At 71.8% G+C, this 57671-nt stretch carries 46 protein-coding genes and 1 other RNA gene (1 of these 47 running past the window's edge); 31 read left to right on the forward strand and 16 right to left on the reverse strand.

Annotated elements, in window-relative coordinates; translation table 11 throughout:
• Nucleotides 1-116 precede the first annotated feature (116 nt).
• The 3 genes from ABZU32_RS01980 to ABZU32_RS01990 are packed head-to-tail and all read right to left on the reverse strand — an operon-like array spanning nucleotide 117 to nucleotide 3489.
• Complete coding sequence (locus ABZU32_RS01980) at nucleotides 117-1325, reverse strand: DUF4350 domain-containing protein (protein ID WP_354915867.1); 1209 nt, start codon at nucleotides 1323-1325, stop codon at nucleotides 117-119.
• The gene (locus ABZU32_RS01985; RefSeq protein WP_354915870.1) at nucleotides 1322-1984 is read right to left on the reverse strand and encodes a DUF4129 domain-containing protein; all 663 of its coding nucleotides are present in this window, start codon (nucleotides 1982-1984) and stop codon (nucleotides 1322-1324) included. The genes ABZU32_RS01980 and ABZU32_RS01985 overlap by 4 nt, the downstream gene beginning before the upstream one ends.
• Entirely contained in the window at nucleotides 1981-3489 is a 1509-nt protein-coding gene (locus ABZU32_RS01990; RefSeq protein WP_354915873.1) for a hypothetical protein, read from the reverse strand. The genes ABZU32_RS01985 and ABZU32_RS01990 overlap by 4 nt, the downstream gene beginning before the upstream one ends.
• A gap of 303 nt (nucleotides 3490-3792) precedes the next feature.
• Between ABZU32_RS01990 and mtrA the strand changes: the two genes are divergently transcribed.
• From mtrA to ABZU32_RS02020, 6 genes are all read left to right on the forward strand, one after another.
• A complete protein-coding gene (mtrA, locus tag ABZU32_RS01995; protein ID WP_214408661.1) occupies nucleotides 3793-4470 on the forward strand; it encodes an MtrAB system response regulator MtrA in 678 nt (225 codons plus the stop codon).
• Between the two features lie 45 nt (nucleotides 4471-4515).
• On the forward strand, nucleotides 4516-6282 hold the full coding sequence (gene mtrB, locus ABZU32_RS02000; protein ID WP_354915876.1) for an MtrAB system histidine kinase MtrB: 1767 nt from the start codon (nucleotides 4516-4518) through the stop codon (nucleotides 6280-6282).
• Nucleotides 6272-8026 (forward strand): LpqB family beta-propeller domain-containing protein, encoded by a 1755-nt coding sequence (locus tag ABZU32_RS02005; RefSeq protein WP_354915879.1) that lies wholly within the window; start codon nucleotides 6272-6274, stop codon nucleotides 8024-8026. The genes mtrB and ABZU32_RS02005 overlap by 11 nt, the downstream gene beginning before the upstream one ends.
• 248 nt (nucleotides 8027-8274) lie before the next feature.
• Nucleotides 8275-9003: a phosphoribosyltransferase family protein gene (locus ABZU32_RS02010; RefSeq protein WP_354915882.1), complete on the forward strand. Its 729-nt coding sequence runs from the start codon at nucleotides 8275-8277 to the stop codon at nucleotides 9001-9003.
• A gap of 516 nt (nucleotides 9004-9519) precedes the next feature.
• On the forward strand, nucleotides 9520-10191 hold the full coding sequence (gene raiA, locus ABZU32_RS02015) for a ribosome-associated translation inhibitor RaiA (RefSeq protein WP_354836926.1): 672 nt from the start codon (nucleotides 9520-9522) through the stop codon (nucleotides 10189-10191).
• 136 nt (nucleotides 10192-10327) lie between these two features.
• Nucleotides 10328-11032 carry a response regulator transcription factor gene (locus ABZU32_RS02020; protein WP_354915884.1) on the forward strand — a complete coding sequence of 235 codons (705 nt, stop codon included), beginning with the start codon at nucleotides 10328-10330 and terminating at the stop codon, nucleotides 11030-11032.
• Between the two features lie 75 nt (nucleotides 11033-11107).
• Here the strand turns inward: ABZU32_RS02020 and ABZU32_RS02025 are convergent, their stop codons facing one another.
• Complete coding sequence (locus ABZU32_RS02025; RefSeq protein ID WP_354915887.1) at nucleotides 11108-12388, reverse strand: crosslink repair DNA glycosylase YcaQ family protein; 1281 nt, start codon at nucleotides 12386-12388, stop codon at nucleotides 11108-11110.
• Between the two features lie 66 nt (nucleotides 12389-12454).
• Entirely contained in the window at nucleotides 12455-12745 is a 291-nt protein-coding gene (locus tag ABZU32_RS02030; protein ID WP_354836919.1) for an HGxxPAAW family protein, read from the reverse strand.
• 293 nt (nucleotides 12746-13038) lie between these two features.
• Here ABZU32_RS02030 and secA point away from each other — a divergent pair, with 293 nt between their 5' ends.
• Nucleotides 13039-15840, forward strand: coding sequence for a preprotein translocase subunit SecA (gene secA / locus ABZU32_RS02035; protein ID WP_354915890.1), 2802 nt, complete (start codon nucleotides 13039-13041; stop codon nucleotides 15838-15840).
• A 150-nt stretch (nucleotides 15841-15990) separates the two neighbouring features.
• On the opposite strand, the gene ABZU32_RS02040 is transcribed toward secA, so the two are convergent.
• The 3 genes from ABZU32_RS02040 to ABZU32_RS02050 form a co-directional block, all read right to left on the reverse strand.
• Nucleotides 15991-16653 carry an Rv3235 family protein gene (locus ABZU32_RS02040; protein ID WP_354915892.1) on the reverse strand — a complete coding sequence of 221 codons (663 nt, stop codon included), beginning with the start codon at nucleotides 16651-16653 and terminating at the stop codon, nucleotides 15991-15993.
• 167 nt (nucleotides 16654-16820) lie between these two features.
• A complete protein-coding gene (locus ABZU32_RS02045; RefSeq protein WP_354915895.1) occupies nucleotides 16821-18389 on the reverse strand; it encodes a PTS transporter subunit EIIC in 1569 nt (522 codons plus the stop codon).
• A gap of 31 nt (nucleotides 18390-18420) precedes the next feature.
• Complete coding sequence (locus tag ABZU32_RS02050) at nucleotides 18421-19161, reverse strand: GntR family transcriptional regulator (protein ID WP_354836911.1); 741 nt, start codon at nucleotides 19159-19161, stop codon at nucleotides 18421-18423.
• A gap of 159 nt (nucleotides 19162-19320) precedes the next feature.
• Between ABZU32_RS02050 and ABZU32_RS02055 the strand changes: the two genes are divergently transcribed.
• From ABZU32_RS02055 to ABZU32_RS02115, 13 genes are all read left to right on the forward strand, one after another.
• Nucleotides 19321-20355 (forward strand): SIS domain-containing protein, encoded by a 1035-nt coding sequence (locus ABZU32_RS02055; RefSeq protein ID WP_354915898.1) that lies wholly within the window; start codon nucleotides 19321-19323, stop codon nucleotides 20353-20355.
• Nucleotides 20356-20395: 40 nt separating this feature from the next.
• Nucleotides 20396-20632, forward strand: coding sequence for a PTS glucose/sucrose transporter subunit IIB (locus ABZU32_RS02060; RefSeq protein ID WP_354836907.1), 237 nt, complete (start codon nucleotides 20396-20398; stop codon nucleotides 20630-20632).
• A gap of 23 nt (nucleotides 20633-20655) precedes the next feature.
• The gene (locus ABZU32_RS02065; RefSeq protein WP_354836905.1) at nucleotides 20656-21105 is read left to right on the forward strand and encodes a PTS glucose transporter subunit IIA; all 450 of its coding nucleotides are present in this window, start codon (nucleotides 20656-20658) and stop codon (nucleotides 21103-21105) included.
• Between the two features lie 234 nt (nucleotides 21106-21339).
• Nucleotides 21340-21597, forward strand: coding sequence for an HPr family phosphocarrier protein (locus tag ABZU32_RS02070; protein WP_354836903.1), 258 nt, complete (start codon nucleotides 21340-21342; stop codon nucleotides 21595-21597).
• Between the two features lie 22 nt (nucleotides 21598-21619).
• Nucleotides 21620-23290: a phosphoenolpyruvate--protein phosphotransferase gene (gene ptsP, locus ABZU32_RS02075; RefSeq protein ID WP_354915901.1), complete on the forward strand. Its 1671-nt coding sequence runs from the start codon at nucleotides 21620-21622 to the stop codon at nucleotides 23288-23290.
• A gap of 446 nt (nucleotides 23291-23736) precedes the next feature.
• A complete protein-coding gene (locus ABZU32_RS02080) occupies nucleotides 23737-25488 on the forward strand; it encodes a glycoside hydrolase family 3 N-terminal domain-containing protein (RefSeq protein ID WP_354915904.1) in 1752 nt (583 codons plus the stop codon).
• A gap of 112 nt (nucleotides 25489-25600) precedes the next feature.
• Nucleotides 25601-26281: an HAD family phosphatase gene (locus ABZU32_RS02085; RefSeq protein ID WP_354915907.1), complete on the forward strand. Its 681-nt coding sequence runs from the start codon at nucleotides 25601-25603 to the stop codon at nucleotides 26279-26281.
• 374 nt (nucleotides 26282-26655) lie between these two features.
• Entirely contained in the window at nucleotides 26656-27399 is a 744-nt protein-coding gene (locus tag ABZU32_RS02090; protein WP_354915910.1) for a hypothetical protein, read from the forward strand.
• Nucleotides 27400-27532: 133 nt separating this feature from the next.
• Nucleotides 27533-28039 (forward strand): hypothetical protein, encoded by a 507-nt coding sequence (locus ABZU32_RS02095; RefSeq protein ID WP_354915913.1) that lies wholly within the window; start codon nucleotides 27533-27535, stop codon nucleotides 28037-28039.
• 193 nt (nucleotides 28040-28232) lie between these two features.
• Entirely contained in the window at nucleotides 28233-28871 is a 639-nt protein-coding gene (locus ABZU32_RS02100) for an HAD family hydrolase (RefSeq protein WP_354836891.1), read from the forward strand.
• 156 nt (nucleotides 28872-29027) lie between these two features.
• Nucleotides 29028-29735: a haloacid dehalogenase-like hydrolase gene (locus ABZU32_RS02105; RefSeq protein WP_354836889.1), complete on the forward strand. Its 708-nt coding sequence runs from the start codon at nucleotides 29028-29030 to the stop codon at nucleotides 29733-29735.
• Nucleotides 29736-29927: 192 nt separating this feature from the next.
• Entirely contained in the window at nucleotides 29928-30875 is a 948-nt protein-coding gene (locus tag ABZU32_RS02110) for a DUF2218 domain-containing protein (protein WP_354915915.1), read from the forward strand.
• Between the two features lie 337 nt (nucleotides 30876-31212).
• The gene (locus ABZU32_RS02115) at nucleotides 31213-33093 is read left to right on the forward strand and encodes an acetoacetate--CoA ligase (protein WP_354915918.1); all 1881 of its coding nucleotides are present in this window, start codon (nucleotides 31213-31215) and stop codon (nucleotides 33091-33093) included.
• 284 nt (nucleotides 33094-33377) lie between these two features.
• Here the strand turns inward: ABZU32_RS02115 and ABZU32_RS02120 are convergent, their stop codons facing one another.
• From ABZU32_RS02120 to ABZU32_RS02130, 3 genes are all read right to left on the reverse strand, one after another.
• Nucleotides 33378-34328 carry a hypothetical protein gene (locus tag ABZU32_RS02120; protein WP_354915920.1) on the reverse strand — a complete coding sequence of 317 codons (951 nt, stop codon included), beginning with the start codon at nucleotides 34326-34328 and terminating at the stop codon, nucleotides 33378-33380.
• Nucleotides 34329-34404: 76 nt separating this feature from the next.
• On the reverse strand, nucleotides 34405-34836 hold the full coding sequence (locus ABZU32_RS02125) for a VOC family protein (protein ID WP_354836875.1): 432 nt from the start codon (nucleotides 34834-34836) through the stop codon (nucleotides 34405-34407).
• Between the two features lie 318 nt (nucleotides 34837-35154).
• Nucleotides 35155-36024 (reverse strand): NAD(P)H-binding protein, encoded by an 870-nt coding sequence (locus ABZU32_RS02130; protein WP_354915923.1) that lies wholly within the window; start codon nucleotides 36022-36024, stop codon nucleotides 35155-35157.
• A gap of 75 nt (nucleotides 36025-36099) precedes the next feature.
• Between ABZU32_RS02130 and ABZU32_RS02135 the strand changes: the two genes are divergently transcribed.
• Complete coding sequence (locus ABZU32_RS02135; RefSeq protein ID WP_354915925.1) at nucleotides 36100-36594, forward strand: helix-turn-helix domain-containing protein; 495 nt, start codon at nucleotides 36100-36102, stop codon at nucleotides 36592-36594.
• A 143-nt stretch (nucleotides 36595-36737) separates the two neighbouring features.
• On the opposite strand, the gene ABZU32_RS02140 is transcribed toward ABZU32_RS02135, so the two are convergent.
• On the reverse strand, nucleotides 36738-38357 hold the full coding sequence (locus ABZU32_RS02140; protein WP_354915928.1) for an FAD-binding oxidoreductase: 1620 nt from the start codon (nucleotides 38355-38357) through the stop codon (nucleotides 36738-36740).
• A 346-nt stretch (nucleotides 38358-38703) separates the two neighbouring features.
• On the opposite strand from ABZU32_RS02140, the gene ABZU32_RS02145 reads away from it, so the two are divergent.
• Nucleotides 38704-43590, forward strand: a complete 4887-nt coding sequence (locus ABZU32_RS02145; protein WP_354915931.1) for an NAD-glutamate dehydrogenase — start codon at nucleotides 38704-38706, stop codon at nucleotides 43588-43590.
• A 148-nt stretch (nucleotides 43591-43738) separates the two neighbouring features.
• Here the strand turns inward: ABZU32_RS02145 and ABZU32_RS02150 are convergent, their stop codons facing one another.
• On the reverse strand, nucleotides 43739-44800 hold the full coding sequence (locus ABZU32_RS02150) for a hypothetical protein (protein WP_354915934.1): 1062 nt from the start codon (nucleotides 44798-44800) through the stop codon (nucleotides 43739-43741).
• 82 nt (nucleotides 44801-44882) lie between these two features.
• Here ABZU32_RS02150 and prfB point away from each other — a divergent pair, with 82 nt between their 5' ends.
• Nucleotides 44883-46004 carry a peptide chain release factor 2 gene (gene prfB / locus ABZU32_RS02155; protein ID WP_354836863.1) on the forward strand — a complete coding sequence of 374 codons (1122 nt, stop codon included), beginning with the start codon at nucleotides 44883-44885 and terminating at the stop codon, nucleotides 46002-46004.
• A 58-nt stretch (nucleotides 46005-46062) separates the two neighbouring features.
• Here the strand turns inward: prfB and ABZU32_RS02160 are convergent, their stop codons facing one another.
• A complete protein-coding gene (locus ABZU32_RS02160; protein ID WP_354836861.1) occupies nucleotides 46063-46254 on the reverse strand; it encodes a hypothetical protein in 192 nt (63 codons plus the stop codon).
• A 236-nt stretch (nucleotides 46255-46490) separates the two neighbouring features.
• On the opposite strand from ABZU32_RS02160, the gene ftsE reads away from it, so the two are divergent.
• From ftsE to ABZU32_RS02190, 6 genes are all read left to right on the forward strand, one after another.
• Nucleotides 46491-47180: a cell division ATP-binding protein FtsE gene (gene ftsE / locus ABZU32_RS02165; protein ID WP_114029179.1), complete on the forward strand. Its 690-nt coding sequence runs from the start codon at nucleotides 46491-46493 to the stop codon at nucleotides 47178-47180.
• 36 nt (nucleotides 47181-47216) lie between these two features.
• Entirely contained in the window at nucleotides 47217-48125 is a 909-nt protein-coding gene (ftsX, locus tag ABZU32_RS02170) for a permease-like cell division protein FtsX (RefSeq protein WP_354836858.1), read from the forward strand.
• 22 nt (nucleotides 48126-48147) lie between these two features.
• Nucleotides 48148-48615 (forward strand): SsrA-binding protein SmpB, encoded by a 468-nt coding sequence (gene smpB, locus ABZU32_RS02175; RefSeq protein ID WP_354836856.1) that lies wholly within the window; start codon nucleotides 48148-48150, stop codon nucleotides 48613-48615.
• Nucleotides 48616-48631: 16 nt separating this feature from the next.
• A complete protein-coding gene (locus ABZU32_RS02180; protein WP_354836854.1) occupies nucleotides 48632-50623 on the forward strand; it encodes an NTF2-like N-terminal transpeptidase domain-containing protein in 1992 nt (663 codons plus the stop codon).
• Nucleotides 50624-51042: 419 nt separating this feature from the next.
• Nucleotides 51043-51420: a transfer-messenger RNA gene (gene ssrA / locus ABZU32_RS02185) on the forward strand.
• Nucleotides 51421-51576: 156 nt separating this feature from the next.
• A complete protein-coding gene (locus ABZU32_RS02190) occupies nucleotides 51577-52260 on the forward strand; it encodes an alpha/beta hydrolase (protein WP_354915937.1) in 684 nt (227 codons plus the stop codon).
• Nucleotides 52261-52276: 16 nt separating this feature from the next.
• Here the strand turns inward: ABZU32_RS02190 and ABZU32_RS02195 are convergent, their stop codons facing one another.
• Complete coding sequence (locus tag ABZU32_RS02195; protein ID WP_354915940.1) at nucleotides 52277-53092, reverse strand: hypothetical protein; 816 nt, start codon at nucleotides 53090-53092, stop codon at nucleotides 52277-52279.
• Between the two features lie 118 nt (nucleotides 53093-53210).
• Nucleotides 53211-54317 carry a trypsin-like peptidase domain-containing protein gene (locus ABZU32_RS02200; protein ID WP_354915942.1) on the reverse strand — a complete coding sequence of 369 codons (1107 nt, stop codon included), beginning with the start codon at nucleotides 54315-54317 and terminating at the stop codon, nucleotides 53211-53213.
• Between the two features lie 311 nt (nucleotides 54318-54628).
• Between ABZU32_RS02200 and ABZU32_RS02205 the strand changes: the two genes are divergently transcribed.
• On the forward strand, nucleotides 54629-55879 hold the full coding sequence (locus ABZU32_RS02205) for a hypothetical protein (protein ID WP_354915945.1): 1251 nt from the start codon (nucleotides 54629-54631) through the stop codon (nucleotides 55877-55879).
• Between the two features lie 123 nt (nucleotides 55880-56002).
• Nucleotides 56003-57671 carry the 5' portion of an acyl-CoA dehydrogenase gene (locus tag ABZU32_RS02210; protein WP_354915948.1) on the forward strand. 533 nt of this gene lie beyond the right edge of the window, so only the first 1669 of its 2202 coding nucleotides appear in the window; the start codon lies at nucleotides 56003-56005; its stop codon lies off the right edge, out of view.

The following is a 57671-nucleotide window of genomic DNA, read 5'->3' on the forward strand; positions in this document are numbered from 1 at the left end:
CGGCCCGAGCGCGGGCGGTCCGGCCGGAGCCGGGGCGGCGGGCGGGGCGGCGGGCGGCGTCGCGGGCCAGGGATGACCGGGGGGTCCGCTCATGGGCGCTCCGGGCGGAGGTGTGCTCACGGCTCTCGTACCTGCCTTTCCAGGGTGTCCAGGTGGCCCGCCAGGGCGATGAGCCCGGCATCGTCGGCCGGTGTCGGACCGTACATCACCGAACGCACCCAGATCGCATCATGCCCGGTGCGCAGCGCGGTCGCGGCGACGATCTCGTCCGGCGCCGCCTCCCCGGACAGGCCCAGCCGCGGCACCAGGCGCGAGACGCAGGCGGCGCGCAGCGTGGCCGAGGCGCGGTCGCGGGCCCGGCGGGCGCGGTAGAGGCGGCCGCGGCCTTCGACGGTCTCGGCGGCGCGGACGACCACCGGCAGCCGCTCGACCACGACGGGCCCGAGGCGGCGGCCCCGCCAGAACGCCACCACCACGAGGGCGACGCCGAGCTGCACCACCGCCCACGGGACTCCGGGCGGGATGAGGTCGGCAGCGCTCGCCTCCCCCGAGCCGGGGACGGCCTGGGGCCCGTCCGGCGCGACCAGCCAGATCAGCACCGGCCGGTCGCCCGCGAGGTTCATCGCCAGCGCGGCGTTGCCGTCCTCGGCGAGCCGCCGGTCGGTCATGAAGGCGCCGTCGCCGACCACGGTCACCGACGGGTCGCCGGGCGTGTGCACCAGGCTCGCGCCGTCGGAGCCGGGATAGCAGCCGGTCGAGCCGCGGGGCACGGTGAACAGCGCGCCGCCCATGAAGGCGCTGCCCGCGCGGACGGCGGCGGGCAGCGCACACCGGGGTTCGCGGGATCGCGAGCCGGTCTCGCCCGTGGGGCCGATGCCGGGGGCCAGCCGGTCGAGGTCGGACACCGGCCCGGCGATCAGCCGTTGCGCCCGTGTGCGCGACAGCCGGGACACCTCGTCGGCGCTCAGGAAGGAGGTGTCGGTCACCAGGACCCGGCTCGCGGGCCCGTCCAGGCGCACGACGTCGTCCACGGTGGAGACCCGCTCGACGCGGACGCCGCGCGCCCGCAGAAGCTGCGCGAGCGCCTTGCCGCCGGTCAGCGAGGCGTCGGCGGGGTCGAGCGGGCGCCCCTCGGTGGAGGTGCCGGTGAACAGCGCGGCGATGACGGCGACCAGCACCACCAGGACGCCGACGGCGACCATGCCACGGGCGCCGCGCCACAGGCCGCGCGCGGTGGGCGAGGTGGAGGCCGAGGTGGCCGTGCCGGGGCCGGCCGCGTGGTCGGATGTGCGGCCGGATGTGCGGCCGGGCGCGGTGAGGGTCATGAGGGCCTCGCCGTCGCGGCCAGGGCGGCGGGGCGGGCGGCCGCGACGCCGGCGTCGAGCTCGGCGACCGACCGGTAGCCCTCAGGGGTGCCCGGCGCCTGGCCGTAGGTGACGTCGTCGAACAGCCGCGCCGCGGCCGTCAGCGCGGGCGCGAGCGCGGGGAGTTCCCGCCCGGCCTCGGCGGCCAGCTCGTCGGCCGTGCGCCCGGCCTGCGGCGCCACGATGGCCCGGTCTTCCAGGTCGCGCGCGATCGCCCGCAGCCGTTCTTGGACGGCCTCGGCCCAGCGGGACTCGCCGGCGAGGCGTTCGGCCTCGGCGCGGTGCTCCTCGGCGGTGTGTGCCTTCGGCCCGAACAGGCCCTCGGCGGCGGCGCGGCGGGCCCCGGTGGCCCTGCGCGCCTGCCAGAGGAGCAGGGCGGCGAGCGCGACGACGACGAGCAGCACGGCGAGCAGCGCGAGCACGCCGCCGGGCACCCCTCCGGGCGCGCTGTCGAACAGGCCGTCGATGAACTCCTGGAACAGCCGGAACGCCCGCTCGACCAGCGACTCCTGCTGGTATTCGGGCTTGACGAGCTCTTCGACGGCCCTGCGGCGGGCCTCGTCGCGCCCGATGTCGTCCAGGGCCAGGCCGCGGACGAGGGCGAGGGCGGTCGCGGTCACGGCGCCGCGGGGGAGCCGGGGACGTGCGGGCCGGCGCCGCCCGCGGCGTGGGAGGGGTGCCACAGCTCGTCGGCGGTCGCGGGCACCCAGCCCAGGCGCTGCTGGTCGAGCGCGGCCGTCTGCAGGACCAGGTCGAACGCCTCGGCGCGCATGCGCAGGTCGGTGTAGAGCAGCCCGTTCACGCCCGCCTGCACGGGATAGGTGATCATCGAGCTGAGGATGCCGCCGACCGTGAGCAGGACCGTGGTGACCACCGTCGCGGCGACGGTGCCCTGCCCGCCGAAGGACACCACCAGGCTCACGATGGTGACCGGCAGCGACAGGATGTAGCCGAGCATGGCGACCAGGAGTTGCGTCAGTATCAGGATGCCGAGTACGCGCCAGAAACCGGTGCCGACCAGCCGCCATGACCGCCGCATCGCCTCGACGACCCCGCGCCGTTCGAGCACGACGGCCGCCGCCGCCAGCGAGAAGCGCGTGCTGACCGTCACGAGGTAGGCGACGTAACCCATGACGGAAAGGATCACCACGAGCGCGATGAGGGCCCCGGGGCCGTCGCCGGCGATGATCAGGAACAGCGGCACGCCGACGACGACCAGCGGCGCCAGCGCGATGAGGCCGGTGAGCAGGGCCAGCCCGAACAGGGCGGGCAGGCGTCCGCGGGTGAGCCGCCACGCCTCCCCAATGGTGATGCGGCCGCCGAACACCGCGCGCCCGAGCACCCGGGTGAGCATGCCCGTCAGCACGGTGACGAGGAAGAACTGGATGACCAGCGTCATCAGCGCGCCGCCGAGCTGGGCGAGAACGCCCCCTACGGGCAGGTCCCGCCCGGCGGCGAGCGTGTCGGGATCGGCGATGATCTCGCCGACGGAGCCGTAGTAGATGGCCTGGCCGATCGACAGCGGCAGCATGCCGATGGCCGCGGCGATCGCCGACAGGCCGAGCGTGGCCTTCGGGTTGGACCGGATCAGCTTGATCGTGCCGTCCAGGATGTCGCCGAGCGCGAGCGGGCGCAGCGGGATGATGCCCGGGCGCGGCGCCTGCGGCGGCGGGCGGAAGCCGTACTGGCCGCCGTAGCCGGGGCCCTGCCCGTGGGGACCGTATCCGCCGTGTCCGCCGTACGGGCCGGGCGGGTAGGGCTGCCCTGGGGAGGGCGGCGCGTACGGCTGCCCCTGAGGCGGCGGGTAGCCCTGAGGTGGCGGGTAGCCCTGGCCCTGGGGCGGAGGCGGCGGAGGGGACTGTTGCCCGTATCCGGGGCCCTGCGGCGGCGCGTCCTGCGGCGTCCCCCCGCCGGCCCGCCCAGGAGCCGTCTGCTCCGGCGGCGACTGCGGGGTGCCTCCAGCGGGCGCGCCCGGCTGCGCGGTGGCTGCCGCGGGCTCGTCGGACGGCGGGTTCGCCGCGCCAGGAGAGGTCCACGGCGCCTGCCCGGGAGGGACGTACGGCGGAGGCTGGTTCTGCGCCCAACCCGGGGGCGTGCCTGGCGCGGAGCCGTGACCGTCTGACATATCCCAATCCTGGCATGTCGCACGCCCGCTCGGGGTGCCCGGGCGATCGATCATGCGCCCGGATGGTGGAATACGACCGGCTTGGCGCAAACTTGTGCCAAGGCATGTCCGGTGCGCGCCACGCCACGCCACGAGCCCATCGAGCCAGATCATTGGCGGGTTGAGTAACGTGAGCCTAAAATTCGGCTTTCGGTGGAGCTATTGTTCGGTCGTTTATCACCCGGCGGTGCGTCACAGGTAGCCTTCGGTCGGTCGTACGGCTTTCGCCTCCACCTCCATACTGCGCAGAACGAATGAGGGGCCATGAAAGGACGCGTGCTGGTCGTCGATGACGACGCCGCTCTCGCCGAGATGCTCGGCATTGTCCTTCGGGGGGAGGGCTTCGAGCCGTCGTTCGTCTCCGACGGCGACAAAGCGCTGGACGCGTTCCGCGACACCAGGCCTGACCTGGTGCTGCTCGACCTGATGCTGCCCGGCGCCGACGGCATCGACGTGTGCCGCCGCATCCGCGCCGAGTCCGGCGTGCCGATCGTCATGCTCACCGCCAAGAGCGACACCATCGACGTCGTCCTCGGGCTGGAGTCCGGCGCCGACGACTACATCGTCAAGCCGTTCAAGCCGAAGGAGCTCGTGGCCCGGGTGCGGGCCCGGCTGCGCCGCACCGACGAGCCGACGCCCGAGGTGCTGCAGATCGGCGACATAACGATCGACGTCGCCGGCCACTCGGTCAAGCGCGAAGACGAGACCGTCAACCTCACCCCGCTCGAGTTCGACCTGCTGGTCGCCCTGGCGCGCAAGCCGCGCCAGGTCTTCACCCGCGAGGTGCTGCTCGAGCAGGTCTGGGGCTACCGCCACGCGGCCGACACCCGCCTGGTCAACGTGCACGTGCAGCGACTCCGGGCCAAGATCGAGAAGGACCCGGAGCACCCCGAGATCGTCGTCACCGTCCGCGGCGTCGGCTACAAGGCCGGCCCGGCGTAGGCGGCGCCCGCCGCCACCCCGCGCCGTGACCCCTGGGACATCCGCATGGCCCTCCCCACCGCATCCTCCGGCGCCGCCCGCCCCGCGCAGGGCCGGCCCAGGCCGAAGAAGAAGATCCGGCGAACGCCGCGCCAGATAGTGCGCGGCGTCCGCCGGAGGGCCCGGCGCGCCGCGGGGCGGACGCGCCGGATGTGGCGCCGCTCGCTGCAGCTCAGGGTCGTCACCAGCACGCTGCTCATCTCCATGACCGTCGTCGTGGTGGTCGCCTTCTTCCTGCTGCAGATGATCCAGACGGCCGTGCTCGACGGCCGCAAGCAGACGGCGATCGCCGAGGCCCAGGCCAACGTGACCACCGTGGCCGGCTACCTGGGCCAGCCCTCCGACACCACGGCCAAGCAGTCGGCCGCGGCCCAGAGCGACGACATCGACGGACCGTTCAAGACCCCGGTCGACCAGGCGGCCGAGGCGCTCGCCCGCCGGGCCGGCGCCCGCTACAGCGTCGTCATCCTCAGCGGCTACCACGTGGGGGAGGATCGCGGCACCAACAACATCGCCCTGAGAAGCGTCCCCCGCACGCTGCGCGACGCCGTGCGCAAGGCCCGCGGCGAGCCCCAGGGGCAGTACACCTCGATGTACTACCAGGGCGACCCGACGCCCACCCCCGCGCTGGCGATCGGGGCGATGGTGCCGAACGTCTACGGGGAGTACGAGGTCTACCACTTCTTCCCGCTGAGCGACGACGTCAGCACGCTGTCCCAGGTCCAGCGGTGGGTGATCCTGGCGAGCGTGGCGCTGGTGCTGCTGCTGGCCGCGGTCGCCTCGCTGGTCACCCGGCAGGTCGTCACCCCCGTCCGGCTCACCCGTCAGGCCGCCGAGCGCCTGGCCGCGGGCCGGCTGGAGGAGCGGCTGAAGGTGCGCGGCGAGGACGACCTGGCCCGTCTGGCCGCCTCCTTCAACGAGATGGCCTCCACGCTCGCGTTGAAGATCCACCAGCTCGAGGAGCTGTCGCAGGTGCAGCGGCAGTTCGTCTCCGACGTCTCGCACGAGCTGCGCACGCCGCTGACCACCGTCCGCATGGCGGCCGACCTGCTGTACGAGAGCCGCGAGGACTTCGACCCGGCCGCCGCGCGCTCGGCCGAGCTCATGCAGAACCAGCTCGAACGGTTCGAGTCGATGCTGGCCGACCTGTTGGAGATCAGCCGGTACGACGCGGGCGCGGCCACGCTCGACGTCGACTCGGTGGACATGCGCGACGTCGTGCTGAGGGCGGTCGGCGACTCCCAGCCGCTCGCCGAGCGCAAGGCGACCCGGCTGGACCTGCGGCTGCCGAACGAGCCGTGCATGGCCGAATGCGACAGCCGCAGGGTCGAGCGCATCCTGCGCAACCTGCTGTTCAACGCCATCGAGCACGGCGAGGGCCGCGACATCGTGGTCACCCTCGGCGCCGACCGCGACGCCGTGGCCGTGGCCGTGCGCGACCACGGCGTGGGGCTGAAGCCCGGCGAGGAGAACATGGTCTTCGACCGGTTCTGGCGCGCCGACCCCTCCCGGGCGCGCACCATCGGCGGCACCGGCCTCGGCCTGGCGATCTCCCGCGAGGACGCCATCCTGCACGGCGGCTGGCTGCAGGCGTGGGGCATCCCGGGCGAGGGGTCGCAGTTCCGGCTGTCGCTTCCCCGGCTCGCCGGGTCCGAGCTGCGCGGGTCGCCCCTGCCCCTGGTGCCGCCCGAGGTCGAGATGCGGCGCACCTGGCGGGGCCAGGCCACGCCGGTGCTCTCCCCGGCCATCGAGGGGGCCTTCGATGCCGACTAGAGCCTTGCTGCGGGGCCTCGCCCTGGCCGTGGTCGCCGTGCTGTCGGCCGCCTGCTCCACGGTGCCGACCGGGGGCAATCCCTTCGCGGTCCGCGGCGGGCGCGGGGGCGACGCGCTCAGCCAGCCCTACGTCCGCGTCCTCGCCGCGCCCCCGAAGCTCAAGGGGTCCCCTCTGGAGATCGTCGGCGGCTTCCTGGCCGCGGCGGCGAGCTTCGACGACCCGCTGCGCTCGGTGGCCCGGCAGTACCTCACCGGGGAGGCCCTGCGCGGCTGGGTCCCCTTCCACCCGATCACCATCTACGAGGGGTCCCTGGCCATGGACGACCCCAGAGTGGACATCCAGCAGGCCCGGGTGACGCTGAAGGGCACCGTCCTCGGCAGCCTCGACGGCGACGGGCACTACGTCCCGAGCGACGCCGCGGCGAGCGGTGAGACCGCCCGCGAGTTCACCCTGGTCAAGGTGCAGGGTGAGTGGCGCATCTCCTCGGCGCCTCCGGGGCTGTGGCTCACCCAGGACGACTTCAAACGGGCCTTCCGCTCATTCGACCTGTACTTCCCGGCCTACCAGTCGGCCGGCCTGGTGGCCGACCAGGTGCGCGTGCCGATCAACCCCAGCGAGGGGCTGGCCAAGTCCCTGGTGCGCAAGCTGCTCATCGGCCCCACGGCGCCGCTCAGCGGCGCCGTGGACTCCGCGTTCAGGAAGAACGTCGACGTCAACGACGTGTTCGTCGAGAACGACACCGTCGTGGTCGACTTCACCTACGGCATCGTCGACTCCACGCTCTCGGAGATCAACCGCGAGGCGCTGTCGGCGCAGCTGGCGTGGACGCTCAAACCGCTCACCGAGTCGCGGCGCATCGAGGTGCGGGTCAACGGCGAGCAGTTCCCCAACGGGCCGTTCATCATCGACCCGCGCGACTACGACCGCTTCGACCCCGACGTGATCGCCCAGCCGCAGCCGTACTACCTGCAGCAGGGCAGGCTCCACCGGCTGGACAAGGACGACGACAACCCCACTGTGGTCGGCGTGGGGCAGGTCGGCACGCGGCAGTTCACCCATCTGGCGGTGTCCAACGACCAGGCGGTCAAGGTGGCCGCGCTCGAACGCGCCGGCGGGGCCTACGTCAGCGGCATCAACCCCGGCAGCCAGTGGGAGCGCTGGATCGAGGGCGCTCACCTGACCCCGCCGTCGTGGGACCGGTACGGCGATCTGTGGTCGGTCGTCCAGCAGGCCCCGCGCAAGGCGCAGGTGCTCAGGGCGCACGACGCCACGCGGCAGGTCCCGGTGAGCGCGCCGGGCCTCGAGACCAGCGACGTGACCGCCTTCCGCGTGGCGCGCGACGGCGCCAGAGTGGCGGTCATCGCCGACGACGGGCACGGCGAGCAGGTCCTGGTGGGCTCCGTCAACCGGAGCGAGTGGAAGATCCAGAACCTGCGCCCCCTGGTGCCCGCGAGCGAGGGCCAGCAGATCATCGACATCGCCTGGCGCGACGCCGACACGCTTCTGGTCCTGACGGCCGCCAAGGCCGACCGCGTGCTCAGCACGTGGTCGGTGACTCAGGGGGTGCGGCTGGAGTCGCCGAAGTCGGCCGCCGGCATCGAGAGCATCGCGGCGGCCCCCGACCCGGCCCTCATCATCGCCGGGACGGCCGGCGGCGAGATCCAGGTGTGGAACCCGCAGAAGACCCAGTGGACCACGGTGGTCAAGGACGGAGCCGATCCCCCCGCATACCCCCTGGGCTGACCCGTGCACCGTCCACCTGGAGGACGGCGGTGTCACCCCGGTCGCCTGTGACCCGCGTGGCGTCGTCCACGGCGAGCGCGCCGGTGGACGATGGCCGTGTCACACCCCGGTCGCCTGTGACCCGCACACACCGGCCTCAGGGGGAACCCTGTGGACGACGGGCGGGTCGCCCCGGTTCGTCCCGCTCGCCTGTGGACGGACGGGAGGCACGGGCCCGGACCGTCGGTGACGGGGCGCACGGTGGGGGCATGCTGACCGCCCTCCTCGATCTGATCTCGCTCCACCGCTGCGCCGGGTGCGACCGGCCCGGCGCCGCCGTCTGCGGCCCGTGCGCGGCCGATCTGCGCGGCGACCCCGTGCCGCGGCCGCCCGGCCTGCCCGACTGCTGGTCGGCGGCCTGCTACGAGGGCCCGGTTCGCCGTGTCCTGCTCGCCTACAAAGAACGCGGGCGCACGGCGACGGCGCCGCTCCTGGCGAGCTGCCTGGTCTCCACCCTGCTCGCCGCGCTCGCGGCCCGCGGCCTCCCGCCGCGCGCGCCGCTCGTCCTGGTCCCGGTCCCGAGCGCGCGCCGGTCGGTGCGGCGGCGCGGGCACGACCCGGTGCGGCGGCTGGCCGTGCTGGCGGCGCGGGCGCTGCGGGCGCGCGGGCGGCCGGCCGCGGTGGTGCCCGCCCTCGCGCAGGCGCGGCGGGTGCGCGACCAGGCGGGCCTGAGCGCGCCCGAAAGGGCCGTCAACCTCGGCGGGGCTCTGCGTGTCCTGCCCGGGCGAAACGCCGCTCAGCGCCGCTCTCAGGGCCCACCGGGCGGGGTGGTGGTCCTGCTGGACGACGTCGTCACCACCGGGGCCACGCTGGCCGAGGCGGCGCGGGCGCTGCGGGCGGCCGGGGTGGAGGTGGCGCTCGCCGTCACGGTGGCCGCCACGCCGCGTCGAACGCGACACGCCCGGATTCGAGAGAACTCAGAAGAATACGCACGGTAATGGCAGAGATAAATCATCGGCATGGCGCGACGGTCACATGTTGCTGTCCCGAGCCCTGTCCCTCCCTGCTCAATCGACGCGAGAAGCCCTCACGGAACGGGTCCGAGCATGGTCAACGCCGGGTCGGCCCAAGGTCCGCCGCCGCCCAGCGGATCACTCATAGTGATCCTTTGGCCGAGCCCGCGGCTGACATTCGGCCCGGCAGGGACTAGCGTTCGAGCATGGCACCCGTTCGGGTCCGTGGTTGCGCCGGACCGACCCCCTTCGGGGGACCGGACTGGCTAGCCGATGCCAGCCGCAGGCGAAACGGCCCACGTAAGGCGACTCTTCGTCGACCGATCACGGTGCGGCTTAGAGGTAAGTCCTGCCTTCCCGGAGGTCCAGATGTCCTCCGCCAGAAGAGAAGGGCAGTAGTGGCACAGGCCGCGAACCCCTCAGCAGGCGGATGTGGGGACGAAGACCAGGTCGGCCGGGCGGGTGCCACTCCTTGCAGTCGAGACGAAGGGGGGCCTTTGAGTGGACATCATCGTCAAGGGACGGCACACCAGTGTGAGTGACCGGTTCCGCGATCATGTGACGACGAAACTGGCCAGGATCGAACGACTGGACAACAAGCTCATACGCGTCGATGTGGAGGTGTCCAAGGAAGCGAACGTGCGGGCGACCGAGCACCGCGAGCGGGTGGAGCTGACCATCCATTCCAAGGGACCGGCGATCAGGGCGGAAGCCTCCGCCGACGACCGGTTCGCGGCCCTCGACATCGCCCTCGGCAAGCTCGAGGGACGGCTCCGGCGCATCGCCGACCGCCGCAAGGTCCACCACGGCAACCACTGCCCCCCATCGGTGGCCGAACTGACCTCCGTCCTGGCCGACGCCTACGAGTCCCTGCCGCAACCGCTTCCACCCGAGCCCGTCGAGCACGCCGAGCCGTACGCCGCCGAGCCGGCCCGTGACGAGGACGGGTATCGCGAGCCCATCGTTCCGATCGAGATGGAAGGCGACGGGCCCCTCGTCGTCCGCGAGAAGTTCCACCAGGCCGACGCCATGACCATCGACCAGGCACTGCTGGAGATGGAGCTGGTCGGCCACGACTTCTACCTGTTCAGAGACAAGGAGTGCGGGCTTCCGAGCGTCGTGTACCGGCGTGTCGGATACGACTACGGCGTGTTGCGGCTCGTCGAACAGTAACCAACGCGTTCGATGATCCTCTCGACCACCCCCGCGCGCCGGGAAGCCGTGTAATGATGGCGGTCCCGAGGGCGCGGGAGCGTCGCGCGGTAGGGGTCGACCTACCGGCGCGACCGGCTCCCCACGAGGAGGAGGCGTGACGCAGACCGACGAAACGGCCGACCGTTCCGGGCGTCAGGAGCCGATCCGCGTGCTGATCGTTGACGATCACGCGCTGATCCGGCGGAGCCTTGAGCTGGCATTGGCCGCGGAGCCGGACATCGAGGTGGTCGGCGAGGCCGGCGACGGTCAGGAGGCGGTCGAGATCGCCGACCGCCTCCTGCCGGACGTCGTTCTCATGGACGTCCGGATGCCCCGGCAGAGCGGCATCGAGGCGACACGGGCGATCAAGGCGTCGGTGCCGAGCGCTCGCATCGTGATGCTCACCGTCAGCGACGAAGAGGAGGACCTCTTCGAGGCGATCAAGGCGGGGGCCACCGGCTACCTGCTCAAGGACGTGCAGATCGACGAGGTGCCCGACGCCGTGCGCGGCGTCCACGAGGGCCAGTCGCTCATCAACCCGGCGATGGCGGCCAAGCTGATCAGCGAGTTCGCCAACATGAGCCGCAAGGAGGCCGAGCGCCCTCCGCAGCTGCCGGTGCCCCGGCTGACCGACCGCGAGATGGAAGTGCTGCGGCTGGTCGCCAAGGGCATGAACAACCGCGAGATCGCCAAGCAGCTGTTCATCTCCGAGAACACCGTCAAGAACCACGTCCGCAACATCCTGGAGAAACTCCAGCTCCACTCCCGCATGGAAGCCGTCGTCTACGCCGTCAGGGAACGCCTCCTCGAGATCACCTGACCCACGTGGGCGGCGCGGGCGTCACGCACCGTCGCCCACAGGCGCGCGTCACGCACGGCCGCCCATGGGCGGACGTCAGGAACCGTCGCCCACAGGCGGGCGGCGCAGGGCGGCCTCCAGGGGAGCGGCGAGGTCGGGGCTGCCGACGCGCTCGACGCGGACGTCGTCGCAGCCGACCCAGGCGGCGGCCTCCCACAGGGCCTGGCTCATCGCCTCGGCGGCGGCGGCGCGGGCCGCGCCGCCGCGGGTCGGCCCGGCCTCGAACCCCACCTGACGTGCCACGAAGGTCGAGCCGTCGCGCGCGGGGTCCACCCGGCCGATGAGCCGGCCGCCGGCCAGCACCGGCATCGTGAAGTAGCCGTGCACCCGCTTGTCCTTGGGGACGTAGGCCTCCAGCCGGTGGGTGAAGCCGAAGACCCGCTCGGTGCGGGCGCGGTCCCAGACCAGGGAGTCGAACGGCGAGAGCGGCGTGGTGCGGTGGCGGCCGCGCGGCGCGGTGGCGAGCGCGGCCGGGTCGGCCCAGGCGTTGGCCGCCGGACGCGCGGCCCCGGCCGCCCCGCGGACGGCGCCGCGGGGAGTTCCCCAGCCGTCGACGTACAGCGGGACCAGGCCGGCGCCGCCGCCGAGGAGCGCCTCGTCCAGCAGGGCCCCCTGTGCCCCGCGGACGCGGATGAAGTCGGCGAGGTCGGCGCGGGTGGCCACCCCGAGGGCGCGCCCGGCGTGACCGGCCAGCCCCTGGACGCACTCGGCGTCGCTGAGTTCGCGGCCGAGGAGCGCCGGAGGAACGACGCGCTCGGCGACGTCGTAGACGCGGCGCCAGCCGACCCGGCGGGTGCACACGACCTCGCCGATGTCGAGCAGGAACTCCACGGCGATCTTGACGTCGGACCAGTCCCACCAGGGGCCGCCGTTCTTGGCGCCGCCGAGGTCGGTGGTGGTCACCGGCCCCTCGTTCCTGACCTGCTCGAGCACCTTGTCGATGGTCGGCGGCACCTCGTGCCAGCGATAGCGCCGCTCGCGGTAGGCGCGGCGGCGGAAGGCGTACAGCGGCCAGTCGTCGATGGGCACGACGCACGCGGCGTGGCACCAGTATTCGAAGGCGGTGGCGGGCTCGTGCCAGTAGGCCCGCTCGACCGCGGCCCGGCCGACGGCGCCCAGCCGCGCGTACGCCACCAGCTCGTGGGAGCGGGCCAGGACCGAGATGGTGTCGAGCTGCACGGCGGCGAGGCGGCGCAACATGGCCGTGACCCCGCCCCGGCGGGAGTCGGCCCCGAGGAACCCCTGCGCGCGCAGGATGGCGCGGCGGGCCTCGTCGGCGGACAGGTCGAGCACGGGGGCGGGGATACCGTTCGGCATGTGTCGATGGTAGGGCGAGCCACCGACGAAACGGCTATGCCGGTGTCGTCCCGGGACGACGAGGGGTCAGGCGCGCTCGCCGTGGTGCTCGAACGGGGAGTGGTGCTCCTGCACCGCGATCTCGCGCGGGGCGTCCTCGATGACGTCGGAGAAGATGTCGAAGATGAGGGCGAGGATGCCGCCGATCACGATGACCGCTCCGCCGCCGACCCAGAACAGCAGCCAGTTGGGGCCCATCACGAGGGCGATGCCGCCGATGGTGAAGCCCAGCAGGATCACGGTCACCGCGAGCCATGACGACGCACGCCCGGCGTGCGACTGGCCGCTGTGTGGTTTCGCCGGTGCGCTCTCGGCCATCCCGACTCCTTGTTGTTCTCGTCGATGTGCGTTGCCGCCGGGGGGCCGCCCCGTGGCAAAGATTCCCTGCCCGTACCATCGAACGATATCCAACCTCACCGGCCGTGCCGCAGGCCGTACCCCGTCAGCCGCCGGTATGAGACGGTCTTGAACTCCCTGTTCCCCGACAGCGTCATTGACGATGGCTGTGTCCGGTGGTGAAACCGCCTACCATGGCTGTGGGGAACCATGTCTCGTCCTCATGTCCGCAGCCGTCGGGCCGCGGTACAGACCTGCGAGGAGCTTTACTCAAAGTGCCAGCCTTTCTCGACAAGATCCTTCGCGCCGGCGAGGGCAAGGTCCTGCGTAAGCTGAAGCGGATCTCCGAGCAGGTCAACTCCATCGAGTCCGACTTCACCGGCCTGAGCGACGCCGAGCTGCGCGCGCTGACCGACGAGTTCAAGCAGCGCCACGCCGACGGCGAGTCCCTCGACGATCTGCTTCCCGAGGCGTTCGCCGCCGTGCGCGAGGCGGCCCGCAGGGTCCTCGGCCAGCGCCACTTCGACGTGCAGATCATGGGCGGCGCCGCGCTGCACCTCGGCAACATCGCCGAGATGCGCACCGGTGAGGGCAAGACCCTCACCTGTACGCTGCCGTCCTACCTCAACGCCATCAGCGGCAAGGGCGTGCACGTCGTCACAGTCAACGACTACCTGGCCAAGCGCGACGCCGACAACATGGGGCGCGTCCACCGCTTCCTCGGCCTGGAGGTCGGCGTCATCCTCGCCAACATGGCGCCCGACGAGCGCCGCCGGCAGTACAACGCCGACATCACCTACGGCACCAACAACGAGTTCGGCTTCGACTACCTGCGCGACAACATGGCCTGGTCGCTCGAAGAGTGCGTCCAGCGCGGCCACAACTACGCCATCGTCGACGAGGTCGACTCCATCCTCATCGACGAGGCCCGCACGCCGCTGATCATCTCCGGTCCCGGCGAGCAGTCCGGCAAGTGGTACGCCGAGTTCGCCAAGATCGTCCCCCGCCTCCGCCGCGGCGTCGAGGGCAAAGAGGGCGAAGAGAGCACCGGCGACTACATCGTCGACGAGAAGAAGCGCACGGTCGGCGTCCTTGAGGCCGGTGTCGAAAGGGTCGAAGACTGGCTCGGCATCGACAACCTCTACAAGCCCGAGCACACCCACCTCGTCGGCTTCCTCAACAACGCCATCAAGGCCAAAGAGCTCTACAAGAAGGACAAGGACTACATCGTCGTCGACGGCGAGGTCCTGATCGTGGACGAGTTCACCGGTCGCGTCCTGCACGGCCGCCGCTACAACGAGGGCATGCACCAGGCCATCGAGGCCAAGGAGGCCGTGAAGGTCAAGGACGAGAACCAGACCCTCGCCACCGTCACCCTGCAGAACTACTTCCGCCTGTACGGCAAGCTCGCCGGCATGACCGGCACGGCGGCGACCGAGGCCAACGAGTTCCACCAGACCTACAAGCTGGGCGTCATCCCGATCCCGACCAACCGGCCCATGGTCCGCAGAGACCAGGCCGACGTGGTCTACAAGACCGAGGACGCCAAGTTCAACGCCTGTGTGCAGGACATCAAGGAGCGCTACGAGAAGGGCCAGCCGGTCCTGGTCGGCACCACCTCGGTCGAGAAGTCCGAGAAGCTCTCCAAGGCGCTCAAGCGGGCCGGCGTCGCCCACGAGGTGCTCAACGCCAAGAACCACGCCCGTGAGGCCACGATCATCGCCGAGGCGGGCCGCAAGCACGCCGTGACCGTCGCCACCAACATGGCCGGCCGCGGCACCGACATCATGCTGGGCGGCAACCCCGAGTTCCGCGCCGACATCGAGCTGCAGCAGCGCGGCCTGTCCCCCTCCGAGACTCCGGAGGAGTACGAGAAGGTCTGGCCCGAGGCGCTCGAGAAGGCCAAGGAGGCCGTCAAGACCGAGCACGAGGAGGTCACCGAGCTCGGTGGCCTGTACGTCCTCGGCACCGAGCGCCACGAGTCGCGCCGCATCGACAACCAGCTGCGCGGCCGTTCCGGCCGTCAGGGCGACCCCGGCGAGTCGCGGTTCTACCTGTCCCTCGAGGACGACCTCATGCGGCTGTTCAACTCCGCCCGCGTCGAGATGATCATGACGCGGCTGAACATCCCCGAGGACGTCCCGATCGAGTCGGGCATCGTCTCCAAGGCCATCGCCTCCGCCCAGCACCAGGTCGAGCAGCAGAACTTCGAGATCCGCAAGGACGTTCTGAAGTACGACGAGGTCATGAACCGCCAGCGCAAGGTGATCTACGCCGAGCGCCACCGGGTGCTTGAGGGCGCCGACCTGCACGAGCAGGTCCGCGAGTTCATCACCGAGGTCGTCGACGGGTACGTCCAGGCGGCCACCGCCGAGGGCTTCGCCGAAGAGTGGGACCTGGACAAGCTCTGGAAGGCGTTCCAGCAGCTCTACCCGATCTCGGTCACGGTCGAGGAGCTCATCGAGGAGGCCGGCGGCGAGCGCGAGGGCCTGACGGCCGACCTCATCCGCGAGCGGATCAAGGCCGACGCCCTCGCGGCGTACGACCGGCGCGAGGAGGAGCTCGGCGCCGAGACCATGCGCGAGGTCGAGCGGCGGGTCATCCTGTCGGTCCTCGACCGCAAGTGGCGCGAGCACCTCTACGAGATGGACTACCTGCGCGACGGCATCGCGCTGCGCGCCTACGCCCAGCGTGACCCGGTGATCGAATACCAGCGCGAGGGCTTCGACATGTTCGCGGCCATGCTGGACGGCATCAAGGAGGAGTCGGTCGGCTTCCTGTTCAACCTCGAGATCGAGGTGCAGGACAACCCGATCGTCGAGGAGGCCGCCCCGCAGGACGCCAACGTCTCGGAGACGCAGGCGATCATCTCCAAGGCGCTGCGCCGCCCGCAGCGTCCCACTGAGATGATCTACAGCGCGCCGGGCGAGAGCGGCGACGTGGAGCAGACCCGCGTGCGCACCACCGCCGAGGAGCGCGCCGCCTACGGCAACGTCGAGCGCAACGCGCCCTGCCCCTGCGGCTCGGGCAAGAAGTACAAGCGCTGCCACGGCGACCCGAAGAACGCCACCGCCTGAGGCTCGCCCGCGCACGCAACAGCGCTCGACGGCCCCGCGACCTGCCCGGTCGCGGGGCCGTCGGCGTCCTCAGGCGTTCTCGAACGGCGTCTCAGGCGGTTCGGAACGGCGTCTCAGGCGATCCGGCGGCGTCTCAGATTCGACGGCGTCTCAGGCGGTCTCGAAGTCGGTGACCAGCCACTTTCCGCCGCACCGCTCCAGACGCAGCGCGAGCACGTGGCTGCGTTCCCCGCAGTGCACCAGCAGGCACGCCTCGACGGCCCCGTCCTGCGGCCGCTTGACGTGCGGCAGCGCGACCAGCGGCGGTCGTCTGGTGCGGATCATCGTCCCCGCGCGCACCAGGTCGGCGTAGGCCCTGCCGGTCAGGCGGTCGGCGACGGTCGCGGGCGGGCGCCGTCCGGCCAGGATCTCGGCCATCGCCTGCCCGATGCCGCGCAGCTCCCGGAGGTCGGGGGGCGGAGCGACCGGCAGGCGCGGCAGCCGGCCGCCGGGGCGGCCGGGCGTGTCGGCGGAGCTCGCGGAAGTGTCGGCGGAGCGTGTGAGCGTGTCGGCGGGCTGGGCGGGAGTGTCGGCGGGACGGGGGGACGGCTCGGCGCGGGCCGGGGCCTCCCAGGGCCGGTCGTAGGCGAGGGCGAGGGTTCCCTGTGTGGGAGGCGGCGGCACGTGGCCGGTCTCGCGTTCGTCGTCGTAGGGCGGGTCGGCCGGCGGCACGGGTCGCAACCGGGGCAGCGGGACCGCGCGGGAGGGGCCGGCGGGCCGCGTTCCGCCGCGCGAGGGCGCGACGGGGCGGGAGGGCTCGGGAGAGCGGGGCATCGGGACTCCGGTGAGGTCGGGAAGTGACGCTCTAAGGAGTTTTCGGCCGGTCGCGCTGATACCGGGGCCGCCGGTTGGGCTGCCAACTTGCCGCTTCGGTGCTGGGGTTCGCGCCGCTTGCCCCGCGATGACGGTATGGCGGCACGGTTCCCGGGCGCGCCGACGCGCTATTCGGCCGTCCCGCCGCTCGCCCGTCCATCGTCCGAAACGCCGCCGTCCAGAACACGGCCTGAGACGGGGCCGTCCGGAACAGGGCTGGAGACGGGGCCGGACGAGGCCGGAGCAGCGGAGGAGACGCGGCCGGAGGAGGGGGGAACGACGGGGTCCGGAGCGACGGAATCAGGGGCGCGCCCGCCCGGCGGTCCCGTGACCTCCCCGGCGTCGAGATCCGGCTCGGGTTCCCGCCCCGGGGTCATGATGTTCAGCCGTCTGATCAGGAAGGCGAAGACGGTGTAGTACACGACCGCGTAGACCACGCCGAGCAGCATGATCTTCCAGAACCCGTCGGTGTTGGACTTGGTGGCGTTGAGCGCGGCGTCGATGGCGCCGGCCGAGAAGGTGAAGCCGAGATGCCCGTCCATCGCGGCGACCAGCGCCATCGACAGCCCCGTGAGCAGGGCGTGGATCACGAACAGCAGCGGGGCGACGAAGATGAAGGCGAACTCGATCGGCTCGGTGATCCCGGTGACGAACGCGACCAGCGCCGCCGAGATCATGATGCCGCCGACGGAGCGGCGGCGGTGCGGCGGGGCGGCCCGCCAGACGGCGATCGCGGCGGCGGGCAGGCCGAACATGATGACCGGGAAGAACCCGGCCATGAACTCGCCCGAGCCCGGGTTGCCCTGCAGGTAGCAGGTGAGGTCGCCGGCGAACTGCTTGCCCGCCACCGTGCAGTCGGGCACCTGGAACCACACGATCGAGTTCAGGAAGTGGTGCAGCCCGAGCGGGATGAGCAGCCGGTTGGCCACCCCGTAGATGCCCGCGCCCGCCGTCGAGTGGTCCACGAGCCACTGGCCGAAGGCGGTCATGCCCTGGCCGACCGGCTGCCAGACCAGCCCGAACACCACGCCGAGCAGCAGCGCGGCGAAGGCGGTGACGATCGGCACGAACCGCCGGCCGCCGAAGAACGCCAGCCAGGTGGGCAGTTTGATGCGGTGGTAGCGCTGGTAGAGCAGCGCCGCGGTGATCCCGATGACGATGCCGCCGAGCACGCCGGTCGGGTTGCCCGCCGCCAGGTCGATCGTCTCCACGGCCCGCCCGTCGGCCTGGACGACGGTCTGGGTGACCCGGTCATGCACGGCGAAGCCGGAGGCGTCGAAGAACAGCAGGCGGGAGACCCGGTCGAAGACCAGGTAGCCGACGAGCGCGGCCAGCGCCGTGGAACCGTCGGAACGGCGGGCGAACCCGACGGCCACACCGATGGCGAACAGCAGGGGGAGGTTGTCGAACAGCACGTCGCCCGCGCCGCCCACCACCTCGGCGATCTTGTCCAGGGCGGCGTTGTCGGTGCGTCCGAGCAGGTCGTCCTGCCCGAGCCGCAGCAGCAGGCCCGCGGCGGGCAGCGCGGCGATGGGCAGCATGAGGGAGCGGCCGATGCGCGACAGGACCGCCATGACGGCCGACCGCCGTGAGGGCGCGAGGGAGGCGTCGGGGGCCGGCGCGCGGGAGGGGTCCGGGACGGGCGCGCGGGAGGTGTCCGGGACGGGCGGGGTGGCGTCGGCCGAAGTGGGGCCCATCGGCTCTCCTCCAGGACTCGGGAAGGGAGGCTCAGCCTCGCCGCGTCGGTATCTCCAGCACCGTGCGGAGCTGGTACCGGTCGGCACGGTAGGTCGAGACCCCGAACTCGACGCAGACGCCGCCGGAGAAGGAGCGCCGCTGGAGCAGCAGCACGGCCCCGCCTCGTGGCAGCTTGAGCAGGTCGGCGTCGCCGGGGTCGGCGATGCCGCCGTCGATGGTCAGCTCGCCCGCGTCCAGCACCACCCCGTGGCGCGTCTCCAGCAGCGCGTAGAGCGAGCGGCCCGACAGGTCGAACGACTCCAGGTCGGGCGCGAAGGACACCGGGATGTGCGCCCGTTCGATGCACAGCGGTTCCCCGTCCGCCGTGCGCAGCCGCTCGATGAAGTGCACGGCCTCGCCCGGCTGGATGCCGAGTTCGCGTGCCAGGTGGGCGCTGGCCCGGACCACCCGCCGGTCCAGGTCGCGCGAGCCGGGTTCCATGCCGCGCGCCCGCATGTCGTCGCTGAACGAGGTGAGCCGCAGCGCCATCTCGATCTTGGGACGGGCCACGAAGGTGCCCTTTCCCGCGACGCGGTGCAGCCGCCCCTCGGACACCAGGTGGTCGACCGCCTGGCGTACAGTCATGCGTGACAGGCCGAAACGCTGGCAGAGCTCCCTTTCGGAGGGGATCGCCGCGCCGATGGTGAGCTCGTTGCCCTCGATGAGGTCGAGGAGGATCTCGCGAAGCTGGAAGTACTTCGGCACAGGGCTGTCGGGGTCGATCTGGGCCACCGCTTTTCCCTCCTCTCGATCTCCGCATGGGTTTGAGTTAAGGTTTGTGCTGGTCTAGTCCGGACTAGACCACATGCCAGAAAAGAGTGTCAACGTACGGACCGGCGACGGATCGATAACGGCCCGATCTCGCCCTCCAGAGCCGAAGGACGGGCACCGATGACCACGATGATGCGCCGCGAGATAGCCGAGCAGCCGGCCGCGCTGCGGGCCACGCTCGACGCCCTGCTGCCGAGGATCGGCGAGGTGAAGGCCCTGGCCGGGCAGACCCGCCAGCTCGTCTTCATCGCCAGGGGCACCTCCGACAACGCCGCCGTCTACGGCCGCTACCTCATCGAGGCGCGCGCCGGCCGGATGTCCTCCCTCGCCGCCCCGTCCATCGCCACGACCTACAAGCGCAAGCTCGACCTCACCGGCGTGCTCGCCGTCGCGCTGTCCCAGTCGGGCAAGACCGAGGAGATCGTCGAGACCCTCGCCTGGGCCAAGGACTGCGGCGCCGGCACCGTCGCGATCACCAACGGCGGCGAGCACTCGCCGCTCGCCCAGACCGCCCACCTGGCGCTGTGCACCCAGGCCGGCGAGGAGAAGGCCGTCCCGGCCACCAAGACCTACACCACCCAGCTCGCGGCGCTGGCCGTGCTCGCCCTCGGCCTCGGGGCCGAGGTCGACGCCGACGACCTCCAGCGCGTCCCCGACGCCGTCGAGCGGCTGATCGCCGACCCCGGCGACGTCGACACCGTGGTCGAAGGGCTGGCCGCGGTGTCCGGCGTCGTGGTCTCGGGCCGCGGCATGGCGTTCTCGACCGCCCTTGAGACCGCGCTGAAGCTCAAGGAGGCCTGCTACCTGCACGCCATGGGCCTGTCCTACGCCGACCTGCTGCACGGCCCGATCGCGGTGGTGGACGAGAAGACCCCCGCACTGCTGGTCGCCGCCGACGAGGGCCCCACGCTGCCCGGCACCGTCGCCCTGGCCCGCCGGGTCACCGGCGCCGGCGCGTCCGCGTACGGCGTGGGCGGCGGAGCCGAGCTGGCCAAGGCGTCCACGGCGGCCCTCAACGGCCCCGCGCTGCCCGAGTGGGTGGCCCCGATGGGGCTTATCGTCCCCGGGCAGATCCTGACCGAGGCCCTCGCCCGCCGCCGGGGCATCGACCCCGACTCTCCTCGCGGCCTCAACAAGGTGACGCAGACGGAATAGCGCCGCTAGCGTTGCCTGAGGTTGAACGAGGAGGACGGACATGGCGGCAGACGCCAACGCGATCATCGCCGGGCTCGGCGGCGTCGGCAACATCATCGAGATAGAGCCGTGCATCACCCGTCTCCGCACCGAGGTGCGCGACGCCTCCAAGGTCGACCACGCGGCCCTGCGGGCGGCCGGCGTCCACGGGGTCATGGCGGCGGGCAACGTCGTCCAGGTCGTGGTGGGCCCCGACGCCGACACGATCGCCTCCGACATCGACGATCTCATCGAGTGAGCCGTGCGGCCGGCGGGAGTGCCATGACGACCGTTCTCGCCCCGGTGGCGGGGCACGTCGTGGGACTGGCCGCCGTGCCCGACCCGGTGTTCTCCGAAGGGCTCGTGGGGCCGGGGACGGCGATCGACCCGGCCAGGCGGGCGGGGGAGGCGCTCGCCCCCATCGGAGGGCTCATCCTCAAGCTCCATCCGCACGCCTACGTGATAGCCGGCGAGGACGGCCGGGCGGTGCTCGTCCACCTGGGCATCGACACGGTGCTGCTCAAGGGTGAGGGGTTCCGGCTTCTCGCCGGGGAGGGCGAGCGGGTGCGCGCCGGCCGGCCGGTCGTCGCCTGGGACCCGGCGGCGGTCGCGGCCGGGGGAATGTCCCCGGTCTGCCCGGTCGTGGCGCTGGACGCCCCTCCCGGCGTGGTCGTCCCGCTCCGGACCGACGGCGCGGTGCTCGCGGGTGAGGAGCTGTTCCGATGGCGCTAGTCCCCTCACCTCAGGTGACCAGGTACGCTCATGCCGCCTGCCACCGGCCGGGGGGCGGGTAGGAGACTGGTGAGACGGCGACGCCGTCGACGTCCGTTGCCGAACCGCTCACACCAGATCCGCCCGGTGTTAGCTGGCCGTTCCCGGAGATAGCCCCTATCTCGGAATAACGTGCTAGCCGTACTGCTTGTCACCGGGTGGTCTGGACCGCCCCGGACGGAAAGAGGAGGAACCGTGGCCGAGCGTAAGGTCATCGTGGAGTCAGCGGTGGGTCTGCACGCCCGCCCGGCGGCGACGTTCGTGCAGACCGCGGCCAAGGCCCCCATCGACATCACCGTGGGGAAGCCGGGCCGTACGCCCGTCAGCGCCAAGAGCATCCTTTCGATCCTGGCGCTGGACGTCAGGAACGGCGAGGTCATCGTCATCCAGGCCGACGGGGACGGCGCCGAGAAGGTGCTCGACGAGCTCGTCGCGATCGTGTCGGTGCCTTGACGGCCGGCTGCGGAGCCTGACGATGGAGAGGTTGACGGGAACCGGGGTCAGCCCCGGGGTGGGCCACGGCCCGGCCTATCTCATGGGTGCCGCCGTCCCCGAGCCGCCGGCCGGGTCACGGCACGGCGGCGACGTGGTGGCCGAGGTGGCGCGGGCGGAGGCCGCCATGGAGCGCGTGGCCGCCGACCTGTCGGCGCGCGGCGAGGCCGCGGGCGGCGAGGCGCGGGACGTGCTCGCCGCGCAGGCCATGATCGCGCGAGACCCCGTGCTGTCCAGCGAGGTCGCCGACCTCATCAACGCCGGCACGGCCGCCGAGCGGGCCGTGTACGAGGCGTTCATGCGTTACCACGACATGCTCGCCGAGATCGGCGGCTACCTCGGCGAGCGGGCGGCCGATCTGGCCGACATCCGCGACCGGGTGATCGCCGAACTGGCCGGCCTGCGGACGGGCGGCCTGCCAAAGAAGGGCGACACGCCGTACGTGCTGGTCGCCCGCGACCTCGCGCCCGCCGACACCGCGCTGCTGACCAAGGACGTCGTCGCCGCCTTCGTCACCGAGCAGGGCGGCCCCACCAGCCACACGGCGATCCTCGCGCGCGCCATGGGCGTGCCCGCCGTCGTGGCCTGCGCCGGGGCGACCGCGATCGTCAACCAGACGCTCGTCCTGGTCGACGGCGCGACCGGCACGGTCGGCCTGGTGCCCTCCGAGGAGGAGGTGGCCGCGGCGGTCGAGGCCGCGCGCACCCGCGACTCGGCGATGGCGGCGGTCACCGGTCCTGGCGCGACCGCGGACGGCCGCCCGGTGGCCCTGCTGGCCAACATCGGCGGGCCGCGCGACATCGAGACGGCCCTGGAGCACGGCGCCGAGGGCGTCGGGCTGTACCGCACCGAGTTCCTGTTCCTGGACCGCGACACCGCGCCCTCGGAGGAGGAGCAGGAGGCGGCCTACCGCGAGGTCATCTCCGCCTTCCCCGGCGGGCCGGTGGTGGTGCGCGTGCTGGACGCGGGGGCGGACAAGCCGCTGGGATTCCTACCGCCCACCGAGAAGGAGCCCAATCCCGCTCTGGGCGCGCGCGGCATCCGCATCATGCGCATATTTCCCGACATTCTGGCCGGGCAGCTGCGGGCCCTCGCCCGCGCCGCCGAGGGGGCGTCCGCCCACGTCCAGGTCATGGCCCCAATGGTGGCGACGCCCGAGGAGGCCGCCTGGTTCGTGGCGGCGTGCCGCGCGGCGGGGCTGCGCTCCTCCGGGGTCATGGTCGAGGTCCCGGCCGCCGCGCTCCGCGCGGCCGACCTCGCTCCCGGCGTCGACTTCTTCTCCATCGGCACCAACGACCTCGCGCAGTACGCCTTCGGGGCCGACCGCGAGGTGAGCGCCCTGGCCGGCTTCCAGGACCCCTGGCAGCCGGTCCTGCTCGACCTGGTGGCGATGACCGCCTCGGCGGGCGTGCCCTGCGGGGTCTGCGGCGAGGCGGGCGCCGATCCCGCGCTCGCGTGCGTGCTGGTCGGCCTCGGCGTCGGCTCGCTGTCCATGGCCGCGCCCGCCCTTCCCTGGGTGCGCGCCGCGCTGTTGCGCCACACCTTCGACCAGTGCCGCGCCGCCGCCGTCGCCGCGCGCGCCGAGACCACCCCGGACGCCGCCAGGGTGGCCGCCCGCGCCCATCTGCCCGCCCTCCCCGACCTCGGCCTCTGAGCACCCCGCCGGCCCTGCCGCCGTGCGCGCCTGGAGCATCCCGGACGCCGCCAGGGTGGCCGCCCGTGCCCACCTGCCCGCCCTCCCCGACCTCGGCCTCTGAGCACCCCGCCGGCCCTGCCGCTTTGCGCACCGCCCCTTGGCGGCGCCTCGTCGCCAGGACCGGGCCTGCGGCGAGTCGTCCACACCGAGTCCGGGGCGGCGACGGTGGGTCGCTCCTGTGCGGCGACACATCGGTTCACCGGGCGCGGCTCTCCACTCCGGCCATGTGCTGGAGTGATCGGCGCCGCGTCGGCGGGTCGTGGTACGGCGATGCCGGCGCCCGCTACGGCGCCCGGCCCGGTCAACGTTCGCAGGCAGCCCACAATGTGGTGTCGCGGGGGGGCGGCGGCGGGTTGTCCACAGGGTGAGTCCGGGCGGGCGGCGGCGCGGATACGGTGGGGGACATGGCTGTACCTTCCCCCGCAGCGGTGCTCGTGCTGGTCGCGACGATGACGGCCGGTTGCGCCGCCACCTCCGCCACGAGCGGCGAGGCGCCTTCACGCACGAACGCCGCCCCGTCCGGCGTCGCCACCACCAGCGCCCCGGCCTCCGCCGGCGCCTCGCCGGCGGCGTCCCCGAGCGGCACGTCCCCCGGCGCCGAGGCGGCCTCGCGGCTGGCGAAGATGAGCCTTGAGGAGAAGGTCGGCCAGCTGTTCATGCCCGTCCTCTACGGTCCGCGGGCCGAGGGCGCGCACGGCGAGAACCAGGCGAGGTTCGGCGTCGGCAGTCCCGCCGCGGCCGTCAGGAAGTACCACCCGGGCGGCGTCATCCTGTTCCCCTGGGCGGGCAACGTCGGCGACGCCCGCCAGCTCGCAGCGCTCACCCGCGGCCTGCAGAAGGCCGCCAAGGTCCCCCTGCTCATCGGCGTCGACCAGGAGAACGGCGTCGTCTCGCGGCTGGGCTCGATCGTGACCGACGTGCCGGGTAGCATGGCCATCGGCGCCACGCGCGACCCGGCCGCCGCCCGGTCGGCCGCCCGGGTGACCGGTGAGGAGTTGCGCGCCCTCGGCATCAACCTCGACTTCGCGCCGGTCGCCGACGTCAACGTCAACCCGGCCAACCCGGTCATCGGCGCCCGCTCGTTCGGCTCCGACCCCAAGCGGGTCTCTGCCATGGTCGGCGCCGCCGTCGAGGGGTTCCACGACGCCGGCGTGGGCAGCGCCGCCAAGCACTTCCCCGGGCACGGCGACACCCGGGTCGACAGCCACAGCGGCCTGCCGGTCATCCAGCACACCCGCTCCCAGTGGCAGCGGCTGGACGCGCCTCCGTTCAAGGAGGCCGTCCGCCGCGGCGTCGACATCGTGATGTCCGCCCATGTCGTGATGCCCAAGCTCGACCCCTCCGGCGACCCCGCCACCCTGTCCAAACCGATCCTGACCGGCCTGCTCCGCGACGAGCTCGGGTTCGACGGCGTGGTCAGCACCGACGCCCTCGACATGCAGGGCGTGCGTGAGAAGTACGGCGACGCCGAGGTGGCCGTCCGCGCCGTCCTGGCCGGCGTCGACCTGCTGCTCATGCCGCCGAACTTCCGAAAGGCCTACGATGCGGTGCTCGGGGCCGTGAAGTCGGGCCGCATCTCCCGCGAGCGGCTCGACCGGTCGGTCACCCGGCTGCTGACGCTCAAGGCCGCCCGGGGCATCCTCGACGGCTCGCAGACCGACCCCGGTGGCGACGACCAGGCCGTGCGGTCCAAGGCGCACCGCACCACAGCCCAGCGCATCGCCGATCGTTCCGTGACGCCGGTCAAGGGCGCCAAAAGCCTCCCGGTCAAGGGTCACGTCCTGGTCACCGGTCCCGCCGGGCGCCGCCTGGCGGGCATGCTCGACGGCGCGTCGGCCGCGCCCACCGGCGACACCCCGACGTCGTCGCAGATCGCGAGCGCCGGGTCGGCCGCCGCGCGGGCCGACACGGTCGTGGTCACCACGCGCGACGCCGGGCCGGCGCAGGCGAGCCTGGTCTCGGCGATGGGCGGCACCGGCAAGAAGGTCGTCGTGGTGTCGATGGGCGCCCCGTACGAGCTGGCACGGCTGCGCGGGTACGACGCGGCCCTCGCCGTCTATTCCGATGGCGACGCCTCGCTCAGAGCCGCCGCCAAGGCGCTCACCGGCGCCCTCACCCCCAAGGGCACCCTCCCGGTCGCCCTACGAGTCCCGTAGCCCTCTCAGACGCGGCGGGTACGGGCGGGGCTGGGATGGAGGGCCCCGGCAGTGGGTTCGGGCGTTGCTCGGCTTACCCTGAAAGGCCCGGCAGGGACATGAGGGAGTGAACATGGTGAAAGGCGTACTCATCGACTGGGGTGGTGTGCTGACCACCGGCCTCCACGAGGCGATCGCCGAGTGGCTCGACGCTGACGGCATCGACGCCGAGCACTATCGGGAACTCATGAAAGAGCTCATCCGGCACGCGTACGAGCAGGGCGCCGTCCTCGGCGAGAATCCGATCCACGCGCTGGAGCGGGGGGAGGTCGACGTCGCGACCTTCGAGCGCGACCTGGCGGCCCGCCTGGTGACGTTGCACGGCGTGCCGCCGGTGGCCGACGGGCTGCTCACCCGCATGTTCGCCGGGTTCCGGCCGGTGCAGCCGATGTACGACATGCTGCGCGCCGCACGCGAAGCGGGCATGGCCACCTGCCTGGTATCCAACTCCTGGGGCAACCACTACACGCGGGACGGCTGGGAGCACTACTTCGACCAGGTCGTCATTTCCGGCGAGGTCGGCATGCGTAAGCCCGAGCCGCGCATCTTCCACCATGCCCTCGGCCTGGTGGGGCTGCGCCCGCAGGAGTGCGTGTTCATCGACGACATCGAGGCCAACATCGACGCCGCCCGCGCCCTCGGCCTCGTCGGCCTGCACCACCGCGACACCGACGCCACGATCGCCGCCCTGGAGACCCTCTGCGAGCTGACCCTCCGCCCGTCCCCGCCTCCCACCACGAGCGCACCCGTCTGACCTGCGACCTCCTCGGATGCACCGAGCGCCACCGAGCCCTCCCACGAGCGCACTTGTCCGGCGCGTTTTCAGGGCTCTTCACCGTTTCTCGGTGGACGCGGTCAATGGGCGCCATGTCCCCCGGCGCCGCGCCGGGCGGCCCTAGGCTTACGGTGACCGTGCGAATTCGGCGAGGAGTTCATCGGTGTCCGCTGGTGCGTTGGTGTCATCCTCCGAACACCGCCGGGGACGGCCCGGCAGGTACCGCGTACCGGCCCGCCCGGGCACGCCGTCCGCGACGGCCGGTGACCATGAACAGGCGCCACGGGCCCGTCCGCTCGCACAAGCCCGCGCAGCCGGGGTGGCAGGGCAGGCTGAGGCGTTCGCGTCTATGGATGGCGGGCGTCGTGGCCGCCGCCGCCACCGCGGCGGTGACCGGCTACCTGACCACGGCCTTCGACAAGACGCTCTCCACGGTCACCGGAGCCGACGCCGCACCGCCCCTGACCTGGACCACGACGGTGAATCGTGACCCGTGCGAAAACGCGACCAGCCGGTACGTGCTTCCCATCCTGCCCCGACGCCCGGCTGAGGAGGGGGGCATCTCGGAGTCGCAGGAGCGCGACGCCCTGGACGGCGGCTACACCGACGCCGTCGTCACCGTCCAGGGCAAGAGCGGTGTCGCCGTCGTGCTCCACGCCCTGCGGGTCGAGGTGGTCCAGCGCGGCGCGCCCGCCGGGGTCGTGGTGCCCAAACACCGCCAGTGCGGCGGCATCACCCCCCGCAACTTCGTCGTGGACCTCGATGAGCGGGTGTCTCACTCGCGCCCGTTCGCCGGTGTGGACGACAACGGCGACGAACAGTCCGCCGTCCGGTTCCCCTTTCGCGTCTCGGACGGCGACCCCGAGGTGTTCCACGTCTACGGCGCCACCCGCACCTGCGACTGCCGCTGGCGGATCCTGCTCGACTGGAGCAGCCAGGACAGAAAGGGCACCGCGGTGATCGACGCCGGCGGCCGGCCCTTCCGCACCGTGGGCGTCAAAGTACTGCCCGGCTACGAGGTGGAACCGGCGAAAGGCTCGACGTACCGGTGGCGGCGGGACCCTTCCCCGTCCGATTCCCTGCCTCTGCAGGAATGAAGGACGAGGCCGCCGGCCGGGGCGCGGTGCGGTGGTGTACGGTCCGTGCCGCGGGGGGTGGCACACTCGTTCGGGTGACCGGCGCCGCTGTGGCGCCGGTGTCCGGCACCATCGTGATTCGAGGAACGAACGCATGCGCGTGTACCTGCCGTGCACCCTCCCTTTCCTGGCGCGGGTGGCCGGGGCCGGCGAGGTCGGGCCGGCCCCGCTGACCGGCTACGCGGTGACGCCCACGCTGGTCGAGTGGTACGTCTCGGGTGACACCGAGGAACTGGAGTACGTCGCCCTGACGGACGCGGCCAGGGCGTCCCTGCGGATGCTCGCGGCCGACCGCGCGGACGGCGTGGAGGTCGCCGCGCGGCGGGTGGTCGTCGCGGCCGAGGTGCCCGACGACGTCGTCGCCTCCGGTCCCGACCTCGAGGAGCGATCCCGGGTGCGCGTCCCGGTCGTGGTGCGGATGAACCAGATCGCCGCGGTCCACGTCGACGACCTGGGGGCCGTGCCCGACGTCGAGGCGGCCATCGCCGCCGTGTTCGCCGCCGACGCGGGAGACGACGACGCGCGGTTCGTGGTGGACGGCGTGGAGGACCACGAGCTGATGTGGTTCGCGACCCAGGAGATCCCCGACCTGCTGACCTGATGTCTTCCCGGGGTCCGGGCAGGCCCGGCGAACTCGATGAAGGCCGGCTCCGGACTCCGGTGAACCCGTTCGGAGGTCGGCGCGCGTCGGGTGAATCCGTTCGGAGGTCGGCGGGCCAGGTGAGCCCGTTGAGGCCGGCAGCCCGGGAAACCCGATGGAGGCCGTCGGGGGCGCCTATTAGGCTGTGGTCACCATGGAGCACATCATCTGGGACTGGAACGGCACGCTGTTCCACGACATCGACGCGGTGGTCGGCGCCACGAACAAGGTGTTCGCGCCCTACGGGCTGGCGCCCATGGACGCCGAGGCGTTCCGCGCGGCCTACACCCGGCCCATCTGGGTGGCCTACGAGCGCATGCTCGGCCGGCCGCTGCACGAGGGCGAGTGGGAGCGGCTCGACCAGGCGTTCCACGACAACTACCACGAGCTGATGCACGCCTCCGAGCTGGCCGCCGACGCGATCGACTGCCTGAACACCTGGTCGGCGTCCGGGCGCACCCAGTCGCTGTTGTCGATGTGGGCGCACGACCGGCTGGTGCGCAAGGCCGCCGAGCTCGGCATCGACCGCTACTTCTCCCGCATCGACGGCCTGAGCGCCGGCGCGCCGGGCGGCGGCAAGGCCGAGCACATGGTGGCCCACATCGAGTCGCTGGAGGTCAAGCCGTCGCGCATCCTGGTGATCGGCGACAGCCTGGACGACGCGCACGCGGCCGAGCACGTGGGTGCCTCGGCCGTGCTCTACGCGGGCGGCATGACCAGCCGGGCCGACCTGGCCGCTTCCGGCTTCCCGGTGGTCGACTCCCTGTCGGCGGCCTTCGCCCACGCCCGCTGATCCGCCGTTCCGTCGCCGCCGCCGGTGGACGGAGAAGCGGACATATGCCGGGTGAGGGTGACGAGTTGGGCATCTCTCGCCGTGGTGGGTGCGCGGTCGTCGTACCCTGAGCGCACCTGGTTCGCGTGCGTTCGGAGGCCCCCCATTAACCGTCTCGTGCTCTGGAACATCGACCTCACCCTGGTCGACGTGACGATCGTCACCCGCGACGCGTACGCCGACGCCTTCCGGCAGGTCACCGGGCGCCCGCTGGTCAAGCTAGCGCCCGCGATGGGCCGTCCCGACTCTGAGATCATCTTCGAGACGCTCGCCATCAACGGCATCGTGACCGGCGACGATCACCTTCCCCGGTTCATCGACGCCCTGGCCCGGTCGTTCGCCGCGCGGCGCAAGCGGCTGAACAAGGACGGGCAGGTCATGCCCGGCGCCAAGGAGGCGCTCAAGGCGGTGGCCCGCCTCGACGGCGTCGTCCAGTCGGTGCTCACCGGCACCATCAAGAGCAACGCCGCGCTCAAGCTGAACGCCTTCGGCCTGGACAAGTACGTCGACGTCGAGGTCGGCGGCTACGGCGAGGAGGTCTACCCCAAGGCCACCCTGCTGCAGGTGGCCCAGGGCAGGGTCAAGGCGTTGTACGGCTTCCGGTGCGACGGCGCGAACACCGTGCTGATCGGCGACTCGGCCAGGGACGTCCAGGCGGCGCGCATCGCCGGGGCGTCCATGATCGCCGTCGCCTCTGGCCGTTCGACGGCGACCGAACTGCGCGAGGCCGGCGCCGACATCGTGCTCCCCGACCTGACCGACGCCCCCGCCCTGGTCGCCGCCGTGGCCCGCCTCACCACCCCCGCGGACCGCAAGGCAGGCTGACCCCGCGACACGCCATTACGAATGCATATAAAAGGCGGGCGCAGGTCAGCACGAGGTAGGAGGTGAGGATGGCGTGTGCGGCATACCTTTGTTGCCTGTGCGTCATCATCGGCGGCCGGAGGCGATCTTCGTCTGGGGCGCCGACGCGGCCCGCTGCCCGCGGGTCGTGCCCTCCTCACCCTAAGGACTTCGATGCCTTACTCGACGGCCTCCGTCCCGACCGAGCGGCCTGGGCGGTACATCAAGCAACTGGTGTCCCATATGGGGCACAAGACGACCACGGAGATCTCCGGTGACGGTCGTGGCGTGATCACGTTGAAACGCGGGCGTTGCGTGCTGACGCCGACCGGGGTCGCGATCGAGATGATCGCCACGGCCGGGGACGCCGAGTCGCTGGAGCAGGTGCAGGAGGTGGTGACCCGCCACCTGCTGCGCTTCGCCACCCAGGAGGAGCTGGCCGTGGAGTGGTCGGCGCCCATGGGGGCCGAGGAGATGGTCATCGTCGACCCGCTGATCGGCGACTACGTGACTACTCAGTGCACCCCGCCCGACGAGGTGCTCCAGGAGCTGACCGCGAAGACGCGCGAGACGACCGGCGGCTCGTGGACCATGCAGGTCTCGCACGACGAGGGCGCGTTCCTCACGATGCTCGCCCGCATGGTCGGCGCGCGGCAGGCGGTCGAGGTCGGCGTGTTCACCGGGTACTCCTCCATCTGCATCGCCAGGGGCCTGGCCGAGGGCGGGCGGCTGCTGGCCTGCGACGTCAGTGAGGAGTGGACCTCGGTCGCCCGCTCGTACTGGGAGCGCGCCGGCGTCGCCGACCGCATCGACCTGAAGATCGCCCCGGCGGCCGAGACGCTCCGCGCGCTGCCCGAAGAGCGGTCCATCGACTTCGCGTTCATCGACGCCGACAAGGTGAGCTACCCGGTGTACTACGAGGAGATCGTGCGGCGGCTGCGCCCCGGCGGGCTGGTGGTCCTGGACAACGTGTTCCTCGGCGGGCGGGTCGTCGACCCGGCGTACGAGGAGGAGCACCACGTGGCGGTGCGGGCCCTGAACGACGCCATCGTGGCCGACGACCGGGTGGAGTCGGTGATGCTGTCGGTGCGGGACGGTGTCACGATCGCCCGCAGACTCTAGTGCGCTGTCCGCGGACGTGCGCCGGCTCGGGCGCCGTAGCAGGCGCCGGTATCGCCGTACCACGACCCGCCGACCCGGCGCCGATCACTACGGCGCGTGGAGGGCGGAGAGCCGCACCCGGTGAACGTAGGTGGTCACCGCACGAGGACGGCGTGTCGATCGCGGGCGGGCTCCAGGGCGGCGTGTCGATCGCGGGCTCAGAGACGGCGTGATGATCGCGCGCGTGCTCTGGGACGGCGCGACGAGTCGGCGGGCGGTAGAGCGGACCAGGCCGGGGGCCGTGGGTGTGTGGGCGGCCTGGATGGCGCGGGGGACGGGGCCGGGGCAGGATGGGGCCATGGTTGAGGAAGGTGCGCTGCTCTGGGAGCCGTCCCCCGAGGTGGTCCGCGATGCGAAGATCACCCGGTTCGCCGCATGGCTAGGACGTTCCGAGCATTCTTACGACGCTCTGTGGCGATGGTCTGTCGACTTCCCGGAGGAGTTCTGGCCTGCGGTCTGGGACTATTTCGCGGTCGTGGGGGAGCGTGGTGACGGGCCCGTCGTAAGTGGAACGATGCCGGGCGCCGAATGGTTCGCGGGAGCAACCGTGAACTACGCGGCGAACGCGCTGCGCGGCGACCCCGGGCGGCTGGCGGTCATCGCCCGTGATGAGACCGGCGGCCGGCGCACCCTCACCTACGGTGAGCTGGCCGAGGAGGTCGCGCGGGTCAGGGCCGGGCTGGTGCGCCACGGTGTCACCCGCGGCGACCGGGTGGCGGCCTACCTGCCCAACACCCCCGAGGCGCTGATCGCCTTCCTCGCCACCGCCAGCCTCGGCGCCATCTGGTCGTCCTGCTCGCCCGACTTCGGCGCCTCCAGCGTCGTCGACCGCTTCACGCAGATCACCCCCAAGGTGCTGATCGCGGTGGACGGCTACCGGTACAACGGCCGCGCGTTCGACCGTTCGGACGTCGTCGCCGACATCGCCGCCCGGCTGCCCGGCCTGGCCGCCACCGTGATCGTCGGCGCGGAGTCGTGGGAGGAACTGCGGTCGGAGGCGGGGCCGCTGGAGTTCGAGCCGGTGCCCTTCGCCCACCCGCTGTGGGTCGTCTACTCCTCCGGCACCACCGGCCTGCCCAAGCCGATCGTCCACGGGCACGGCGGCATCGTGCTGGAGCATTTGAAGGCGCTGAGCTTCCACCAGGACCTCGGCGAGCAGGACGTGTTCTTCTGGTACACCACCACCGGCTGGATGATGTGGAACTTCCTGGTCGGCGGCCTGCTGGTCGGCGCGACCGTCGTGCTGTACGACGGCAGCGCCACCCACCCCGGCGCCGACGCGCTCTGGCGGCTCGCGGCGGAGGAGGGGGTGACCTACTTCGGCACGGGCGCGCCGTACATCATCGCCTCCATGCGGGCGGAGCTGCGCCCTGACGGTCTGGAGCGGCTGCGCGGGGTCGGCTCGACCGGCTCGCCGCTGCCGCCCGAGGGCTTCGCGTGGCTGTCGGACGTGCTGCCGCGGGTGCAGCTCGGGTCCTTCTCCGGTGGCACGGACGTGTGCACCGGCTTCGTGGGCGCGGTGCCGCTGCTGCCCGTCCGGGCCGGGGTGATCTCCTGCCGGTGCCTGGGGGCCCTGGTGGAGTCCTACGATCCCGACGGCAAGCCGCTGATCGGGGAGGTCGGCGAGCTGGTGGTCACCAGGCCCATGCCCTCCATGCCGGTCATGTTCTGGAACGACCCGGACGGCGCCCGGTACGAGGAGAGCTACTTCGCCGACTACCCGGGGGTCTGGCGGCACGGCGACTGGATCAAGATCTTGCCGGACGGCGGGTGCGTGATCTACGGCCGGTCCGACTCGACGCTGAACCGCGGCGGGGTGCGCATGGGAACCAGCGAGTTCTACCGCGTCGTCGAGCGGTTCCCCGCCATCGAGGACAGCCTGGTCATCGACACCGGTCAGCTCGGCCAGGAGGGCCGGCTGCTGCTGTACGTGACGATGGCCGAGGGCGAGGAGCTCTCGCCGGCGCTGGTCGCGGAGCTGAAGGACGCACTGAGGACCGAGCTGTCGCCGCGCCACGTGCCGAACGAGGTCATCGAGGTGCCCGGCATTCCGCGCACGCTGAGCGGCAAGAAGCTGGAGGTCCCGGTGCGCAAGATCCTGCTGGGCACGCCGGTGGACAAGGCCGCCAACACCGGCGCCATGGCCAACCCGGAGGTCCTGAAGCACTTCGTCCCATAGGGGCGGCCGCGGAGGTGGAGGCGGGGCCGCGGAGGTGGAGGCGGGCCCGCGGCGTTGACCGGCTCGGGCCCGCGGCCGCGCCGGCATCGCCGCCCCACGCCCCGCCGACCTGGCGCCGATCGCCCTCCGGTTCATGGTCAGGGTGTGCAGCCGCGCCCGGCGAACGTTCATGGCCGCCGCGCCGGGGATCGGGAAGTGGAACGAGGCCGCCGGGGGGACGGCGGCCGGAGAGGTGAGATCGCGGGGCCGCCCGGCGGACGGCGGCCCCAAAGGAGCGAAGCGGCTTACTGCGCCGTCTCGCCGTTCTGGTCATCGGCCTTCGAGCCGCAGGTGTACCCCTTGGGCATCTCGGGGGCCATCACGATGTCGCCCAGGTTGGTGCCCTCGGCGGCCCGCCGGAGCGTGATCTGCTTCTCGCAGTCGTAGAAGGCGTAGACGCCGTCCGACTCGCCGAGGAGCAGCATCGAGCGACCGTCGTAGAGCGGCTTGTCGTCCCCGTCCTTGAGCACGGCCCACTGGTCCTGGAAGCCCACAAGGTCCAGCAGAGTCGTGCCCGCGAGGCCCGGCAGCGGATGGGTCTTGCCGTACTGGTACACGTCCGCGGCTCCGAGGACCATCTGCCAGATGAGCAGCCAGCCCAGGCCGATGCCGGTGAGGCCGCCGACGATCAGTCGCATCCCGGAGCGGCCTACCGGCTTGCGACGCATCAGACGGAACGGCACCAGGAACGTCAGCACGCCGAGGCCCACCGCGATGGGGACCATGGTCGCGACCGTGACCTCGCCCAGGACGCTGAAGACGCCCCAGTAGGTGGCGCCGCTCCACAGCGCCGCGAGAGTCGCGGCCAGCCAGGGGTGCTGACGGAAGAACCGCACCAGCCGCGACAGGCCACCGAAGGTCACCTTGTCGAGCAGCCAGTACAACGCGACCAGGAGCCCCAGCACGGGCAGGGCGATGAGCAGTATCAGGATCAGGGTGCCGGAGAGCCGGCCGAACAGGACGGCCTGGTCGATGCCCGCCTGCTGCGGCGTGATGCCGAAGAAGTTGTACATCGCCTCGACACCGAGGTAGAGCACCGCGTAGAGCCCGACGCCGATCGGCAGGACCACCGAGGCGATCCGTTCGAGCAGCGCCAGGGCGCTTGGCTTCTCGTCGTCCGCCTCGGCGGCCGGGACGGCGACGCTGGTATTTGTCCCGTTAGAGGTATGTTCTACCGGGATCTGCTGATTGATCACGGCGTATGAGCGTAGCGGCGCTACTGAGCGGTAATAGACTTTTAAACATTTCGGTCAACGCGGGAACACGTCCGGTTCAGATGGCGAACACCTGGGCGTCGTCGGCGAAGGCCTTGAACTCCAGGGCGTTGCCGGCGGGATCGAGCAGGAACATCGTCCACTGCTCTCCCGGCTGCCCCGCGAAGCGCAGGTACGGTTCGATCACGAAGCGGGTGCCCGCCTCGCGCATGCGCTCGGCCAGCCGGTGGAACTCTGGGATGTCCAGGATCAGCCCGAAGTGCGGCACGGGCACGTCGTGACCGTCCACCGGGTTGTGCGCCGCCGCCGGCGGACGCGCGGCCAGGTGCGTGACGAACTGGTGCCCGTGCAGGTTCCAGTCGATCCAGCGGTCGGAGCTGCGGCCCTGCTCGCACCCGAGCACCTCGCCGTAGAAGGCCCGGGCGGCCGCGAGGTCGTCGACGGGGACGGCCAGGTGGAAGCGGGGGATGGAAGGAACGGGCGAAGCCATGCGGGTCTCTCCTGAAGTCCGGCGTGCTCCGCCGGACGGCCCCGGCGGATCGGGCAGGACCATCTTCCGTCAGATCCCGCACCCGGCACGCGCGGGGGAGGCGCCGACGGATCCAGCCGCGCCCCTATCCCTCGCGGTCACCGGACATCTCTGATCGATGCGGACAGGATGACGTGCGGTGACCGCATGCCCTCATCGGGTGCGGTCCTCCACCCGGCGGGTGCTGGATGTGGATCGGCGCCGGGTCGGCGGGTCGTGGTACGGCGATGTCGGCGCCGTCGTACGGCGCCTGACCCGGCGGGCGTCGTGGACGGCGCGCTAGGGGGCCGTGATCAGCTCCGCGCGGTGCGCCGTGAAGTGGTCGGCGATCGAGGTGGCGGGCCGGCCCGTGAGTCGTTCGACGGCGTGGGTGGTGACGTCGTACCAGCCGTCGCGCTTGGCGACCCCCGACGCGCTCCAGGCGTGGGCGAAGTGCTCGGGGACGCCCTGCTCGACGAGCCGCCGGGGCTGTTCGTCGTCGCCGACCTCCTGATGGCGCACAGGGCGGCCGGTGGCCTGCGTCAGGGCGGCGGCGATGTCGGCGTCGGTCACCGCCTCCGGCCCGGTGACATCGAGGAACTCTCCCTGGCCGCCGCCCTCGGCGAGGACGGCGGCGGCCACGGCCGCGCTGTCGTCGCGGGTCAGGTGGCCGGTTCGTCCGTTTCCGGCGTTGCTGGGGAGCACCCCGGTGGACACGGCCCTGGAGGCGATTCCGACCAGGGTCAGCATCTCGGTCCAGATGTTGAAGCGCAGCACCGTGAACGGCAACCCGGACCCGGCCAGCATCCGCTCGGTGGCCGCGTAGTCGGGGATCAGGGGGTTCGGGTGGCCGGGGTCACCCGCACGGGTGAGGGAGGTGAAGATGACATGGCCGACTCCCGCCTTCGCGGCGGCGTCGATGGCGCGGGCGTGCTTCGGCAGCCGGTCGGCGGTGGCGATGCTGATGATCAACAGCCGTTCCGCGCCGTCCAGCGCTCGGGTCAGCGCGTCCGGCTCGTCGAAGTCGGCGTGACGGGTCTGGACGCCGAGATCGGCGACCGTGTCCGGGGTCCGGGACAGGGCCAGGACGCGAGAGGCGTCCGTGCGCGTAAGGAGGTGCTGGACGGTCCTGCGGCCCAGGTTCCCCGACGCCCCGCTCACCACGATCATGATGGTTCCTTTCCGTTCCTTTTGCGTAGCCTGATGCTCGTGGATGACGCGTCGCCCTCGGTAGAAGGCACATTGATGTCCCCCCCACCCGCCCCGGAGGCGTCGGTCGCGGAGGAAGCACCCCCGGAGGCGCCGGCCCCGGAGGCGCCGATCGCGCAGGCACCTGCCCCAGAAGTGCTGGTCGCGGAAGGACCGATGGCCGGTCTCACGGCGCCGGTCACGGTCGATGACCATCACGGCTGTCCGGCGACGGCGGTGCTGCGCCGCGTTGGCGACAAGTGGAGCCCGGTGCTGCTGTCGCTGCTGGCACGCGGCGGCCACGGGTTCAACGAGCTCGACCGGTCCGTCGAGGGTCTCAGCCGCCGAATGCTGATCCGTACCCTGCGGTCGCTCGAACGCGACGGCCTCGTGAGCCGGACCGTGCATGCGAGCGTGCCGCCGCGCACCGAGTACGCCCTGACCGACCTCGGCCGCTCGCTGCGGGAGCACCTGGACGCTCTCGGACGCTGGGCGGTCACCCACGAGGCCGAACTCGCCGCCGCGCGCAGGCGCTACGCCGAGCATCTCTAGCCCGGCACACGGAGCGGGCCGGCCGCCGTTGTCGGCGCCGGTTCCGCCGTACCGCGACTCGCCGACGCGGCGCCGGTCATGTGCAGCGTGTGTCGGGTGGGGTGTGTGGCGTCCTGGTCTCGTGGTCTCGCCTGGGGAGGGGGTCAGATGGCTTGGGGGAAGCGGAACAGGCGGGCGGGGTCGTAGGTGGCCTTGGTCTTGGCGAGGCGGGCGGCGTTGGGGCCGTAGTAGGCCTGACGCCAGCCGCTCAGCGCTGGATCGATGTAGTTGACGTAGGCGTGGTCGCCGAAGTGGGGGGCCATCGCGTCGTGCGCGCCGCGCAGCCAGGTCGCCGCGCCCGCCATGTGTGCGTAGTACTGGACGCTGAACAGCGCCGCCCGGTGCGGGAAGGCCGTGGCGCCGGGTCCGACGCGCCCGACGGCTCCGCCGAGGGCGTCCAGGAGCACGGCGTGCCGGCCGGGGCGGGAGATCCGGTCGACCAGGGTGGCGATGCCGGAGGCCGACAGCGGGCGGTAGGCCATGTGGGACTTGGCGCTGAAGGCGTCGCGCGGGAAGCGGCCGTCGGCCGTCCGCCCGGGCAGGTCGCCCTGCCGGTGGCACTGGGACACGGTGCGCGAGGAGCAGCCCGCCTCGATCATCATGGCGTGCTGGTAGGACGTGCGGGTGATGAAGCGGCTGGACGGCTGGGACCCGACCTTGGCGATCAGCGGGTCGAGCAGCCGCTCGCACTGGTCGCGCGGACCCACGTAGACCCCGCCGATCTGCACGTCCAGGCCGGGGTCCTGGGACAGGTGGAGGTTGCTCCACAGCGCGTCGGGGACCGACGGCGCCCACGCCTGCCAGGCCGCGACCGCCTTGCGCGCCCGCGACCAGGGCCAGTGCAGGAAGAACAGCGTGAGGTCCTGCGTACGGTGGGTGCGGAAGGTGAACGACACCGCGACGCCGAAGTTGCCCCCACCGCCGCCGCGTGAAGCCCAGTAGAGCTCGGGGTCGTGGCGGGAGTCGCAGGTGCGCACCCGCCCGTCGGCCGTGACGATCTGCAACGACTCCAGAGCGTCGCAGGTGAGGCCGTACTTCCTCGACAGGACGCCGATGCCGCCGCCGAGCGTCAGGCCGGCGATGCCCACGGTGGGGCACGAGCCCCCCGGGATGCCGACGCCGTGCGCCGCCAGCCGGTCGTAGATGTCGACGAGCTGAGCGCCCGCGCCCACGACCGCGCGCCCTCCGGAGGCCCGTACGGCGCTCATGCGCGAGACGTCGATCACCAGGCCGGTGCCGGTGGACCAGCCCGCGTAGCTGTGGCCGCCCGAACGCGAGGTCACCGGCACCCCGAACCGCCGGGCGAAGGCCAGGCACTCGGCCACGTCGGAGGGGTTGGCGCAGTAGGCGACGCCGCCCGGCCGGATGCCGTCGAAGGAGGGGTTGTAGAGGCGGCGCGCCGCGTCGTAGGAGGCGTCGCCGGGACGGATCATCCGGCCCGCCAGGCCCCTGCCCAGGGAGGACCAGTCGGAGGGGGAGGGCCCGCCGCGCGCGCCGGTGCGCGCCAGGGTGCCGCCGGCGGACGCGGCGGACGGCGCCGAGCCCGCCGAGCCCGCCGCGGAAGCCGCGGAAGTCGCGCCCGAGGCGCTCGCGGTGCCCGCCGTGCCCGTCGTGGCCGTCGTGGCCCTCGCGAGGGTGCCGGTCGGAGCGCAGGCGGTGGCCGCGGCCGCCGCGGTGACGGCGGAGGCCCGCAGGAAGGTCCGCCGGTCGAGCGCGGGTTGCATGATCACTCATCTCTGGGAACGGTCATCGACGACGAAAGGTATCGCCCGTCCTAAGAGACGTCCCCAGAAGGTCCATGGTTTATCACGGATCGGTCACGGTGCACGTGGCGGCCGTGGAAGACTCGCACTGCCAGGGGAATTGCGCACGATATCGGACAAGTTGACGTTTCAGGTGTGATGGGCTGATATCGGGTACGGCGGAGGGGACTTGGTCAACGGCGATCGAGCACCCCGTCCCGCCGCGGAGGTGTCGCGCGACCGGGAGCGTGGCATGCCCCTGTCATGACCCCGACCCGGCAAGATCACTGCGTACAAGGCGAACGCTCACAAAGGAGTGAGAAGCGACATGCCGCTCGACGAGGCAAAGGACCGGTTGCTCAGGTCCGCTGCTGAACTGTGTGCCGACACCACGGAGGCCGACCACCTCGACGGTGACGGCGTCCTGGCCTTCCTCCGGCTCTACTACCGGCATGTCGCGCCCGAGGACGTGATCGACCGCGACCCCGCCCAGATCGGCGCCGCCGCCCTGGCCCAGCGGCGCTTCGCCGCCAACCGCCCCCAGGGGCGGGCGCTGGTACGGGCCTATGCGCCCCCGCCGGCGGAGGACGGCCACGGCCACGGGGCGGTCGTCGAGGTCGTCACCGACGACATGCCCTACCTGGTCGACTCGGTCACCATGGAGCTGGAGCGCCACGGCATCGGCGTCCAGCTCGTCGTGCACCCGCAGATCAAGGTGCGCCGCGACATGACCGGGCGCATGCTCGGCGACGACCAGACCGACCTCACCGGGCAGTTCCTCGTCGAGTCGTGGATGCACATCGAGACCGACCGCCTGCCCGCCCCCGAGGCGCTCGCGGAGATCGAGGGCGACCTGCAGCGGGTGCTGCAGGACGTCCGCGCCGCCGTCGAGGATTCGCCCAAGATGCGGGCCCTGGCCGAGGGCATCGCCGCCGAGCTGGAGGCCGTGCCGCCGGGCCTCCCGTCGGGCGACGTCGCCGACAGCGTCGAGCTGCTCCGCTGGCTCGCCGACGGCCACTTCACCTTCCTCGGCTACCGCGAGTACCGCCTGGAGGAGGCGCCGGACGGAGACGGGCTGCGCGCCCTCCCCGGCACCGGCCTCGGCATCCTGCGGGCCGACAAGGCCGGGTCGGCGAGCTTCGCCGCCATGTCCCCCGAGCTGCGCGCGAAGGCGCGCGAGAGACAGCAGTTCGTGGTGACCAAGGCCAACAGCCGGGCCACCGTGCACCGCCCCGCCTACCTGGACTACATCGGCGTCAAGGTCTTCTCCCCCGGGGGCGACGTCGTCGGCGAGCGCCGCTTCCTCGGCCTGTTCTCGCACGTCGCCTACAGCGAGTCGATCTCGCACATCCCGGTGCTGCGCCGCCGCGTTTCCGAGGTGCTGGACAAGGCGGGCCTCAGCCCCGACAGCCACGACGGCAAGGACCTCATCGAGATCCTCGAGAGCTATCCGCGCGCCGAGCTGTTCCAGGTGCCCGCCGACGAGCTGGCGCCGATGGCGCTGGAGGTGCTGCGGCTGCGCGAGCGCAAGCGGGTCAAGCTGTTCCTGCGCCGCGACGACTACAACCGCTACATCTCCTGCCTGATCTACCTGCCCCGCGACCGGTACAACACCGATGTGCGCATCCGCATGCAGGACATCCTGCTGGAGGCGCTCGACGGCGCGACCCTCGACTACAGCACGATGCTCGGCGAGTCGCCGCTGGCCCGCCTGCACATCGTCGTGCGCGGCGAGCGCGGCAAGGCCCTCGGGCCGCGGGAGTTCGACCTGCCCGCGCTGGAGGCCCGCATCGCCGCCACCACCCGCACCTGGGAGGACGACCTCGCCGACGCGATCGCGGGGCTTCCCGAGGACCGGGTCGCCAAGCTGCCCGGCGGGCCGACGAGCGCGGCGCTGTCCGGCAGGTACGCCGAGGCGTTCCCTGAGGGCTACAAGGCCGACTTCTCCCCCCACGCGGCCGTCGAGGACCTGTGCCGCCTGGAGCGGCTCGCCGCCACCCCCGGCGAGGTCGCCATGGACCTCTACCGGCCGCAGGACCGCGCCCAGTGCGAGTGGCGGTTCAAGCTCTTCCGCATCGGCGCCCCGGTCTCGCTGTCGGACGTGCTGCCGCTGCTGTCGCGCATGGGCGTCGAGGTCGTGGACGAGCGGCCCTACCAGATCGGCAGGCCCGGCGGGCCGGCCGCCTGGATCTACGACTTCGGCCTGCGCTGCCCCTCCTCGGCGGAGGCGGGGGACGAGCGGTTCAAGCGGCTGTTCGAGGACGTCGCCGGGGCGCTGTGGCGCGCCGAGATCGAGAGCGACGGCTTCAACGGCCTGGTCATCGCCGCCGGCCTCACCTGGGAGCAGGCGCTGTACCTGCGCGTGTACGCCAAGTACCTGCGCCAGGCCGGCACCGCCTTCAGCCAGCGCTACATCGAGAAGGTGCTGCTCGGCAACATCCGGCTGGCCAAGCTGCTGGTACGGCTGTTCGAGGCCCGGCTCGACCCGCGCCGCGCGGACGACCTGCGCGACGACATGGCCGACGCGCTCCGCGAGGAGATCCTGGCCGCCCTGGACGAGGTGGCTTCGCTGGACGAGGACCGCATCCTGCGGGCCTACCTGGAGATGATCTCCGCGACGCTGCGCACCAACGCCTTCCAGCGGGCGGAGGGCAGGCGCAAGCCGTACATCTCGCTGAAGTTCGACTCCTCGGCGATCAGCGTGCTGCCGCTGCCCCGTCCGAAGTACGAGATCTTCGTGTACTCGCCGCGCGTCGAGGGCGTCCACCTGCGCTTCGGCAAGGTCGCCCGCGGCGGTCTGCGCTGGTCCGACCGCATGGAGGACTTCCGCACCGAGGTGCTCGGCCTGGTCAAGGCCCAGATGGTGAAGAACACCGTCATCGTGCCCACCGGCTCCAAGGGCGGCTTCGTCGTCAAGCGGCCGCCGGTCGGCGGCGGGCGGGACGAGGTGATGGCCGAGGGCGTGGCCTGCTACCGGCAGTTCATCTCCGGACTGCTCGACATCACCGACAACCTCGTCGACAACCAGGTGGTCCCCCCGCACGGCGTCGTCCGGCACGACGGCGACGACACCTACCTGGTCGTCGCGGCCGACAAGGGCACCGCCACCTTCTCCGACATCGCCAACAGCGTCGCCAAGGAGTACGGCTTCTGGCTCGGCGACGCCTTCGCCTCCGGCGGCTCGGTCGGGTACGACCACAAGGCCATGGGCATCACCGCGCGCGGCGCCTGGGAGTCGGTCGCCTACCACTTCCGCTCCATGGGCGTCGACGTCCAGAGCACCGACTTCACGGTGGTGGGCGTCGGCGACATGTCCGGCGACGTGTTCGGCAACGGCATGCTGCTGTCCCGGCACATCAAACTGGTCGCGGCCTTCGACCACCGGCACATCTTCGTCGACCCCTCGCCCGACTCGGCCCGGGGCTTCGAGGAGCGGTCCCGCCTGTTCGCGCTGCCGCGCAGCTCCTGGGCCGACTACGACTCCGGCGCCATCTCGGCCGGCGGCGGCGTGTGGCCGCGCACGGCCAAGTCGGTGCCGGTGTCGCCGCAGATGCGCGCCGCCCTCGGCATCCGCGAGGGCGTGTCGGCGATGACGCCGAGCGACCTGATCAGCGCCATCCTGCGGGCCCCGGTCGACCTGCTGTGGAACGGCGGCATCGGCACCTACGTCAAGTCCTCCGCCGAGAGCCACGCCGACGCCGGCGACAAGGCCAACGACGCCCTGCGCGTCAACGCCGCCGACCTGCGCTGCAAGGTGATCGGCGAGGGCGGCAACCTCGGGCTCACCCAGCTCGCCCGCATCGAGTTCGCGCTCAACGGCGGGTACGTCAACACCGACTTCATCGACAACTCGGCCGGTGTGGACACCTCCGACCACGAGGTGAACATCAAGATCCTCCTGGACCGGCTGGTGCGGGACGGCGAGCTGAGCGAGAACGACCGCGACCAGCTCTTCCTGGACATGACCGACGAGGTCTCCGGGCTGGTCCTGCGCGACAACAAGGCGCAGAACATCGTCCTGGCCGCCGCGCGCGCGCAGGCGCAGGAGATGCTGCACATCCACGCCCGCTACCTGCGCAGGCTGGAACGCGACGGCCTGATCAACCGTGAGCTGGAGGCGCTGCCGTCCGACAAGACGCTCGCCGAGCGGCGCCAGGCCCACCTCGGGCTCACCGCGCCGGAGTTCTCGGTGCTGCTCGCCTACACCAAGCTCGTGGCCGACCACGAGCTGCTCGCCTCCGACCTGCCCGACGACCCGTACCTGACGTCGTGGCTGGTGTCGTACTTCCCCTCGGCGCTGCGCGAGCGGTTCCGCGCCGCCATGGACACCCACCCGCTGCGCCGCGAGATCATCACCACCTGCGTGGTCAACGACCTGGTCAACGCCAGCGGCACGACGTTCATGTTCCGCTTCGGCGAGGAGACCGGCGCCTCCACCCCCGACATCGCCCGGGCCTACCTGGTGTCGCGCGAGGTGTTCGAGCTGCCGGGCTTCTGGCGGGCCGTGGAGGCGCTGGACAACAAGGTCGACACCGCCACCCAGCTCGCCATGCTGCTGGAGGGCCGCAAGCTCGCCGAGCGCGGCGCGCGGTGGCTGCTCGGCAACCGCAGGCCGCCGCTCGACCTGGCGGGAGCGGTGAGGTTCTTCGTGGAGGGCGCCGAGGGGCTGCTGCCCCACCTGCCCAAACTGCTCACCGGCCCCGACCTCGCGGCCTTCGAGGAGCGCCGCGACGGGTACCTGTCGCGGGGCGTCCCGGCCGACCTGGCCGAGCGCGCGGCGGTGATGGTGCCGGCGTACTCGACGTTCGACCTGGTGGAGATCTCCTCGCGCACCGGCCGCCCGGTGAACGACGTCGCGGAGGTCTACTTCGACCTGGCCGACCGGCTCCAGCTCGCCCGGCTGCGCGAGCGGGTCATCGCCCTGCCCCGCGACAACCGGTGGAACTCCATGGCCAGGGCCGCGCTGCGCGACGACCTGTACGCCGCGCACGCGACGCTGACCAGGGACGTGCTGGTGCACAGCGAGCCGGGGCCGTCCCCGGAGGAGCGCCTGGCACGCTGGTCGGAGGTCAACTCGGCCGCCGTCGCGCGGGCGCGCCAGACGCTGTCGGAGATCTGGGAGAGCGACCACTTCGACCTGGCCACCCTCTCGGTGGCGCTGAGAGCCGTGCGCACCCTGGTGGCCACCAGCAACCTGCCGCACGCCGAGCGCTGAGCTCGCCGCCCGGCGGCGCGACCGCCGCCGGGCGCCCTTCAACCTTGCGGACCCCCGACGGGCGCCCTTCGGCCCTCCGAACCCCTGTCGAGCCGTTCGTTGAGCCGTCCGTTGAGCCGTCCGGGCACCTGCCGGGCGGCCTGCGGCGTCAGCGGCTGGTGACGCTCGTGGCGGCCCCGTCGAAGCCGATGATCCGCGCCCGCTCGGGGGAGCCCCTGCGGGCCACCTGGCTGACGTACTGCTGGGTCTCCACCATGCGCACCATGGACGGCACGACGACGCTGCCCACCGACCAGCGGACGTCCTTGGGCACCGGAACCAGGCCCGCGGCGGAGGCCGTCTTGGCCTGCCGGAGCGTGGTGCGGGTCAGTGAGTACAGGATGGCCGCCCCGCCGTCGGTCGTGCGCAGCGCGTAGATCGGATAGGCGGTCGCGGCGAACAGCGAGTCGTACAGGAACCCGCGCAGCTTGTACTCGGGCTGGGTCTTCTCGACCTCGTCGAAGTAGCCGGTGGTCTGCGGCCCGGGCCCGATCAGGCTCGCCGCGTACCCCTTGGGCCCCTCCTCGGCGATGGTCGCGTGCAGTGGCGCCATCAGGTGCGGGCTGATCGCGATCGAGTCGTCGCGGGTGGCCAGCGGGGTCGCGTAGCCGTCCTCGTCCAGCGCGACGGCGGGCGGCTCGGCACCCGGGTAGAGCAGCGAGGCGAAGCTGAGCCGCCAGTCGGCGGCCTCGTACTGCTTCATGAAGGCCAGCACAGCCGTGCGGCCCTGCCCCTTGGCGTCTCTGCGTTCGACGATCGCCGCGAACCAGTAGGGATAACGGCCCGGCCGCAGGCGCGGCACCAGCAGCGCCGGCCCGCCCCAGGTGTAGCGGGCGGAGCGCAGCCCGGTGGACTCGAACGCCGCCACGGTGATCGGCGCCTGGGCGTCCCGGCTCTGGTCGACGGCGTAGAACTCGGCGCCGGCGGCGCGGGCGGCGTCGTCGGCGGCGAGGATCTCGCGCGTCACCCTGCCGGCCTCCCGCAGCGTGACCGCCGGAGCCTCCGCGGCGGTGGACGTGGGGGAGGCCGTCCCGGCCGGGGCGCTCGGAGAGGCGGAGGCGGGCACCGCGCCGCGGCTGGTCTGGGCAGGAGGCGTGGAGCAGGCGACCAACGTGACCATGGCCGCGGCCAGTAGGGACGGCGCGAGGGCGGCACGCATGGTCCTGGTCACGCTCGCCTCCCGATGAGTCCCCGCAGAACGCCCATGCTAGCCACGCGCGAGGTGGCTCCGGCTTCGCGTACCCTTGGCAGATGTGGCAGCCATCGATCCCGCAGAAGAGATCAGCGAGCTTACCGGCACACTGAAGGGCATTCAGGATGTGCTGGATCTCGACGTCATGCGCAAGCAGATCGCCGAGTTGGAGGAGCAGGCTGCCGCGCCCGACCTGTGGAACGACCCTGAGCAGGCGCAGAAGGTCACCAGCAAGCTCTCCCACATGCAGGGCGAGCTCAACCGCGTCGAGACCCTGATCCGGCGGCTGGACGACATCTCCGTCCTGTACGAGCTGGCCGAGGCCGAGGACGACGCCGACACCCGCGAGGAGGCCGACCGCGAGCTGGGCTCCCTGCGCACCGATGTCAACGCCCTCGAGGTGCGCACGCTCCTGGCGGGTCCCTACGACGCCCGCGAGGCGCTCGTCACGATCAACTCCCAGGCCGGCGGCGTGGACGCGGCCGACTGGGCCCAGATGCTCCTGCGCATGTACATCCGGTGGGCCGAGCGCAAGGGCTACTCCACCGAGATCTACGACACCTCCTACGCCGAAGAGGCCGGCATCAAGTCGGCGACCTTCGTCGTCAAGGCGCCCTACGCCTACGGCACGCTGAGGGGCGAGCACGGCACCCACCGGCTGGTCCGCATCAGCCCCTTCGACAACCAGGGGCGCCGCCAGACCTCCTTCGCGGGCGTCGACATCGTGCCGGTCGTCGAGCAGACCGACCACATCGACATCAACGAGGACGACCTGCGCATCGACGTCTACCGCTCCTCCGGCCCCGGCGGCCAGGGCGTCAACACCACCGACTCGGCGGTGCGCATCACCCACCTGCCCACCGGCATCGTGGTCTCCTGCCAGAACGAGCGCTCACAGCTGCAGAACCGCGCCTCGGCGATGACGGTGCTGCAGGCCAAACTGCTCGAGCGCAAGCGGCAGGAGGAGGCCGCGAAGATGTCGGAGCTGCGCGGCGAGTCCACCACCTCGTGGGGCACGCAGATCCGCAACTACGTGCTGCACCCGTACCAGATCGTGAAGGACCTGCGCACGTCGGTCGAGGCGGGCAACCCCACCGCGGTGCTCGACGGCGACCTCGACGAGTTCATCGAGGGCGAGATCCGCTGGATGCGCCGCCAGGAGTCGGGCGCCGCGAGCGGCTGACCGCCGCGCCGGCCCCTGCGCCGCCCCAGACCTTCCCGCACCACCCCTGCGGCGCCGCTCAGGCGCCGTAGAGGTGGTTCAGCGCGAGCGTGCACGCCAGCACGATGAGCAGCACGATCGCGATGAGCATGGGCGAAAGACCGCCCAGCCCATGGTGGTGAACCCTTGCCCTGCTGGCCCGGCAGGCCGGGCACCGCCCCTCGACCACCGGGCCGGCGCAGTTGGCGCAGATGAGATGTTCGCAGCTCACGGGATATCTCCCTCTCCACGGTGATCGCTTTACCACCCTGTTAGCGAGTGTGGAATCGTTTTGTTTCCGTTATGGACGTTCCATGCCAGTGTTACCCCTAGACTGAGCCTCGGCCAACCGGAACGTCGATCGTCGGTAAAGAGCGGCGCCCCCCGGCCGGCGAGCAATGCGATGTGGCCGACGCGGCCACCTCCGCGACCGTCCTAACCCCTAGACTGGCATGCCGTGATGCGCCTGTGATCCATTTCGATAATGTCACCAAGGTCTACGTTAACCAGAACCGCCCCGCCCTCGACCACGTCAGCGTGGACGTCGACAAGGGGGAGTTCGTGTTCCTGGTCGGTCCTTCGGGGTCGGGGAAGTCGACCTTTCTCCGGCTGGTCCTGAAGGAAGAGCGCCCGAACTCGGGCGCCATCCACGTCGCCGGAAAGGATCTGGCGCGCCTGTCGAACTTCAAGGTGCCGCACCTGCGCCGCCGCATCGGCTGTGTGTTCCAGGACTTCCGGCTGCTGCCCAACAAGAACGTCTACGAGAACGTGGCGTTCGCGCTGGAGGTCATCGGCAAGCCCCGGCGGTTCATCCGCAAGGTCGTGCCCGAGGTCGTCGAGCTCGTCGGCCTGGAGGGCAAGGCCCACCGCATGCCCGACGAGCTGTCCGGCGGTGAGCAGCAGCGGGTCGCGATGGCCCGCGCGTTCGTCAACCGGCCGATGATCCTGCTCGCGGACGAGCCCACGGGCAACATCGACCCCGCCACCAGCATCGGGATCATGAAGGTGCTCGACCGGATCAACCGGACCGGCACCACCGTCGTCATGGCCACCCATGACGCCGCCATCGTCGACTCCATGCGCAAACGCGTGGTCGAGCTGGAGGACGGCAAGATCGTCCGTGATCAGTCGCGCGGCGTCTACGGCCAGGCGTACTGATCACCAAGCGAGATAGCGACAGGGGACACCCAAAGCATGCGGGCAAACTTCATCTTCTCTGAGGTCTGGATCGGCCTTCGCCGCAACCTCACGATGACCATCGCGGTCATCGTGACCGTGGCCATCGGCATGGCCCTGCTCGGCATTGGGCTCATGATCAACGCGCAGGTCGGCAGCATGAGCAGCTACTGGTCCGACAAGGTCCAGCTCTCGGCCTTCCTGTGCATGAAGAACAGCCCGTTCGACGCCTGCAAGGGCCGCGGCACGGTCAGCGCGCAGGAGAAGGTCGCGCTGCAGAAGCAGATCGAGAGCCTGCCGCAGGTCGACCGGGTCACCTTCGAGACCCAGGAGAAGGCCTACGAGAACTTCAAGGCCTCCTACAGCAGCAACAGCGTCTTCCTGAACGCGGTCAAGGTCGAGGACATGCCCGAGTCGTTCCGGGTCAAGCTGAAGAACCCCGACGACTACAAGTCCGTCTTCGACGCGCTCAGCGGCGCGCCCGGCGTGGCGAACGTGGTCAACGACCAGCAACTTCTCGACCGGTTCTTCGGCCTGATGAACCGGCTGCGCAGCGCGGCGCTCGTCGTGGCGCTGATCCAGGTGTTCGCCGCCATCCTGCTGATCGGCAACACCGTGCGGCTGTCGGCGTACAACCGCAGGCGCGAGACCGGCATCATGCGCCTGGTCGGGGCCTCCAACCTGTACATCCAGCTGCCCTTCGTCATGGAGGGCACCATCGCCGGCCTGGTCGGCGGGGTGATCTCGGCGGTGCTGCTGATGTTCGCCAAGATCGTGATCTTCGACAGCATGCAGAAGTTCTTCGCGCTGGCGACACAGCTCACCTGGAGTGACGTCGCACAGGTGATCACGCTTACGACCGTGGTCGGCGTGCTCATCTGTATCCTCGCCTCGTTCGTGACGCTCCGCCGGTACCTGCGGGTGTGACGCTCCCCGGTAGGCTCGCTGTATGCCACGTGAGACCGGGCGCAAGCTGATCGCCCAGAACAAGCGTGCCCGGCACGATTACCAGATCGAGGACACCTACGAGGCCGGGCTCGTCCTGATGGGCACGGAGGTGAAATCCCTCCGTGCCGGCCGGGCGAGCCTCTCGGACGGGTACGCTCAGGTCAAGGACGACGAGGTGTGGCTGATGAACATCCACATCCCCGAGTACCACATGGGCACCTGGACCAACCACGCCGCGCGGCGCCCCCGCAAGCTCCTGCTCCACCGCAAGGAGATCGGGAAGATCATCAGCAAGACCAAGGAGACGGGCCTGACGCTGGTCCCGCTCTCGCTGTACTTCAGTGACGGCAGGGCCAAGGTCGAGATCGGCGTCGCCCGCGGTAAGAAGACCTGGGACAAGCGGCACGACCTCGCCGAGAAGCAGGCGAACAGGGAGATGGCCCGCGCCCTCCGTCACCGCAACCGATGAGGTCCGAGCAGCAGTGGTGCTAGCCGTACGTCTGAGAAGAGCCCTGTCGGCTGGGCTGTCGCTGGCCGTCGCCGTGCCCATGCTGTCGGCTTGCTTCTCCGAGCCGTCGCCGCACGAGGCGGTCAGCCAGTTCCTGGTGGGCTGGCAGTCCGGCGACTACGCCGCCGCGGCCGAGCGCGTCGACGGCGACCCGAAGGCCGTGCGCAAGGCGCTGGAGGACGCCGGGGTGCAGCTCGACGCCGCCTCCATCCGCTTCGCGCTCAGGAGCCTGACCACCAACGGCGACAGCGCGGACGCCAGGTTCCACGTCCAGATCGACCTCGGCGACAACAACCCGATCTGGCAGTACGACAACGACCTGCCGCTGCACGTGGTCGACGGCAGGTGGAAGGTCCGCTGGTCGCCCAGCGTCATCCACCCGCAGCTGCGCGAGGGCCAGCGCTTCGCGGTCAAGGTCGCCCCCGAGGGCGACCAGCCGATCCGCCAGCCCATCGAGGACCGCAACGGCGACCCGCTCCAGCAGGACACCACGCTGTACCTCGCCGGCGTCTACCCCGACCGGGTGAAGGACCCGGTGGGGGTGTGCGAGCGGCTGTTCCAGCTCACCGGCTTCGCCCAAGATCGCCTGCTCGCCCGCATCCGCTCGGCGCCGCCGCAGGACTTCGTGCCGCTGGTGACCTTCGGCGCCAAGAAGTACGCCCAGCTGCTGGACCGGCTGGAGGAGATCGGCCCCGACCTGAAGATCGAGAAGCAGTCGCAGCCGGTCGCGCCCGCCCAGCCGGTCGACATCATCGGCAAGGTCGGCGCGATCACCGCCGAGACCATGCAGCAGCTCGGCGGCCCGCAGCGCGCCGGCGGCGACACCATCGGCCAGGGCGGACTGCAGAAGGCCTACCAGGACCAGCTCACCGGTTCCACCGGCACCGAGGTCATGACCTACGACCTCAAGACCGGCGAGCAGGTCGCCGAGCTGGCGCGCTGGCCCGGCAGGACGAACACCACCTCGGTGCGCACCACCATCGACAAGGGCGTGCAGCAGTCCGCCGACCTGTCCGTCGGCGGCGGGCCGGCCGCGCTGCTGGTCGCGGTGGACGCGCCGTCCGGGCAGATCCGCGCCGTGGCGTCCAAAGAGTTCGACCAGCAGACCGACGGGCTCGCCGGGCGCTTCCCGCCCGGCACGACGTTCTCGATCGTGGCCGCGGACGGCCTGCTCGGCGCGGGGCTGGACCCCGACCAGAAGCTGCCGTGCCCGGCCGACCGCACGGTCGGGGGCGCCCGCTTCCAGCAGACCGAGGCGCGGCCCCAGCCTCAGCAGCCGACGCCCACCCCGACCCCGACGCCGACCGCGATCTCCACCGCGCCGCCGGCCGGTACGACGCCGAGCGTCACCGCCGACTTCGCCCAGGGGTGCGTCACCGCGCTGGCGTCCCTGTCGCGCCGCATCGACGCCGGGGCCCTCAACCGGGCGGCCGCCCGCTTCGGCATCGGCGGCGACTGGCGGCTGCCGCTGCGCTCGTTCACCGGGAGCATGCCGGCGGCGGCGACCGACGCCGCCAAGGCGAAGATCATCGCCGGGCAGACGGTGCGGGTCAGCCCGTTGTCGATGGCCCTGGTCGCCGCGGCCCTGGGCTCGGGCACCTGGCGCCCGCCCACGCTGGTCACCTCGCCGTCATCGCCGGATGCCGCCGCCGACGCCTCCTCCGACCCCGCGCCCGCCACGCCGCCCCGTCCGGTCACCCTCGACCCGGCGACCCTGACCGAGCTTCGCGCGCTGATGCGCGCGGGCGTCGTCTCGGGCACGGCCGCCGCCGCCTCGGCGCCGGGGGACAAGGTCTACGGGCTGGCCTCGGCCGTGACCTACACCGAGAAGAAGCGTGAGCGGCACCTGTCGTGGTTCGTGGGCTGGCAGGGCGACCTGGCCGTCGCCGTGCTCACCGAGAGCGCCGACCCGGCGGCCTCGGCCCGCGTGGCCGGCCAGTTCTTCCGTAGCGCCCGCACGGCCGCGTGAACGCCACTGAACGCGGCCTGAACGGGCCTCTGCGCGAGGGCCGGCGCGCCTGCCGGAACGCCGCCGCCCGGCCCTGAACGACGGTTGAACGGCCTTTCGGAAAAATCTCGCCGGGCCGAGCAACCATCGGGGCGTCTCCCGGCGTCTTTCTGGGTGACCGGGCACCGCTTGGGGGTTGCGGGCCTGGTCGCCGTGATGAGACCAGGGCTTCATCTCGGGGGAAGCCCTGCCGTCCGGACCGGCTCGACCCTGCCGGTCGGCCCCCGGGGGCGTGTGCCACGTGCCACGTCCCCGGGGGTTTCGGCGTCCGCGGTCGCCGGCGGAGGGCCGCCGCGGGGAATCAAGTTGGCACCGCTGGTGTTGAGTGGAGTATCTTCATGTCGATCGGCCTCTCCGGAGGTCGTGTTGACAACTCCACAGGGGGTGACTGGTTTCGACTTCGGCATGTCGTGCCAGGGGAAGCGGGTCGAGGACTGCGGACATAACCTCGTTAATCCTGTGACCGCAAAACAATAAGTGCCAATAACACGCGCACTCAGGGCCACATGGCCCTCGCCGCCTGAGCGAGGTCTAGGCCCTTGTCAGCCCGGGAGTGCCTCCGGCCCGGATCTGGCATCGCTAGGAGGCTCAACCGATCGACCCGGTCACGGGGCCGATAGGGAAACCTAACAGTGACTGAGCCCGTCGGTGACACGCCTGCGTGATCACCGGGGCTGAGAAAATCGCAGCAGGCTGCACCCGGAGAAGCCCTGACGCGGTGTTGAAGGACGCGGGTTCGATTCCCGCCACCTCCACACTTCCGTGCGCGCCCCCGCGCTGCGGAGCTGATCGCCCGAGGGCGGTCGGCGGGCCCCACAGGCCCGCCGGCCGCCCTTTGTCGTGCGTGGGGTATGCCGGTTTCGCCCGATGTGAACGCTGTTCCGGCGGCGGTCGCGGCTCTGTAGCGTTGCCGCATGACAGATCTTCGGTCCGCCGTGGTGAACCGGGTACGGCTGGTCTACGAGGTGGCGGGGGACGCCGGCGCGCCGCCGGTCCTGCTTCTGCACGGGCGGGGGAGCGACCACACCACCTGGGCCGGAGTCATCGAGCACCTGGCGGGGTCCTGGCGCGTCTACGCGCCCGACGCCCGCGGGCACGGTGCCAGCGACTGGCCCCGGGTCTACTCGCTGGAGCTCATGCGCGACGACGTGGTCGCCCTGCTCGACCACCTCGAACTGCCCCGCGTGACCATCGTCGGGCACTCCATGGGCGGCATGGTCGCCTTCCTGGTCGCGCAGGACCATCCGGGCCGGGTCGAGCGCATGGTGCTGGAGGACGTCCCCGCGCCGCACCCCGCCCGCCTGTCCCTGCCCGGGCGGCCCGACGGCGAGCTGCCCTTCGACTGGGCCATGGTCGAGCAGACCGCCCACCAGCGCAACCATCCCGACCCGGCGTGGCTCGACGGCCTGGCCAAGGTCACCGCGCCGACGCTGGTCATCGCGGGCGGCGCGCCCAGCCACCTGCCGCAGGACCAGGTCGCCGACCTGGCCCGCCGCATCCCCGGCGCCCGGCTGATGACGATCGAGGCCGGACACGAGGTGCACGCCACCCGCCCCGTGGAGTTCAACGACGCGCTGACGGCGTTCCTCGGACGGTGACCCTGCCCGTGCCGCGTCAGCGGTAGAGGCGAATGGCGCCGGTGAGGACCTGACGGGCCACGGCGAGGACCTCGTCGGCCGTGGCGGGGGACGGGGGCGGGGCGACGACCTGCACCATCTGCGTGCTCGGCTCGCCGACGTCGGGGAACAGCTCCCACTTCCACCCGGGGCTGGTCAGGCTGTCGAAGCGTTCGAGGCTCACCACGAGGGGCGCCGAGCCGTCCCACCCCCAGGGCGGGGTCTGCGGCAGCCGCGCCAGGCGGATGCGGGCACGCGGCGCCGGTCCGTCGCCGGCCGCCCGCCGCGCCTCCGTCCCGGCCTCGCGCGGATCCAGCGATGCCGAACGGGGGTCCAGGGATGCGGTGCGGGGGTCGAGGGATGACGCGTGCTGGTCCAGGGATGCGGTGCGCGGGTCCAGCGATGCCGAACGGGGGTCGAGGGAAGCGGTGCGCGGGTCGGGGGATGACGCGTGCTGGTCCAGCGCGGGGGAGCGCGGGTCGCAAGGGGCGGTGTCCGGGGGGTCCAGCGTCGCCAGGCCGGCGCGCTCGGCGGCCCCGCTGAGCAGGCCGTGCGGGTCGTCCAGGCCGGCCAGGGAGGCACGCCGGTAGGCGGTGGACCGGGCGTGCAGCACGGCCTCGGCCAGGCGGTGGTCGGTGCCGTGCTCGCCGGTCCAGTCGGCGGTGGCCAGGCCGTGACGCTCGCCGGCCTCGTGCACCTCGGCCAGCAGTCGTGCGGCCGCGTCCAGCGCGGAGGCGGTGTAGATGGTGCGGTAGTGCCCTCGCGCCGCCCGCTCGATCATCTGGCGGGCGGAGGCGGTCTCGGTGGTCGTCATCGGCTGCTGTCCCTCGTCGTCTCGCCTGTGACCGTTAGGACTTTAGCCCTACTTGATCCATTGGCGTGACTTGGGATGCCCGCTCACCTCATCCCGGCTTACAGGCCGGGGCCACGGGTCAGGTGCCCGAGAGGGTGCCGAGCGTGACGGTGACGGTCGTGGTCTTGCCGTTCGGGTGCAGGACCCCGACCTTCGCCTGCGTGCCCGGACGCAGCCCGGCCAGCACCTCCGACAGGGACGCCGCCGTCGGCGTGGGCTTGCCGTTGACGCTGGTGATGATGTCCCCGGGCCTGATCCCGGCGCGGGCCGCGCCGCTGCCCGCGTCCACGTGGGCGACGCCGACGCCGACCGGCCGGCCGTCGGCGTCCACGACGGTGTTGACCCGGACGCCGAGCGCGGCCCGCCGCGTGTTGGTGACCTTGCCGTACCGGATGATCTGCTCGGCCACGTCCTTGGCGGTGCTGCTCGGGATCGCGAACCCGATGCCGGGTGCGGCGCCTCCGCCGAGGTCGGGGTTGACGGCGGCCAGCGTCGGGACGCCGATCACCTCGCCGTGGAGGTTGGTGAGCGCCCCGCCGCTGTTGCCGGGGTTGATCGACGCGGATGTCTGGATGGCGTTGGTGATCGTGGCTCCCGGCGAGCCCTCGCCCTGCGGTTCGGTCACCGTGCGGCCCAGCGCGGAGATGATGCCGTTGGTCACGCTGCCCGACAGGCCGAGCGGGTTGCCCATGGCCAGGACGATCTGACCGACCTTGAGCCTGCCCGAGTCGCCGAAGTTCGCGGGGGTCAGGCCGTTGCGGTCGGCGACGCGGATGACCGCGAGGTCGCCCAGGGGATAGGAGGCGACCAGGTCGGCCTTGCGCGGCTTGCCGCCGGTGGCCAGCGTGACCTCGAAGGTCTTGGACTTGCCCACGACATGGGCGTTGGTCACGATGTGGCCCTGGGTGTCGTACACGATGCCCGAGCCGAGCCCCTTGGAGGTGGTGATCTGCACGATCGACGGGAGCACCTGGGCGATGACCCGCTCGTACGCCTGCTCCTCGGTGATCACCGCGGTGTTCGCCGACGGGCTGTCGCCGCCGCCGCGTGTGGTGGCGGTGCTCGTCGAGGCCGGTGCGCCGGTGAGGCCGCACCCGCTGAGCACCACCAGGCCACCGGCCATCCCGGCGCACAGCGCGTGCCGCAGCGCACGTCCGGTCGTTCGGTTACCTGGTGTAGTCGCCATGGAACACGTCATTCCCGACCAGACGGAAGATACTCGCCATATACCACCAATGACGTGATCTTGGTAATAGTCGGACGTGCGGCGCCGGGTGGTCGGCGACGGGATTCCGGAATGGGCGCCGCAGCCCTGCTGACCTGTGGCAATGTGGGCGTTGGCGGAGAAGTGAGGCTGCTGGGCCGCACGGATCACGATTTGTGACGTAGTCTGCCGACATGGCGGACGGCGCTGGTAACTCCCCAAGCCGCCCTGGGTCCGGGCGGCCTCCGACGTACGTTCCTTCCTATGACGCTCCGACCACGCCGATGCCCCGGGTGAGCCCGGAGCAGGCGCTCGCGATGGTGGAGGCCGCGCAGGCCGCCGCCAAGGCCCCGCCCACGGCCGACACCGCGTCCGAGCAGGCGTCCGACACGGCGTCAGAGCAGGTGTCCGAGGAGGTCTCCGCCGCGGACGGCGCGACCGCCTCCGACACCGTGGAGATCCCCCTGCAGGCGAGAAGGCCGCTCCGGGAGGCCGGACAGGACGAGAGCACCGACGGGACGCGGCGCCCCGACGGCGAGGTCACCGCCGATGTCCGCAGGCCGGATGGACCGTTCCCCCGCACCGGCGGTCCGGCCGCCCCCGCCGGGCGGCCGTTCCACATGGGATCGGTCGCCGCCCCTGCCGATCGCCCATCTCGGAAGGGGCCGGTCGCCGCCCCTGCCGGTCGCCCGTCTCAGAAGGGGCCGGTCGCCGCCCCTGCCGATCGCCCGCCTCGGAAGGGGCCGGTCGCCGCTGCCGTCGGGACGCCGTCCGGAGCGGGGCGCGAGCGCCGGGGCGCGCTCTCCGCGGCGGTCCTCCGCGCCGGCGACATCCCGATCAAAGCGGTCTACGGCATCGGCGCGCTGCTCGTCACCGTGGTCGTCGTGATCCTGGTCTTCATGGTGTTCGCGGAGGACCGGCCCGGCGACCCGGTGCGGGTGGACCCGGCACAGGCCGGTGGACCGGCGGCCTCCGGCGCCCCGGTGAAGCCCACGCCCACGATCGCCGTGCCGGCCGTCCCCGCGGCCAAGGCCATGACCGTCTTCCCCGGAACGGGCACGCCGGTGCTGTCGTACGTGGTGGACCATACCGCGGGCATCAGCTACGCCCAGTACGGTGCGCCGTGGGCGAAGACGGCCAAGGCCCCGTTCTCGGCGGCGCAGAAGGTCGGGCCGGCCAAGCGGCCGCAGGCGCTGATCGCCTCCGGGCCGGTTCCGTTCGCCGTGCCGAAGGCGCCGGTCACCTACGACGGCTACCGCAAGCTGGCGGCCAAAGCCGCCAAGTGGACGCTGCGCTACCAGCCCGTCGGTTCCACGTTCACCTGGACGATGTCGCAGCGGGCCCGTTACAACCTCGGGTGGGTGCTCGGCTACAAGGTCGGTTATGTGCAGGGGGGCAAGAAGCACTCCTCGCAGGCGTACGTCTTCGTCGTCTCCTCGCCGGCGAAGAAGAAGCCCGCCATGCTGTTCGCCAGCGTCACCGACGCCCGCAAGGCGCTCTACCACGATCTCAACATGCTGTTCTGGACGGCCCGCGCGTCCTGAGCCGCGATCTCGCTCAGCCGTTCATCTCGCTCAGCGGCCGATCTCGTTCAGCCGTTGGCCTTGGAAGCATCTTCTAGAATATGATTCTGGGACGTCTGGAGGCCGAGCGGCACGGAGGGTGTTATGGCGATCGGGTTGAGCGAGGAGCACGAGGCGCTCCGCGAGTCCGTCAGCGGCTGGGCGGAGCGCAACGTCCCCGCGGACGTCGTGCGCGCGGCCGTCGGCGCGCAGGACGAGCAGCGGCCCGCGTTCTGGAGCGGCCTGGCCGACCAGGGCCTGCTGGGCCTGCACCTGCCCGAGGAGTACGGCGGCAGCGGCTTCGGCCTGCTGGAGACCGCCGTGGCCGTCGAGGCGCTCGGAGAACGCGTCGCGCCCGGCCCGTACGTTCCGACCGTCCTCGCCTCCGCCGCCATCCTGGCCTCCGACGGCAAGGCCCGCGCCGAACTGCTCCCCGGCCTGGCCGACGGCACGCTGACCGGCGCCGTCGCCCTCGGCGGCACGCTGACCGGCACCCGCGGCGACGACGGCGTGCTCACCGTCGGCGGCGCCGCCGAGTCCGTGCTCGGCGCCGCGCTCGCCGACGTGCTCGTCCTGCCGGTGAGCACCGGCCAGGGCGAGGAGTGGGTCGCCCTGTCCGCCTCCGACGTCACCATCACCCCCGTCAGGAGCCTCGACCTCACCCGCGCGGTGGCCAAGGTCGAGGTCGACGCGGTCGCCGTGCCGGCCGAGCGCGTCCTCGACGGGCTCGACCGGGCGCGCGTCCGCGACCTGGCCGCGATCCTGCTCGGCGCGGAGGCGGCGGGCGTCGCCGCCTGGTGCGTGCGCGCCGCCGCCGACTACGCCAAGGTGCGCGTGCAGTTCGGCCGGCCGATCGGCCAGTTCCAGGGCGTCAAGCACAAGGCGTCCCGCATGCTCGTCGCCCTCGAGCAGGCCCGCGCCACCGTCTGGGACGCCACCCGCGCGAGCGGTGACGAGCTGCGATACGCCGCCGCGATCGCCGGTGTCATGGCCCCCGACGCCGCCGTGCAGTGCGCCAAGGACGCCATCCAGATCTTCGGCGGCATCGGCTACACCTTCGAGCACGACGCCCACCTGTACTACCGCCGCGCGCTGACGCTCCGCGCCCTGCTCGGCGCCTCCGCCGAGTGGGCCGACGCGGTCGCCGCCCACGCCCTGTCCGGCGTCACCCGGGACATGGAGATCGAGCTGCCCGAGGACACCGAGGCGCTGCGCTCCGCCATCCGCGAGGAGATCGCCGAGATCGCCCGCGTCGAGGACGGCAAGGAGCAGAAGCGCGCCCTGGCGGCCAAGGGCTTCGTCATGCCCCACCTGCCCAAGCCATGGGGCCGGGGCGCCTCGGCGCTGGAGCAGGTGCTCATCTACCAGGAGCTCAAGACCGCGCGTGTCCGGCTGCCGCAGATGATCATCGGTGCCTGGGTGGTGCCGTCCATCGTCGCCTACGGCACCCCCGAGCAGCAGGAGCGGTTCCTGCCGCCGACCCTGGCCGGCGAGCTGATCTGGTGCCAGCTGTTCTCCGAGCCCGGCGCCGGCTCGGACCTGGCGTCGCTGCAGATGAAGGCCGAGAAGGTCGAGGGCGGCTGGAAGCTCAACGGCCAGAAGATCTGGACCTCCGTCGCGCACGTCGCCGAGTGGGGCATCTGCATCGCCCGCACCGACACCACCAAGCCCAAGCACGACGGCATCACCTACTTCATCGTCGACATGAAGGCCCCCGGGGTCACCGTTCGCCCGCTCACCGAGATGACGGGGGAGAACCTGTTCAACGAGGTGT

Origin of the sequence: Sphaerisporangium sp. NPDC005288 (genome assembly GCF_040607475.1) — a bacterium.
Taxonomy (GTDB): Bacteria; Actinomycetota; Actinomycetes; order Streptosporangiales; family Streptosporangiaceae; genus Sphaerisporangium; species Sphaerisporangium rhizosphaerae.

Bases quoted from the DNA above. Each gene is read 5' to 3' on its own strand.
- ABZU32_RS01980 (WP_354915867.1), bottom strand. From the start codon at position 1,325: ATGACCCTCACCGCGCCCGGCCGCACATCCGGCCGCACATCCGACCAC.
- ABZU32_RS01990 (WP_354915873.1), bottom strand. From the start codon at position 3,489: ATGTCAGACGGTCACGGCTCCGCGCCAGGCACGCCCCCGGGTTGGGCG.
- mtrA (WP_214408661.1), top strand. From the start codon at position 3,793: ATGAAAGGACGCGTGCTGGTCGTCGATGACGACGCCGCTCTCGCCGAG.
- mtrB (WP_354915876.1), top strand. From the start codon at position 4,516: ATGGCCCTCCCCACCGCATCCTCCGGCGCCGCCCGCCCCGCGCAGGGC.
- ABZU32_RS02005 (WP_354915879.1), top strand. From the start codon at position 6,272: ATGCCGACTAGAGCCTTGCTGCGGGGCCTCGCCCTGGCCGTGGTCGCC.
- ABZU32_RS02010 (WP_354915882.1), top strand. From the start codon at position 8,275: ATGCTGACCGCCCTCCTCGATCTGATCTCGCTCCACCGCTGCGCCGGG.
- ABZU32_RS02025 (WP_354915887.1), bottom strand. From the start codon at position 12,388: ATGCCGAACGGTATCCCCGCCCCCGTGCTCGACCTGTCCGCCGACGAG.
- ABZU32_RS02030 (WP_354836919.1), bottom strand. From the start codon at position 12,745: ATGGCCGAGAGCGCACCGGCGAAACCACACAGCGGCCAGTCGCACGCC.
- ABZU32_RS02040 (WP_354915892.1), bottom strand. From the start codon at position 16,653: ATGCCCCGCTCTCCCGAGCCCTCCCGCCCCGTCGCGCCCTCGCGCGGC.
- ABZU32_RS02045 (WP_354915895.1), bottom strand. From the start codon at position 18,389: ATGGGCCCCACTTCGGCCGACGCCACCCCGCCCGTCCCGGACACCTCC.
- ABZU32_RS02055 (WP_354915898.1), top strand. From the start codon at position 19,321: ATGACCACGATGATGCGCCGCGAGATAGCCGAGCAGCCGGCCGCGCTG.
- ABZU32_RS02060 (WP_354836907.1), top strand. From the start codon at position 20,396: ATGGCGGCAGACGCCAACGCGATCATCGCCGGGCTCGGCGGCGTCGGC.
- ABZU32_RS02065 (WP_354836905.1), top strand. From the start codon at position 20,656: ATGACGACCGTTCTCGCCCCGGTGGCGGGGCACGTCGTGGGACTGGCC.
- ptsP (WP_354915901.1), top strand. From the start codon at position 21,620: ATGGAGAGGTTGACGGGAACCGGGGTCAGCCCCGGGGTGGGCCACGGC.
- ABZU32_RS02080 (WP_354915904.1), top strand. From the start codon at position 23,737: ATGGCTGTACCTTCCCCCGCAGCGGTGCTCGTGCTGGTCGCGACGATG.
- ABZU32_RS02085 (WP_354915907.1), top strand. From the start codon at position 25,601: ATGGTGAAAGGCGTACTCATCGACTGGGGTGGTGTGCTGACCACCGGC.
- ABZU32_RS02090 (WP_354915910.1), top strand. From the start codon at position 26,656: ATGGCGGGCGTCGTGGCCGCCGCCGCCACCGCGGCGGTGACCGGCTAC.
- ABZU32_RS02095 (WP_354915913.1), top strand. From the start codon at position 27,533: ATGCGCGTGTACCTGCCGTGCACCCTCCCTTTCCTGGCGCGGGTGGCC.
- ABZU32_RS02100 (WP_354836891.1), top strand. From the start codon at position 28,233: ATGGAGCACATCATCTGGGACTGGAACGGCACGCTGTTCCACGACATC.
- ABZU32_RS02110 (WP_354915915.1), top strand. From the start codon at position 29,928: ATGCCTTACTCGACGGCCTCCGTCCCGACCGAGCGGCCTGGGCGGTAC.
- ABZU32_RS02115 (WP_354915918.1), top strand. From the start codon at position 31,213: ATGGTTGAGGAAGGTGCGCTGCTCTGGGAGCCGTCCCCCGAGGTGGTC.
- ABZU32_RS02125 (WP_354836875.1), bottom strand. From the start codon at position 34,836: ATGGCTTCGCCCGTTCCTTCCATCCCCCGCTTCCACCTGGCCGTCCCC.
- ABZU32_RS02130 (WP_354915923.1), bottom strand. From the start codon at position 36,024: ATGATCGTGGTGAGCGGGGCGTCGGGGAACCTGGGCCGCAGGACCGTC.
- ABZU32_RS02135 (WP_354915925.1), top strand. From the start codon at position 36,100: ATGTCCCCCCCACCCGCCCCGGAGGCGTCGGTCGCGGAGGAAGCACCC.
- ABZU32_RS02140 (WP_354915928.1), bottom strand. From the start codon at position 38,357: ATGCAACCCGCGCTCGACCGGCGGACCTTCCTGCGGGCCTCCGCCGTC.
- ABZU32_RS02145 (WP_354915931.1), top strand. From the start codon at position 38,704: ATGCCGCTCGACGAGGCAAAGGACCGGTTGCTCAGGTCCGCTGCTGAA.
- ftsX (WP_354836858.1), top strand. From the start codon at position 47,217: ATGCGGGCAAACTTCATCTTCTCTGAGGTCTGGATCGGCCTTCGCCGC.
- smpB (WP_354836856.1), top strand. From the start codon at position 48,148: ATGCCACGTGAGACCGGGCGCAAGCTGATCGCCCAGAACAAGCGTGCC.
- ABZU32_RS02190 (WP_354915937.1), top strand. From the start codon at position 51,577: ATGACAGATCTTCGGTCCGCCGTGGTGAACCGGGTACGGCTGGTCTAC.
- ABZU32_RS02195 (WP_354915940.1), bottom strand. From the start codon at position 53,092: ATGACGACCACCGAGACCGCCTCCGCCCGCCAGATGATCGAGCGGGCG.
- ABZU32_RS02200 (WP_354915942.1), bottom strand. From the start codon at position 54,317: ATGGCGACTACACCAGGTAACCGAACGACCGGACGTGCGCTGCGGCAC.